Below are 54166 nucleotides of genomic sequence, written 5' to 3' on the forward strand. Positions count from 1 at the left end.
GCGGAATCTTTTCTTCAGATCATCTTCACTGTCACCATGTGCCTCATGACGCACATCACCAAAGGGGCCAACACCCCTGTCCCCGCAGGCCTGCTGAGGGTCGCCGTCTGCCGGCGCAAGGTTGTGGGGACGCCCGCGGTGGAGGTCTCGGCGCTGCTGCTGGACGCGGCGGGCAAGGTACGCGGCGACGCCGACCTCGTCTTCCACAGCCAGCCCGCGCATCCCTCGGGGGCGGTCCGGCACGTGGGCACCGGTGACAGCGGGGAACAGCTCGCGGAGTGGCTGGAGCTGGACCTGCCCCGGGTGGAACCGGCGGTGCAGCGGGTGCTGGTCGCCGGGTCCTGCGACGACGGCACCTTCGGGGCGGTGCCGGGGCTGGCGGCGCAGACCGTGGCGCCGGACGGCACGATCGTCGCGCACTACGAGGTGACGGACGCGTCGAGCGAGACGGCCTTCGTGCTCGCGGAGTTCTACCGGCGCGACGGCGCGTGGAAGTTCCGGGCGGTCGGGCAGGGCTACGACTCGGGGCTCGCGGGGCTGGCCACGGACTTCGGGATCGTGGTGGCGGAGGAACCGGTGCCGGTGGCTCCGGTGGAACCGACGGCTTCGGTGGGACCGGTGGTGCTCACGGGGGTGGCGAAGACCTCGGCGCCACCGCCCACCGCGGTCGTCCCGCCGCCCACCGTCGTCGTGCCCCCGCCCGCCGCCGTGCCGATGCCTGCCCCGGCCGGCACCGCTGCTCCCTGGAGCGAGGGATTCTTCGACTTCGAGCCGCACGTCCGCAGCGGCAAGGGCAGCTCCAAGATCACCATGGACATACCGTTCCCCCCGGACTCGGGACCGGTGATCATGGAGGCCCGGGTCGAGGACTACCAGTGGATCCAGGTCCAGCTGCCCGGACGCGACGACAGGATCTTCTGCCACGACCTGCCCGAGCACCACGGCCGGGTCCTGTTCGTGCCGCCCCGCAAGGGCGGACCGCTGCGGCTGAACGTGAGCTGTTCCGGGAACTGGAAGCTCACCGTCCTGCCCCTGTCGGCGGCCCGTCCGTTCGACGCCGAAACGGTCCGCGGCAGCGGCCCCGAGGTGCTTTTCTACTCGGGCGCCGAGGCCGATCTGAAGGTGCGGGCAACGGACCGCCACAACGGCTGGTTCCAGCTGAACTGCCACAGGGGCGACACCCCGGAGGAGCTCAAGCACCCGGAGCGGCTGGTCCACGCCTGGAACGGCAAGCGGGTCAAGGAGACCGTCCGGATCACCGAAGGCCCCATCCTGCTCTCGATCGACAAGAGCCGGCACCAGTGGGAGCTCACCACCTCCCCGGTGCCCGTCCCCAAAAGCGGCAAGGACGGCCGGACGGATGCCTACGAGGGCCGCGGCGAGAAGACGATCACGCTCGTCAACCCGCGGCCCGGGCGCCCGTCACTGCTCCAGTACGAGTTCACGGACGCCGGACGCAGTTACGACGTCGAGCTGAAGCTCGTCGACGAGTACGGCGACGAGGACGAGTGGCTGAACACCTACACGCACGGCACCCGCGGCACGGTCGTGATGTTCAGCCAGGGCCAGGCCGAGCGGACGGTACGGGTCAAGCACTCCGGCAAGTGGTCGCTGCGCCTGCTGCCCGAGGACGAGGCGCCGCTGCTCACCGGCCCGGCCGAGGGCAAGGGCAGCACGGTCCTGCGGTACCCGGGGCCGCCCACGCTGATGACCGTGCGCAAGACCTCGCTGGGCAAGGACGAGAGACTGTGCGTGTACGCCGTGAACCACCCGTTCGGCAGACCGGTGATCGTCGCCGACACCCACGGCCGCCGGCGCCCCTCGCTCGGTCCCGTCTTCGTCGACCCGGGCGGCTCCTGCTTCGTGTCCGTCTACGCCACCGACGGCACGAAATGGCGTCTGGAGCCGGAAGCGCCGGGCGCGGCGACCGGGCTCGGCCCGCGGAACCAGGGCGAGGGATACGGAGTCGTACGTCACACCGGACCCGAGGCCGAGATGGTGGTCGCCGGGTCGAGCGGGATCACGCACGTCTACGAACTGGACGAAAACCTGTTCCCCAAGCGGAAAATCACGGGTTCTTCCGGGCCGTACCGGATCCAGAGCGCAATCCTGCACGTCCGGGCGCTGGGCGCGTGGGTGATCGAACTGCGGCCGTGACGCGAGTGGCGTCCCATCCCTCGGGCAAACGATTGGACACAACGGCCTGGAGGGGACGCATCATGGAAACGTCCAGGCCACGCAAATGCGCCACAGCGAAGGAGTCACCGTGAGGGTCGGAATCGTCGGAGCCACCGGACAGGTCGGCACGGTCATGCGCAGGATCCTCACGGAGCGGAACTTCCCCGTCACGGAGCTGCGCCTGTTCGCCTCGGCCCGCTCCGCGGGGACGGTCCTGGACGGTGTCACGGTGGAGGACGCTTCGACGGCCGACTACACGGGCCTGGACATCGTGCTGTTCTCGGCGGGCGGCGCGACCTCCAAGGCGCTGGCCGAGAAGGTCGCCGCGCAGGGCGCGGTCGTGATCGACAACTCCTCCGCCTGGCGCAAGGACCCCCAGGTCCCGCTGGTCGTCTCCGAGGTGAACCCGCACGCCGTCGCCGACCGGCCCAAGGGCATCATCGCCAACCCGAACTGCACGACGATGGCCGCGATGCCCGTGCTCAGGCCGCTGCACCACGAGGCGGGCCTGGAGGCGCTGGTCGTCGCCACCTACCAGGCGGTGTCCGGGTCCGGGGTCGCGGGCGTGGCGGAGCTGCACGGCCAGGCGCAGAAGGTGGTCGCCGAGGCCGACCGGCTGACCCATGACGGCGAGGCGGTCGACTTCCCCGCCCCGCAGGTCTACAAGCGCCCCATCGCCTTCAACGTACTGCCGCTGGCCGGCTCGATCGTCGAGGACGGCCTGAACGAGACCGACGAGGAGCAGAAGCTCCGCAACGAATCCCGCAAGATCCTGGAGATCCCCGACCTGAAGGTCTCCGGCACCTGTGTCCGGGTCCCGGTCTTCTCCGGCCACTCCCTCCAGGTCAACGCCCGCTTCGCCCGCCCGATCAGCGCGGCGCGCGCGACCGAGCTGCTGGCCGGCGCCCCCGGTGTGGTCCTCTCCGACATCCCGACCCCGCTCCAGGCGGCCGGCAAGGACGCCTCCTTCGTCGGCCGCATCCGCGAGGACGAGACGGTGGAGCACGGCCTGGCCCTGTTCATCTCCAACGACAACCTCCGCAAGGGCGCCGCGCTGAACGCGGTACAGATCGCGGAACTGGTGGCGGCCGAGCTGAAGGGCCAGTCCCTCTAGTCCCTGGTGACCTCGTAGAGGAAGCAGCCGTACTCGACGGCCCGGACGTGGACGAGTGCCACGGCCGGGTCGTCGAACGCGTCGCGGAAGGCGTCGTCGTCCGGGGCGGCGACCAGCGCTCCGCCGAGGATGCGGCCGTCGGCCGAGTAGCGGCGGACGGTGCGGTGGGCGTGGGCGAAGGGGTAGCCGTCGCCCTCGTCCGGTCCCGCGCACTCCTCGGCGTGGAGGAAGACCGGGCCCTGTTCGTCGTAGGGGCCGGGGTCCGCGCCCGTCTCGGCCGCCCAGCGGCGCAGCGGCGCGTAGCTGACCAGCGCGATCCGCTCGCCGGGAGCGCTGCGGCGCAGACAGCAGCGCAGCGGCGCCCCGCCCTCCTCGTCGGTCAGCGGCACGGCCGGGCGTCCCGCGTCGTCGAGGGAGCGCAGCTCCTTGAGCGCCGGGGCGGGGACGGGTCGTACGCGGTAGCTCGTCATGCCTCCACGCTGCCGCCCCGCGACCCCGTTCACCGGCGGTAAACGGACATCGCCTTCCACACAGATCCCATGGAAGGATGACCGAACCCATACATCACGAGGAGATGACCGCGTGCCTGGCACAAACCTGACTCGCGAAGAGGCGCAGCAGCGGGCGAAGCTGCTCACCGTTGACTCGTACGAGATCGATCTCGACCTCTCCGGCGCGCAGGAGGGCGGTACCTACCGGTCCGTGACCACGGTGCGCTTCGATGTCGCCGAGGGAGGGGCGGAGTCCTTCATCGACCTCGTCGCTCCCGCCGTGCACGAGGTCACCCTCAACGGCGACGCGCTCGACCCGGCCGAGGTCTTCCAGGACTCCCGGATCGCGCTGCGCGGGCTGCTGGAGGGCCGCAACGTCCTGCGGGTCGTCGCGGAGTGCGCCTACACCAACACCGGTGAGGGCCTGCACCGGTTCGTCGACCCCGTCGACGACCAGGCGTACCTCTACACCCAGTTCGAGGTGCCGGACGCCCGCCGGGTCTTCGCCTCCTTCGAGCAGCCGGATCTGAAGGCCACCTTCCGGTTCACCGTGAAGGCGCCGGCCGGCTGGACCGTCGTCTCCAACTCGCCCACGCCCGAGCCCAAGGACGACGTCTGGGCCTTCGAGCCGACCCCGCGGATCTCCACCTACATCACCGCGCTGATCGTGGGCCCGTACCACTCGGTGCACAGCGCCTACGAGAAGGACGGCCAGTCGGTCCCGCTCGGCATCTACTGCCGCCCCTCGCTCGCCGAGTACCTGGACTCGGACGCGATCTTCGAGGTCACCCGGCAGGGCTTCGACTGGTTCCAGGAGAAGTTCGACTACGACTACCCGTTCCAGAAGTACGACCAGCTGTTCGTGCCGGAGTTCAACGCGGGTGCGATGGAGAACGCGGGCGCGGTGACCATCCGCGACCAGTACGTCTTCCGCTCCAAGGTGACGGACGCGGCGTACGAGATCCGCGCCGAGACGATCCTGCACGAGCTGGCCCACATGTGGTTCGGCGACCTGGTCACCATGGAGTGGTGGAACGACCTGTGGCTGAACGAGTCGTTCGCCACCTACACCTCCATCGCCTGCCAGGCGTACGCGCCCGGCTCGCGCTGGCCGCACTCGTGGACCACGTTCGCCAACTCCATGAAGACCTGGGCCTACCGCCAGGACCAGCTGCCCTCCACGCACCCGATCATGGCCGAGATCCGCGACCTGGACGACGTCCTGGTCAACTTCGACGGCATCACCTACGCCAAGGGCGCCTCCGTCCTGAAGCAGCTGGTCGCGTACGTCGGCATGGACGAGTTCTTCCGGGGCGTGCAGGCGTACTTCAAGGCGCACGCGTTCGGCAACACGCGGCTGAGCGATCTGCTGGGCGCGCTGGAGGAGACCTCCGGCCGTGATCTGAAGTCCTGGTCGAAGGCGTGGCTGGAGACCGCCGGCATCAACGTCCTGCGCCCGCAGATCGAGACGGACGCCGAGGGCCTGATCACCTCCTTCGCGATCCGCCAGGAGGCCCCCGCCCTGCCGGCCGGGGCGAAGGGCGAGCCGACGCTGCGCCCGCACCGGATCGCGGTCGGCCTGTACGAGCGCGACGAGGCCGGCGGCAAGCTGGTGCGCCGGGAGCGGGTCGAGCTGGACGTGGACGGCGAGCTGACGGCCGTACCGCAGCTGGTGGGCAAGCGCCGTCCGGCGGTCGTGCTGCTCAACGACGACGACCTGTCCTACGCCAAGGTCCGCCTGGACGAGGAGTCGCTGGCCTTCGTCACCGAGCACCTCGGCGACTTCGAGTCCTCGCTGCCGCGCGCGCTGTGCTGGGCGTCGGCGTGGGACATGACGCGGGACGCCGAACTCGCCGCCCGGGACTACCTCTCGCTGGTCCTGTCCGGCATCGGCAAGGAGTCGGACATCGGTGTCGTGCAGTCGCTGCACCGGCAGGTGAAGCTGGCGATCGACCTGTACGCCGACCCGGCCGCCCGGGAGGCGCTGCTGGCCCGCTGGACCGAGGCGACGCTCGCGCATCTGCGGGCGGCCGAGGCGGGCAGCGACCACCAGCTCGCGTGGGCGCGCGCCTTCGCGGCCGCGGCCCGTACGCCGGAGCAGCTCGATCTGCTGGAGGCGCTGCTGGCCGGCTCGCGGTCCATCGAGGGCCTGGCCGTGGACACGGAACTGCGCTGGGCGTTCGTGCACCGCCTGGCCGCGGTGGGCCGCTTCGACGAGGCGGAGATCGCGGGCGAGTACGAGCGGGACCGGACGGCGGCCGGTGAGCGGCACGCGGCCACCGCCCGTGCGGCCCGCCCGACCGCGGAGGCGAAGGCGGCGGCCTGGGCCTCGGTCATCGAGTCGGACAAGCTCCCGAACGCGCTGCAGGAGGCGGTGATCGGCGGCTTCGTCCAGACGGACCAGCGGGAGCTGCTGGCGCCGTACACGGACCGGTACTTCGAGGTCCTGAAGGGCATCTGGGGCAGCCGCTCGCACGAGATCGCCCAGCAGATCGCGACCGGCCTGTACCCGACGCTCCAGGTCTCCGAGGAGACCCTGGCGAAGACGGACGCCTGGCTGGCCTCCGCCGAGCCGGGCGCGGCCCTGCGCCGGCTGGTCTCGGAGTCCCGGGCGGGCGTGGAGCGCGCCCTGCGGGCCCAGGCGGCGGACGCGGCGGCGACGGCCGAGTAGCCGACGGTACGGATACCAGGAGGGGCGCCCGGTGCTACACCGGGCGCCCCTTCGCGCTCAACTCCCGAGGCCCGCGGCAACCTCCCGCAGGGCGTCCAGCACCCGCCCCACCGCCGGTGCGTCCTCCGCGCCCCTGCGCACCGCGGCCACCACATGCCGGACCGGCCGCTCGGTGGCCAGCTCGCGCATCGCGACGCCGTCCCGGGGCACCGCGGCCATCCGGGGCACCAGCGCCACCCCCATCCCCGCCTCCACCATCGCGAGGATCGCGGTCCAGCCGGTCGCCGCGTGCCCCCGGTGCGGAGTGAACCCGGCCGCCTCGCACGCCCCCCGGGTGATGTCCGACCAGGGCCCGCTCCCGCCGAAGATCCACGGCTCCGCGGCGAGTTCGGCCAGCCGCAGGCTCTCCGCGGCGGCCAGCGGATGGTCCAAGGGCAGTGCCACGTCCAACGGGTCCGCCAGCAGGGTCACCCGGGTGAACCGGGCGTCCACCGCGCTCGGCGCCTGCGCCGCCAGCGACAGGGCCAGGTCGACCTGTCCGCCGCCCAGCAGCTCGTACGCCTCCCCCGCCTCGGCCTCCCGGACCTGCACCCGCACTCCGGGATGCCCCGCCCGCAGCGCCCGCACGGCCGGAACGACCAGCGCGGGTACGGCGGTGGAGAAGGCCCCCACCCGGACCTCACCGGCCTCGCCGTGCAGGTACGCCGCCAACTCCGCGTCCGCCCGCTCCAGTTGCTCGAACACCGCCTCGGCGTGCCGCAGTACCAGCCGGGCCGCGTCGGTCAAGCGCACCCCGCGCCCCCGCGCCTCCAGCAGGGGCACCCCCAACTGCTTCGCCAGGTTGGTCAGCTGCTGCGACACGGCCGACGGAGTCATCCGCAGCGCCTCCGCGGTCGCCGTCACCGTCCCGCGCTCCCGCAACGTCCGCAGAATCAGCAGCTTCCGGATGTCCCACTCGGCCATGGCCGCAACCTACGTCACCGCCGCGCCCCGGCCCCCAGCACCACCCCGCCCAGGATCAGCCCGGCGCACAGCACCTGCGCCCAGCCGACGGTCTCCCCCAGCAGCGCCCAGGACAGCAGCGCCACACACACCGGCTGCAGGTAGTACACGATTCCGGCGCGGGCCGCCCCGATCAGCGCGATCGCCCGGTTCCAGGCGAAGAAGGCGACGGCGGAGGAGGCGACACCGACGTAGACCAGCGGCAGGACCGTGTCGGCGGTAGGTGTGAAGCCGCCCTGCACCGCGAGGCTCACCCCCTGCGCCGGCAGCAGCAGGGCCGCGCCCACCAGGAACGTGGTGAACAGGAAGGCCGCGCCGCCCAGTTCGGCGGGCTTGCGCCGCAACAGGGCGCTGTAGCCCGCGAAGCAGCAGGCCGCGCCGATCATCCACAGGTCCCCGGCCGCGAAGTGCCCGCCGCCTCCGACGAGCAGCAGCACCCCGGCCCACGCGACCAGCAGCCCGGCGACCCGCCGCCCGCCCAGCCGCACCCCGCCCAGCCGTTCGAGGACCGCCATCAGCACCGGCGACGCCGCCATGATCATGCCCATGGTGGCGGCCGGTGTGGTCAACCCGGCCTGGTTGACGAGGGTGTTGTAGACGCTGACGCCGAGCAACGCGGCGAGCACCACGAATCCGAGGTGCCGGCGGATCAGCGCCCGCTGCCGCCAGGCCCGCCGGGCGCCGAAGGGGGCGACCGCCGCGAGCGCCACGAGCCACCGCCAGAACGCCTGCTGCACCGGCGGCACGCTGTCGTGCAGCGCCCGCGAGGTGACGAAGCTGCCGGACCAGACGAGCGTGGCGAGGGCGGCCAGCGCGAGGCCGAGGACGGGGGCTGCCGTCCTCGGCCCCGGCGCGCGGGAGGTCGTACGGGTGATCCGGTCGGCTGTGACAGCCACAGAGGTCCTTTCGCTTCGGTGATCGCGGGGATCTACCGTCGCAGTGCCGGACCTGTCACGTCCATCGAATCTTTTCGAGCGTTCCTTTCAGCAAAACTGAACGTTTGCACGGTACCGCCGCTGCTCCCTCCCGGCAGCAGCTGCCCGGCGACAGTCGCGCCCAGCGCCAGCGCCATGCCCGCCAGTTGCACCGGTGTCAGCGACTGCCCCAGCGCCGCCCAGCCGACGACCGCCGCCGTGAGCGGGGAGAGCGGGACCAGGAAGGTGACCTGGGTCGCGGTGAGGCGGCCGATGCCACGGAACCAGAGCCAGTACGCGACCGCCGTACCGGCCAGGGCGAGGTAGAGGTAGCCGCCGGCCGCGCGGGCGTCCAGGGCGGGCGGCGCGCCCTCGACCAGGAACGCGACCGGGGCGATCAGGACTCCTCCGACGGTCAGCTGCCAGCCGGCCAGGGCGGTCGGGCCCGCGCCCTCGGGGCGGCCCCACTTCTTCGCCAGCACGGTCCCGGTGGACATCGACGCGGTGGAGGCGAGGGCGGCGAGCACACCGAGGGCGTCCAGCGCACCGACCGCCTTCAGGACGACCAGTCCGACGCCGAACGCCGCGACCGCCCCCGTCACCAGCGCGCGTGCCGTCGGCCGCTGACTCAGCAGCAGCGCCGACAGGCCCACCACGAACAGCGGCCCGACCGAACCGACCACCGCCGCGAGGCCCCCGGGCAGGCGGTACGCCGCCAGGAACAGCAGCGGGAAGAAGGCGCCGATGTTGAGCGCGCCGAGCACCGCCGCCCGCCCCCACCAGGCGCCGCGCGGCAGCACCCGGGCCAGCGCCAGGAGCAGCAGACCGGCGGGCAGGGCCCGCATCAGGCCGGTGAACAGGGGGCGGTCCGGCGGAAGGAACTCGGTGGTGACGTAGTACGTGGTGCCCCAGGAGACCGGTGCCAGGGCGGTGACGGCGGTGATCGCGAGGCGGCTGGTGGCCATGGGACGCACCCTTCGGAGGATTAGGTCGGTAGAAAGTAGCTTACTTCTAAGCTACTTTCCGTCAAGCCACTTTCTTGCGGCCGACCCTGCGGGGCCGGGATACTCCCCGCATGAACGCACGCCCGGAGCAGCGCAAGGACGCCGTCGACGCGATCATCGACCAGTGGGCGGCCGTGCGGCCCGACCTCGACACCGCCGCGATGGAGGTCTTCGGGCGCATCTCGCGCCTCGCCCGCACGATGGGCGACCGCATGGAGAAGGCGTACGCCCGCTTCGGGATCTCCCGGGGCGAGTTCGACGTCCTGGCGACCCTGCGGCGCTCCGGCGAGCCGTACACCCTCTCGCCGCGCCAGCTCTCGGCGACGCTGATGCTGACCACCGGGGGCATGACCGGCCGGCTGGACAAGCTGGAACGGGCGGGACTGCTCCGGCGCTCCCCCGACCCGCACGACCGCCGGGGTCTCCAGGTGACGCTGACCGAGGAAGGGCTGAGCATGGTCGACCGGGCGGTCGGCGCGGGGCTCGCCCTGCAGACGGAGGCGCTCTCCACCCTGAACGCCGAACAGGCCGGCCAACTGGCCGACCTGTTGAGGGAGTTGCTGGAGGGGACGCGGGAGTCCGACCGCTAGGACCGGTCCCTGGGTCCGGTCCCTGGGTCCGGTCCCTGGGTCCGGTCTCCGGGTCCGGCCCTCAGCGCGCGAGGGCGATGCGCTCCCCCACGTGTTCCACCACCGCCGCCTCGATGTCCGCCGGGTCCGCGGCGTCCGCCGCCCAGGCCACGTATCCGTCGGGCCGCACCAGCACCGTCGTACGGCTCTCGCTGCCGCGGCCCGTGCGGCGCTCCACCGTGAGCCAGTCCTCCAGGCCCGTCTTGTCCTCGCACTTCTGCGGGGTGATCAGGACGAACCGGCCGCCGCGCAGGGCCTCGTAGAGCCGGCCGCTCTCCAGGGCGAGGTCCGGGACGCGGGCCCCGGTGAGGCGGTGGGCGCCGTCGGGGGCGTCGTACTTGACGCCGATGCCGGTGATCTGGAGGGCCAGCTTGCGGCGGGCCGGGGTGAGGGCGTTGAGGGTGGAGGCGACCACCGCGCGCAGGCCCAGCGTCCAGGCGTGCTTGGCCATCGCGAGGCGGACGATCGCGCCGCTGCTGCGCATGGCCTCGGTGCCGACGGGGTGGCGCTCGGCCTGGTAGGTGTCGAGCAGCGCCTCGTCCGCGCGGCCCTGGAGCACGGCCGCGAGCTTCCAGCTGAGGTTGGCCGCGTCCTGCATGCCGATGTTCATGCCCTGGCCGCCGGCCGGGGTGTGCACATGCGCGGCGTCGCCGGCGAGGAAGGCCCGGTCCACCCGGTAGGCGGGCGCCTGGCGTTCGTCGCTGTGGAAGCGGGACAGCCACCGGGCGTCGTGCATCCCGAAGTCACGGCCCGCGGCGAGCCGGACGGTCTCCCGGACCTCCTCCAGGTGCAGCGGCTCGCTCTCGGGGGTGTCCCGGCGGCGGTTCCAGGCGACGACCCGGTAGTACCCGTCACCGAAGGACGCGAAGAACACGAAGGCGTCCCCGTTGGAGTGCACGGAGAGCAGGTCCTTCGGCTCCTCGGCGAGCCGGACGTCGGCGAGCAGGACGGAGCGGATCACGGAGCGGCCCGGGAAGGGCAGGCCGATCGCGCTGCGCACGGTGCTGCGCATTCCGTCGGTGCCGACGACGTACGCCGCCCGCAGCTCCTCGCTCGTCCCGTCGGGGCCGCACGCCTCGACGGTGACCCCCTCCTCGTCCTGGCGGACCCCGGTCACCTCGGTCTCGAACCGGAACCGGACCCCGGCCTCGAACGCGCGCCGCTCCAGGATCCGCTCCATCTCGTACTGCGGGAGGAGAAGGATGTGGTTGAAGCGGGACGGGAGGGTGTCGAACTCGACGGTGAGCCGGGTGAAGAGGTTCATCCGGTCCAGGCGGCGGCCCAGGGACTCCACCTCGTCGGAGAGGTCGCGAGCGTCGAGGAGTTCGAGGGTGCGGGCGTGCACGACGATCGCGCGCGAGAGGTTGCTGATCTTGTGCGGGCGCTTCTCGACGAGGGTCACGGGGACACCGGCCGCGGCGAGGTCGCCGGCCATCAGGAGACCGGTGGGGCCGCAGCCGACGACGATCACGGAGTGGGGGGTGTCGTTCATGGTGGCCTCCTGTTGCCAACGCCTACCAGACTGCCAACGCTTGTTTGCCAACGCTCGTTGACGACGATACGACCGTCTTCGTCGAGAGTCAACACTTGTTGGCCCACGCGTGTTGGCCTACGCTTGTTGGCATGACCGGAAATGAACGCAGTACCGTGACCGATTCCGGGAACGGCACTCGCCGCCGCTCGGAAACCACCCGTATAGCGATCCTCGCCGCGGCACGCGAACGATTCGCAGCTGACGGCTATGAGCGAGCCACGATCCGCGCCATCGCCAAGGACGCGAACATCGATCCGTCGATGGTGATGCGCTACTACGGCAACAAGGAGGGGCTGTTCGCGGCGGCCGTTTCGGTCGACCTGAAACTGCCGGATCTGAGCAGGCTGCCGCGCTCGGAGGTCGGCGAGGCGATGGTGCTCCACTTCCTGCACCTGTGGGAGGAGAACGAAGTGCTCACGGCCCTGCTCCGGGTCGGCGTCACCAACCAGGCCGGGGCCGAGCGGATGCAGCACATCTTCGGCGAGCAGCTGCTGCCGCTGGCCCGGCAGGTGTGCCCGGACCCCGAACAGTCCCCGACCCGGGCCGCGCTCGCCGCGACACAGCTGCTCGGTCTCGCGCTCACCCGTTATGTGCTGCGGCTGCCACCGGCCGTGGCGCTGCGTCCCGAGGAGGTGGTGGCATGGCTGGCACCGACGGTACAGCGATACCTGACGGCCCCGAACCCATGAACGAGCGAGAGAAGGCGGAGACGCCTGCGGCGGACGTGGGCGGGGAGGAATTGGAGCCGGAAATGGAGCCCGAGCCGGAACCGGCAGCAGACTCTGAAGACGACCCGGGGACGCGGAAGGCGCCGCCCTCGGCGTACGGCGGGTTGCGCGTACACGCCGTGCGGGCGGCGCCCTTCAGGAGATCGGGGGAGGTCAGGCCTTCGCCGGGGCCTTCACCTTCGGCTTGGTCCTGACGCGGTGGGCCTCCGCCGAGCGGTCCAGGACCATGACGAGACCCGTGATCACCGCGAACAGGACGATCGGGGCCACGACGAACAGACCCAGCGTCTCCATGACGCTGAGGCCAGAGCCGGGGTCGTCGCCGTCGTCGCGGGTCAGCGCGAGCGCGGGGGACGACATGAGCAGCATCATCAGCGTCGTACCGGCAGCCAGGGCGCCGGCGCGCAGGGCGTTCTTCTTGTCCACGGTGCCAAAAGTACCGAACCGCGGATGGGGCCGCTCGCCCGGGGGGGGCATAAGAGGCCCCACTGGCGCTGAGTCCCCCTGCCCTCGGCCTCACCCCGGCCTCATCACCTCCACCAGCGCGTGCAGCCTGGGTGACGCCGCCAGTTCCTCCAGGGTCACCGGCCTGCCCTCCGCGTCCGCGATCGGCAGGCGCCAGTTCGGGTACTGGTCCCACGTGCCGGGCAGGTTCTGGGGCCGGCGGTCGCCGACGGCGTCGGGGAGCCAGAGGCCGACCATGCGGGCCGGGGTGCGCAGCAGGAAGCGGTGGACGGCCTGGATCTCCGCCTCCTCCTGCGACGTACCGTGCCCCCCGCCCGTGCCGCGCAGCAGGCCGAGCCGGGCCAGCAGGCCCAGCCACTCGCCGGTGTCCGCCGCCGCCTCCGCGCGTTCCTCCTCCAGCGAGCGGGTCAGCAGGCCCAGCCGGTAGCGGAGTTCGACGTGGTCGCCGGTCAGGCGGGCGGCCGTGGAGGGCAGATCGTGGGTGGTGGCCGTGGCCAGGCAGTCGGAGCGCCACTGTTCGGGCGGCAGCGGACGGCCGTCGCCCGCCCAGTCCCGCTCGAACCAGAGCACCGACGTGCCGAGCACCCCGCGCGCCCGCAGCGCCTCGCGCACCCCGGGCTCCACCGTGCCCAGGTCCTCCCCGATCACCAGTGCCCCGGCGCGGGATGCCTCCAGCACCAGGACGGCGAGCATGGCCTCGGCGTCGTAGCGGACATAGGTGCCGTCCGTGGGCGGGTGCCCCTGCGGGACCCACCAGAGCCGGAACAGGCCCATGACGTGGTCGATGCGCAGGGCACCGGCGTACCGGAAGAGGGCCCGCAGCAGACGGCGGTACGGCGTGTAGCCGGACTCGGCGAGACGGTCGGGGCGCCAGGGCGGCAGGCCCCAGTCCTGGCCGCGGGCGTTGAAGGCGTCCGGGGGCGCGCCGACCGACATCCCGGCGGCGAAGTACTCCTGCTGCGCCCAGGAGTCGGCGCCGTCGGGATGCACGCCGACCGCGAGGTCGTGCACGATGCCGACCGGCATCCCGGCCTCCCGGGCGGTGCGCTGGGCGGCGGTGAGCTGGGCGTCGGTCAGCCAGGCGAGCAGCGAGTGGAAGTCGACGCGGTCCGCCAGCTCGCCGCGGGCACGGGCGGTTTCGGCGGACCGGGGATCGCTCAGTCCGGCCGGCCAGCGCCGCCAGTCCGAGCCGTGCACCTCGGCGAGCGCGCACCAGGTGGCGTGGTCCTCCAGCGCCTGCCCCTCCTCGGCGAGGAAGTCGGCGTAGGCGGCGCGCCGGCCGGGCCCGAGCGGCACCTCGCGGACCAGCTCCAGCGCCTCCCGCTTGAGCTCCCACACCGCGTCCCGGTCGATCAGGGCGCCCTTCTCCAGCACCGACTCGCGCAGCCGGTCCGCCCGTTCCAGCAGCGCCCGCACCCGCTCGCGGTCCTCGACCCGGCCGTACTCCGGGATGTCCTCGACGCGCAGGTGCACCGGGTCGGGGAAGCGGCGTGAGGAGGGGCGGTAGGGGGAGGGGTCGGTGGGCGCGCCGGGCACGGCCGCGTGCAGCGGGTTGACCTGGACGAAGCCGCTGCCGAGCGTGCGCCCGGCCCAGCCGGCGAGTTCGGCGAGGTCACCGAGGTCGCCCATGCCCCAGGAGCGCCGGGAGAGCAGGGAGTAGAGCTGGACGAGGAGTCCGTGGGTGCGTCCGGCACCGGCGGACAGCCGGGCGGGGGCGACGACCAGGTGGGCGGTGGCGGTGCGGCCGTCGGGGGCCGTGGCGGTCAGCCGGTGGACGCCGGGCGGGAGCCGGTCGGTGGCGGCGCGGGTCTCGCCCTGCTCGGTCTGCACGCGCAGCCGGGTGCCGGGCGGGAGTGCGGTGAGGGCGGCGGGCGGGTCGGCGTCGGCCCACCGCACGACCGTCGGGGGCAGCAGCCGTTCCCGCAGGGCGCGTTCGCGTGCGGTGAGGGCGTGCCGTACGGCCGTGGGGGTGCTCACGTCGATGTCGAGCGCGGTCAGCGCGAGCGTGAGGGCGGTGGCCGAGGCCCGGACCGTGCGGTCCGGGGAGGGCTGGTAGGAGGTGGCGACGCCGAGCAGTCCGGCGAGCCGGGAGAGGTCCTCCGAAGGGACGTCCTCCGCAGGGACTAACTCCGAAGGAACTCCCTCGGAGGGGGCGTCCTCGGCGGGGGTTTCGGCCGACCGCTGCTCTGCCATTCAGGGCCTCGTGGTGTCCGTGCCGACGGGGAACGCCTCACTCGTCAGCGGCGCAAAGTCGGCGAGGGGCGGCTCACTGGTCAGCGGCGGCGCCTCGTACAGCGGCGGCTCACTGGTCAGCGGCTCGGTGTCGGGCAGGGGAGGTTCGCTGGTCAGCGGGCGTTCGGCGCAGGCGCTCTCCGCGCTGAAGACGCACACGTGCGGTTCGGGCCCGGTGAGCGCCTCGGGTTTGGACAGGGCGGTGAGCAGAAGGTGTGCCGATGCGGCCACGGGGGCCTCCTTGTCGAGTACGGCGACCTACGGCCCGGCCGGCGGATCACGCCGGGCAGGCCCTTGCGGGTTACCGCAGCCCTACCCAGCGGGCGCGACGGCAGACGTGTCCGGGGAAACAACGTGCCGGTCGTCACATTCTGCCCACCGCGCCTCCCCAAGGCTGGCGGAAGTCCGCCGCCCGGGCCACTCCCCGTCGAGTCGCACGCCAGCACGGCTGGACGCCGGTTCGACCGCCCGTGAACCGGATGAGCCCGGCTGGTCGGTAGACGGGGTGTGCCGGCGTTCGCCTACGTGAGCGCGATGTACCTGGGAATCTCCGGCATCCCTGGCGGCACACTCCCGACCTGGGCATGGCTGCTGGAGCCGGGAGCAGACGGGGACGCATGGACGACGGCAGCACTCGTGTTCGTATGGGGCAGCTCCCTGTACATCACACTAGGGGAAGGCCGACTCCTTAAGGGGCGCGGGGAGCTGCGCGACAAGCCCCACCGGCCCGCAGCCGAAACACCACGCGCCCCCATAAGACGCACAAGGGCCCGGATCCTCAGGCAGAAATGCCGTCGATCCGGGCCAAGGCATCATCCGCGCCGTACGGCTGCAAGTACGGCAACCAGCGCGGATCCCGATGCCCGGTGCCGATGATGCGCCAGGCCAGACCACTGGGCGGAGCCGGTTTGTGCCGCAGCCGCCAGCCGATCTCGAACAGATGACGGTCGGCCTTCACGTGGTTGCAGCGGCGGCAGGACGCCACCACGTTGTCCCAGACGTGCTTGCCCCCGCGGCTGCGCGGGATGACGTGGTCGACGCTGGTTGCGACGCCACCGCAGTACATGCACCGGCCCCCGTCGCGGGCGAACAGCGCCCTGCGGGTCAGAGGAACGGGCCCCCGATAGGGAACCCGCACGAACCGCTTGAGCCGGACCACGCTTGGTGCGGGGACCGTGACGGTCGCGCTGTGCATGAAGGCGCCGGACTCCTCAAGGCAGACGGCCTTGTTTTCGAGCACGAGGACGAGCGCGCGGCGGAGCGGTACGACGCCGAGTGGCTCGTACGACGCGTTGAGGACCAGGACATGCGGCACGGATGCCTCCTTGGGCGTCGGCGGCGCGTGGCTCGCGCCGGGACGATCTGTAGTCAGTTTCCCCTCAGCCCTGGTGAATGCGCCACCATGTCCAGGTAACGGGCTGAGAGTGTTTTCGACCACACCTTTCTTCATCCCCAGGTGAGCACGGTCTCTCCCCAGGGCATCACGACGATCCACACACGATGCACCGTTAGTGTGGTGGGTCTGCCCCCTCGGTGACCTTTTCGTGACCTTGATGATCCGACGCCCTGTGACCGCCGTACGGGAGGCAGAAGCCGCACCTGGAGGTACCCGCAGTGTCCTTGTCCGCCGTCCTACTGGCCGCCGGTCCCACCCCGTCCCCCTCTCCTTCGGGGTCCACGCCGGCGGTTCCGTCGCTCCAGGACGCCCAGGAGAGTGCGACCAACGCCGCCGGCTGGGTCGAGGAGAACTGGTCCACCTGGCTCGCGATCGGCCTTCGGGTCCTGTTGATCCTGGTGATCGCGGCGGTGCTGAGAGTGGCGGTGCGGCGGGCGATCACCAAGCTCATAGACCGGATGAACCGCACGGTCTCGGCGGTGGACGGCACGGCCCTCAGCGGCCTGCTGGTCAACACGGAGCGCCGCCGCCAGCGCTCGCAGGCGATCGGCTCGGTGCTCCGCTCGGTGGCCAGCTTCCTGATCATGGGCACGGCCGCGCTGATGGTCCTGGGCACCTTCGAGATCAACCTCGCCCCGCTGCTGGCGTCCGCCGGTGTCGCGGGTGTGGCCATCGGTTTCGGCGCCCGCAACCTCGTCACGGACTTCCTCTCCGGCGTCTTCATGATCCTGGAGGACCAGTACGGCGTCGGCGACTCCATCGACGCGGGCGTCGCCTCCGGCGAGGTGATCGAGGTCGGCCTGCGCGTGACGAAGCTGCGCGGCGACAACGGCGAGATCTGGTACGTCCGCAACGGCGAGGTCAAGCGGATCGGCAACCTCTCCCAGGGCTGGTCGACGGCCGGTGTCGACGTCACCGTCCGCCCCTCCGAGGACCTGGACCGGGTGAAGGCCGTGCTCGCCGACGTGGGTGAGCGGATGAGCAAGGAGGAGCCCTGGAACGAGCTCCTGTGGGGCCCGATCGAGACCCTCGGCCTGGACAGCGTCCTGCTGGACTCCATGGTCGTCCGGGTCACGGCGAAGACCATGCCGGGCAAGGCGCTGACCGTGGAGCGCGAGCTGCGCTGGCGGATCAAGCGGGCCTTCGACGCGGCGGACATCCAGATCGTCGGCGGCCCGCCGCTGCCCACCGGGGAGACGGCCCCCGCCGACCCGACCGCGGGCATGGCCGCCCCCTCGGCCTACGCCAACACCGCCTCACCGCAGGCCCAGGCGGCCACCCCGCTGCCCCCGCCGAACGTGACGAAGTAGGCCCCTCTCGCGCCCCCGTCGGCAACGACTCCGTTGCCGACGGGGGCTCTTGACGACTGTCGCGCCCCGTTGCCGCGGGGCTCTTGACGACTGTCGCGCCGCCGCCTACCTTCCCCTCAGCCGATAGGAAACCTTCCTAACAGTCGCTGGGTGAGAAGCGATCGCCCGAGAGGAAGGTGCAGATCCCATGGCAGGAACCGCCGGTACGCCGGGCACCCCGAGCCTCCTGCGCGCCATGAACGACCGCGCCGCCCTGGATCTGCTGCTCGCGCACGGCCCCCTGTCCCGCACCCGGATCGGCAAGCTCACCGGCCTGTCCAAGCCGACCGCCTCCCAGCTGCTGACCCGGCTGGAGACCGCGGGCCTGGTCGTCGCCACCGGCACCACCGAGGGCCGCCCCGGCCCGAGCGCCCAGCTCTACGGGGTCAACCCAGCCGCCGGATACGCCGCGGGACTCGACGTCACCCCCGAACGCGTCCTCGCCGCCGTCGCCGACATCACCGGCCGCACCATCGGCCGCCACGAAGTCCCCACCCCGGGACGCCGGGCAGCACGCCCCGTCGTCGAGCAGGTCACCGCCGCCCTCGACGGCGCCGTGAAGGCGGCCGGGCTGACCCGCGACGACATCCGCCGGCTCGTCATCGGCACCCCCGGCGCCTTCGACCCGGGCACCGGCCGGCTGCGCTACGCCGCCCACCTCGCCGGCTGGCACTCGCCCGCCCTCCTCGACACCCTCGCCGCCGCCCTGCCGATGCCGGTGGAGTACGAGAACGACGTCAATCTCGTCGCCCTCGCCGAACAGCGCCTCGGCGCGGCCCGCGGCCACGACGACTTCGTGCTGCTGTGGAACGAGGCCGGACTCGGCGCCGCCCTGGTCCTCGGCGGCCGGCTGCACCGCGGCTTCACCGGCGGCGCGGGCGAGGTCGGCTTCCTCCCGGTGCCGGGCGCCCCCCTGGTCCGCCAGGTGACCCGGGCCAACAGCGGCGGCTACCAGGAGCTGGCCGGCGCCCAGGTCATCCCCCGGCTCGCCCGGGAACTGGGGATCGACGACATCCCCGACGGCCCCTGCACCGAGGTCGCCGCCGAACTGCTGGCCCGGGCCGCGGACAGCGGCGCGGATCCGCAGCGCCGGCTCCTCGCCACCTACGCGACCGGGGTGGCCACCGGTCTCGCCTCGCTCGTCTCCGTGCTCGACCCCGAACTCGTCGTCCTCAGTGGCAGCGCCCTCACCTCCGGCGGTGAGCGGCTGCTGGCCCTCGTCCAGGCCGAACTGGCGGACCTCGCCGCCTCCCGGCCGCGCCTGGTGCTGGGTGACGTGACCGAACAGCCCGTCCTGCGCGGCGCGTTGGAGAGCGCGCTCGCCACGACCCGCGACGAGGTCTTCGACACCTCGCGCTGACCCGAGTGAAGGGTTGACCCGCGCAATGAAACTGACCGTGGTCGGCGGAGGCTCGACCTACACCCCCGAACTCGTCGACGGCTTCGCCCGGTTGCGGGACACGCTGCCGGTGACGGAGCTGGTCCTGGTGGACCCGGCGGCCGAGCGGCTCGAACTGGTCGGCGGCCTGGCTCGCCGTATCCTCGCCCGCCAGGGCCACCCGGCCCGGGTGGTCACGACGGACGACCTGGACCGGGGCGTGGAGGGCGCCGACGCCGTGCTGCTGCAGCTCCGGGTGGGCGGCCAGGCGGCCCGTGAGGAGGACGAGACGTGGCCGCTGGAGTGCGGCTGCGTCGGCCAGGAGACGACCGGCGCGGGCGGGCTGGCGAAGGCGCTGCGGACGGTGCCGGTGGTGCTGGACATCGCCGAACGCGTCCGGCGGACCAACCCGCGCGCGTGGATCATCGACTTCACCAACCCGGTCGGGATCGTGACCCGCGCCCTGCTGAGGGAGGGCCACCGGGCGGTCGGCCTGTGCAATGTGGCGATCGGCTTCCAGCGCCGGTTCGCGGGCCTGCTGGGCGTCGCCCCGGCCGACCTCCACCTGGACCACGTGGGCCTGAACCACCTCACCTGGGAGACGGCGGTACGCCTCGGCGGCCCGGAGGGCGAGAACGTCCTGCCCAGGCTGCTGGCCGAGCACGGCGAGGACATCGCCGGCGCCCTGCACCTGCCCCGCGCGGTCCTGGACCGCCTCGGCGTGGTCCCCTCCTACTACCTGCGCTACTACTACGCCCACGACGAGGTCGTGCGCGAACTGCGCACCAAGCCCTCCCGCGCCGCCGAAGTCGCGGAGATGGAAAGGCAGTTGCTGAAGCTGTACGCGGACCCCGCGCTCGACGAGAAGCCGGAGCTGCTGGCCCGGCGGGGCGGTGCCTACTACTCGGAGGCCGCCGTGGACCTGGCGGCGGCGCTGCTCGGCGGTGCCGGAAGCCCTTACCAGGTGGTGAACACGTACAACCACGGCACACTGCCCTTCCTCCCGGACGACGCCGTGGTGGAGGTGCAGGCCGCGGTGAGCCCACAGGGGGCGGCGCCGCTGCCGGTCGCGGACGTGGATCCGCTGTACGCGGGACTGATGGCGAACGTGACGGCCTACGAGGACCTGGCCCTGGAGGCGGCGCTGCGGGGCGGCCGCGAGCGGGTGTTCCGGGCGCTGCTCGCCCACCCGCTGATCGGCCAGTTCGCGTACGCCGAGGCCCTCACCGACCGGCTGATCGCGCACAACCGGGACCACCTGGCGTGGGCGTGACGGGCACGGTACTGGCCGTCGACGCGGGCAACAGCAAGACCGACGTGGCGGTGGTCACGGCCGGCGGGGAGGTCATCGGGACGGCACGCGGAGGCGGGTTCCGGCCGCCGGCGGTCGGGGTGACGGCGGCGGTCGACAAGGTCGCGGACGCGGTACGGCGGGCGTTCGCCGAGGCGGGCGTCGACTCGGTGTCGCACGTCTCGGCGTGCCTGGCCAACGCGGACCTGCCGGTGGAGGAGGAACAGCTGGCGGCCGCGCTGCACGCGCGTGCGTGGGGCGCGACGGTCGACGTCCGCAACGACACGTTCGCGATCCTGCGGGCGGGCGTGGCCGAACCGCGCGGCGTGGCCGTGGTGTGTGGCGCCGGCATCAACTGCGTGGGCATGCTCCCGGACGGCCGCACCGCCCGCTTCCCGGCGCTGGGCCGTATCTCCGGTGACTGGGGCGGCGGTTGGGGCCTGGCGGAGGAGGCGCTGTGGCACGCGGCGCGGGCGGAGGACGGACGCGGCGCCCCGACAGCGCTGGCCGTGTCCCTCCCGGCCCACTTCGGCCTGCCGTCGATGCAGGCCCTGATCGAAGCGCTCCACCTGGACCACATCCCCCTGTCCCGCCGCCACGAACTGGCCCCGGTCCTCTTCACGACGGCGACGGCGGGCGACCCGGTGGCCCGCTCCCTGGTCGACCGCCTGGCGGAGGAGGTGGTGACGATGGCGACGGTGGCGCTGCGGCGGCTGGACCTCCTGACGGAGGAAACTCCGGTGGTCCTCGGCGGCAGCGTCCTGGCCGCCCGTCATCCCCTCCTGGACATGGGCATACGGGACTTGCTGGCCACGCACGCCCCCAAGGCGGTGCCGCGGGTGGTGACGGCCCCGCCGGTACTGGGGGCGGTGCTGCTGGGCTTGGACGGGGTGGGCGCGGGGCCGGAGGCGGAGGAGCGAGCACGGGCACATTACGAGCGGTGACGGGTGGGCGCGGGCGCATGCCGAGGGCGGACGGGCGAGGGCCGCGGAGCCGCAACAGGCCATCTCCCGCCCCGCCGCGCCCCGATCCAGCCCCCGCCGCGCCCCAATCCACCCCCCGCCGCGCCCCAACCCACCCCGCTCGCACCCCGATCCACCCCCCGCCGCGCCCCAACCCACCCCGCCGGAACCGAACCGACGGCCGAGGCGTATTCATGGGCAGGGGGTGATCCGGGATCCCGCCTGGCCGTCGGCAGGCTTCGGCAGTGATACTTGCGGGCGACGGATGACCATGGGGGAGGTCGAAGTGACACAACCGGCGACGAGCAGCACGGCACCACCACCGGGATCCGGCATGCCCGCCATGCCGCCGATCCCGCCGCAGCAGCACCGTCCCGCTCCCCCCGCCGAGCCGACCGCCCCCGCGCCGCCGGCGACCCGCCGCACCGCCTTCGCCGAGGGCGTGGACCGGCTCCGCGCCGGCGCCACCACGGAACCCGGCCGGCTGCGGATCATCGGCGCCGTACTCGCCCTGCTGGTCGTCGCCTTCGGGGCCGTCACCGCCTGGCAGGTCACCGACCGCGCGGCCGCCGCCGACGACGTGCTGCACAGCAGCCAGCCGCTCAGCTCCGACGCCGCCGACATCTACCGCTCCCTCGCCGACGCCAACACCGCCGCCTCCAGCGGCTTCCTGGCCGGCCGCTCGGAGACCGGCGTCAACCGCGTCCGCTACGAGAAGGGCATCCGCACGGCCGCGGAGAAGCTCGTCAACGCCGCGGCCAACTCCGACCCCGACTCCCCCTCCGCGGCGACCATCGCCAAGCTCAACCGGCTGCTGCCGGAGTACAAGGGCCTGGTCGAGCAGGCCCGGACGTACAACCGCCAGGGCTTCCCGGTCGGCGGCGCCTATCTGCGGTACGCCAACGAGAAGATGCAGCAGGAGATGCTCCCGGCCGCGGAGGATCTCTACACCAAGGAGAACCAGCGGCTGCGCGACGACTACGACGGCGCCACCCCGTACCCCTGGGCCGCGATCGCCCTCGGCGTCCTCGCGCTCGCCGCCCTCGCCTGGGCCCAGCACCGCAACTACCGCCGCACCCACCGCGTCCTGAACCACGGCCTGGTCGCCGCCACCGCCGCCGCCACCGTGGTGCTGCTGTGGCTGGTCATCGGCCACAGCGTGGCCCGCGCGAGCCTGAACGACTCCTACGACCACGGCGTCCGCTCGCTGAACGTCCTGCACGACGCCCGGATCGCCTCCCTGAAGGCCCGCGGCAACGAGAACCTGACGCTGGTCTCCCGGGGCGCCGAGACGAAGAAGGTCGGCGAGGAGACGTACGACGCGTACGACTACGACTTCACGCAGGACATGAACACCCTCGGCAAGGGCCTCGCCCTCGCCGCGGACCTCGCCGACGACCGGGCGGGCGAGCGGCCGGTCACCTCGGCGGTGGCGAACATGACGGAGTGGAAGAAGCGCCACGCCGACGCCCGCGCGGAGGACGAGAACGGCGAGTACCAGCAGGCGCTGGACAAGGTGATCGGCGCCAAGGGCACCACCGGCGAGTGCTTCGACAGCGTCGACACCAACCTCGCCACCGCGCTGAAGCACGAGACGGCCGAGTTCAGGTCGGCGGCCGGCGACGGCCTGGACGCGATGGCGGGGCTGTCCATCGGCGCGGCGGTCCTCGCCGTGCTGGGCGCGGCCGGCGCCGTCCTGGGCATCGGCCGCAGGCTGTCGGAGTACCGGTGAGAGGGGGCAGGACGATGCGCGCGAGGCGTCTGCGGGCCAGTCTGAAAGGCTGGGGCGGAGTAGGAGCGATGGCGGCCGTGTGCGCCCTGGCGGTGGTGCTCGCGCTGCTGCTGCCGCTCGCCCGGGCCGCCGGCGACGGCAGCACCGGCACCGGTGGCCCGGGGATCGCGCAGGGCGGCCACGCCCGCGCGGAGGAGGAGTGCACGGACCCGGAGAAGCAGACGCTCTCCCCGTCCGGCGCCGACGGCCCCACCATCGACGCGATCAAGAACCGGCAGGGCGAGAAGCGCAAGCTGATCGTCGGCGTCGACCAGAACAGCTACCGCTGGGGCTACCGCAACCCCAACAGCACCGGCGCCGCCGAGCTGGAGGGCTTCGACATCGACCTGGCGCGCCGTATCGCCGAGGACATCCTGGGCGACCCGGACGCGGTGCAGTTCAAGGCGATACCCACCAACCAGCGCATCCCGGCGATCCAGGAGGGCCGCGTCGACATGGTGGTGCGCACCATGACGATCAACTGCGACCGGCTCACCGACGTCGCCTTCTCCGCCCCGTACTTCAAGACCGGCCAGCAGGTCCTCGCCCCCAAGTCCTCGGACGTGACGGGCTACGACGACACCCTCGCCGACCGGAAGATCTGCACCGCCGAGAGCTCGACGGCGTACTCCACCCTGGAGCAGGGCCGCGAGGACGGCGAGCTGCCGGCCTCCGCCGACATCTCCCACACCGTCCCCAACCAGCTCGACTGCCTGGTCCGTCTCCAACTCGGCGAGGCGGACGCGGTGGTGACCGACGGCGCCCTCGCCGCGAGCCAGGCCGCGCAGGACCCGACGGTCGAGCTGAAGGGCGCCGCGTTCACCACCGAGTACTACGGCGTGGCGATGAAGAAGGACGCCGACGATCTGGTACGCCGGGTCAACAAGATCCTGGTGGACTACCGCAAGGACACCTCCGGCGGCTGGCAGGCGTCGTACGACACCTGGCTTTCGGCGACACTGGGGGCGAAGTCGGCGGATTCGGAACCGCCCGCACCGCAGTACCTCCGCAAGAGCTGAACCCGGCACGAGAACAACCCCCCAACCGCACAACACAGCAGCGAGAGGTGATCGATGGGCGTCACGGGACCCCCCGGGCCGGTGATGGACCGGGACGAGGTGGACCGTGCGCTGGCGCGGCTCGGCGCGGAGCACGAGGCGATCGAGACCTCGCTGCTCGCCCTCCAGGACCACGCGGGCCGCAGACTCCTCGAAGGCGCCGAGCTGACCGGCGTCACCCAAGAGCGCTGGACGGCCGCGGAGGCGTCCATCACGCTGCTGTGGACCTACTTCGACGCCTATACGGCGGCCTTGCGCGGCGCCCGCGAGATCCGCTCCCGGCGCCGCTGGTCCAGCCGCGAGGACCTGGCGGAGCTGACCGAGCTGCTGCGCGGCGAGTCCGTCACGGTCGCCGGTTCCGCCACCGCGACCGCCAACGCGCCGACCCTGCACGGCGGTTCGGGCAAGCTCAGCGAGCGGTTCACACTCGTGACGCTGGTCGACCGGATGAACGAGCTGTACGCGACCTCGCTGGACATGGTCGTCGCCGCCGACGCCGTGTGGTCGGCGCTGCCCGCCCGGATCGATTTACTGGCCGCCGAGCTCCAGCGCACCCGCAAGCTCGCGCACTCCGTCGGCGTGCGCCCGGGCGAACACCCGGCCGGCGACGACCTGGAGCGCATCACCCGCACCCTGACGGACCTGCGCGCCCAGGTGGTGTCCGACCCGCTGGCCTTCTGGCGTCCCGCGCAGGGCAGTTCGGCGCCCGGCGGCGGCAAGCCGGACACCACGGTCTACGACCGTGAGGCGCGCGCCCTGGAGGACGTGCGCCGGGAGATCGACGCCGTGCTCACCGTCCGGCAGGACGCCGAGGCGCGCCTGGTGAAGCTGCGGGACGTGCTCTCCCGCGCGGACCGCACCCTCGCCGAGGCGCGCACCGCGCGCGGCGAGGTCCTGGCGAAGATCGCCGCCACCGAGGTGCCGGTGGTCAGCGGCCCGCCGACCGCGCTGCAGGAGCAGTTGGCGACGGCCGCCGAGTACCGCAGGCACGGCCAGTGGCACCGGCTGTCCCCGCTGCTGGAGTCCCTGGAGCAGAAGGCAGAGGACGAACTGCTGCGCGCCCGCGAGTCGTTGACGGCGGTCACCCAGCCGTTGGCGGTCCGCGCCGAGCTGCGCGGCCGGCTGGACGCGTACCGGGCGAAGGTGGCCCGGCACGGCCTGGCCGAGGACCCGTTCCTCATCGAGCGGTACGACGCGGCCCGGCGCATGCTGTGGAGCGCGCCCTGCGACCTGCGCGTCGCGGAACAGGCCGTCCTGCGCTACCAGCGGGCGGCCGTCGAACTGCTGGGCACCCCACGGGTGCCGGAGCAGGACGGCCCGGAGGATCGTCGGGGGGAGACGAGGTCATGAGTCAGCCACAGCAGTCCTGCCAGCGGCCCGGCTGCGGCGGAGCGTACGAGGACGTGGGCGGCGGCGAGCTGTACTGCGACACCTGCGGTCTGGCCCCGGTCGTCTCCACGTCCGGCACGGTCGGCTCGGCGCCCACCGGCGTGACCGGCGGCGGCAAGGGCGGTTCCGGCAGCACCAGTTCCCGCTCCAGCAGCCGCGCCAGCTCCCGCACGTCCTCGCAGTCGTCGAAGTCGCGCCGCTCGGTGTCCGGGCGGCTCTCCCGCTCCCTGTCGGGCGGTTCCTCCGGCCGCTCGGTGTCGGTGCGCGGCTCCGGCTCCGCCGCCGGCGCCTCCGGGCGGAGCCGACTCGGCGTCGGCCTGGTGGACGTGCCGGACGTGCCGCGGCCCGACCCGCGCGCGATGGTGCTGGACAATCCCGAGGTGCCCGAGCGCAAGCGGTTCTGCTCGCGCTCGGACTGCGGGGCGCCGGTGGGCCGGGCGCGCGGCGAGCGGCCGGGCCGTACGGAGGGCTTCTGCACCAAGTGCGGCCACCCGTACTCCTTCGTCCCGAAGCTGAAGTCCGGCGATGTGGTGCACGGGCAGTACGAGGTCGTGGGCTGCCTGGCGCACGGCGGGCTCGGCTGGGTCTACCTCGCCGTGGACCGCGCGGTCTCCGACCGGTGGGTGGTCCTCAAGGGCCTGCTGGACACCGGCGACCAGGACGCGATGGCCGCCGCGATCTCCGAGCGGCGCTTCCTCGCGGAGATCGAGCACGCCAACATCGTGCGGATCTACAACTTCGTCGAGCACCTGGACCAGCGCACGGGCTCCCTGGACGGCTACATCGTCATGGAGTACGTCGGCGGCAAGTCCCTGAAGGAGATCGCCAACGGCCGCCGCACCACGGCGGGCAAGCGCGATCCACTGCCGGTGGAGCAGGCCTGCGCCTACGGCATCGAGGCCCTGGAGGCCCTCGGCCATCTGCACAGCCGCAATCTGCTGTACTGCGACTTCAAGGTCGACAACGCCATCCAGACCGAGAGCCAGCTCAAGCTCATCGACATGGGCGCGGTGCGCCGGATGGACGACGAGGAGTCGGCCATCTACGGCACGGTCGGCTACCAGGCGCCGGAGGTCGCGGAGGTCGGCCCGTCGGTGGCGAGCGACCTCTACACCGTCGGCCGCACCCTGGCGGTGCTCACCTTCGACTTCCAGGGCTACACGAACGTCTTCGTGGACTCCCTGCCCGACCCGGACAACATCGAGGTCTTCCGCCAGTACGAGTCCTTCTACCGGCTGCTGGTCCGGGCGACGGACCCGGACCCGGCCCGCCGGTTCGCCTCCGCGCAGGAGATGGCGGAGCAGCTGACGGGCGTGCTGCGGGAGGTCGTGTCGCTGCAGACGGGACGCGCGCGGCCCGCGCTGTCGACGCTGTTCGGGCCCGAAGTGAAGGTCACCGACACGGAGTTGTTCCCGAAGCTGGACGGCGAGGTCTCCCGGCTGGGGGCCCGCGACCGGCCCGCCGCGGCCACCCCCGCTCCGGCCGGCGGCCTGGTCAAGCCCGTCCCCACCGCCGCGGCGGCCCTCGCCCTGCCCGTACCGCACGTGGACCCCTCCGACCCCAACGCCGGTTTCCTGGCGGGCCTGCTGACCTCCGCGCCCGGCGAACTCGTCAGCGCGCTCGCCGCCGCCCCGGCGCCCTCCACCGAGACCCGGCTGCGGCAGGTGCGGGCCTGGCTGGAGAACGGCGACGCGGGCACCGCCCACGAGACCCTGCTGCGCCTGGAGGCGGAGCGGCCCGACGACTGGCGGGTGGTCTGGTACCGGGGCGTGGCCGCGCTGGTGACCGGCGATCACGAGGGCGCCGCGCTCGCCTTCGACGCGATCTACGACGCCTTCCCCGGCGAGCCCGCGCCGAAGCTGGCCCTCGGCCTGTGCGCGGAGGTGCTCGGCCAGCTCGACAACGCCGCCGAGTACTACCGCCTGGTCTGGACGACCGACCCGAGCTATGTGAGCGCCGCGTTCGGCCTGGCCCGCGTCCAGCTCGCCACCGGCGACCGGCGCGGCGCCGTGACGACGCTGGAGTCGGTGCCGGAGAGCTCCATCCACTACACGGCCGCGCGGGTCGCGGCGGTGCGGGCACGGCTGCGGCAGCGCACCGCGGTCGCCGGTGACGTACCGTTCCTGGACGACCTGACCGCCGCGGCGGGCCAGGTGGAGGCGCTTCAGGCGTACGGTCTGGACCCGGCGCGCCGCGAGCAGTTGGCGGCGGAGGTGCTCGGCTGTGCGCTGGACTGGATACTCTCCGGTGGCCAAGGTTCCGTCCCCCCCGCCGCCGGGGGGCGGTCGCTGCTCGGCAGCGGCCTGGACGAGCGGGGACTGCGGTTCGGCCTGGAGCGCTCGTACCGCACGCTGGCCCGGCTCGCGCAGGGCGGCGAGGAGAGGATCGACCTGGTGGAACGTGCCAATCGTTACCGCCCCCGGACGTGGGTGTAGTTGATGTCGCAGATGCCCCAGCAGGCCGCTCTGTCGAAGTGCCCGAGCTGCGCCGAACCGCTGCTCTCGGGTGACCGTTTCTGCGAGAAGTGCGGATACGACCTGTCCGCCCTCGCCGGCACACCGGCCGCCGTCAACGGCTCGGCCCCGCCCCCGCCGCCCGGCGCCGGCGCGGCCTGGCCGCACGCCTCCGCGCCGGACAGCTCGGACACCCCGGCGGCGGTGCATCTGCCCGCCGATCTCCACGGGGCCGAGTCGGACGGCAGCGGTCACTCGGGCGTACGGCTCGACCGCGGGCCGGAGCCCGAGGAGTACCCGCTCCAGGCGCCCGATCCGCGCGTCGCCGCCGAGGAGCCCGCTCCCGCCGGGGCCGCCAAGGTGTGCGTGGCCTGCCGGGCCGGCCGGGTCGACCACGACGGCTACTGCGAGAACTGCGGTCACGCCCAGCCCCGCGAGCGCGACCACATGGAACAGTCGTGCGGCCCGATCGCCGCCGTCAGCGACCGCGGGCTGCGCCACCACCGCAACGAGGACTCCTTCGCCGTGGGCTGCACCGCCCTCGCCGACGGTTCCCCCGCGGTCCTGGCGATCGTCTGCGACGGCGTCTCCTCGGCGACCCGCCCCGACGAGGCCTCGCAGGCCGCGTCCCGGGCGGCGAGCGACTCGCTGCTGGCGGCCCTGCCGCAGGGCACGCATCCGCAGCAGGCCATGCACGAGGCGATCATCGCCGCGTCCCGCGCGGTCAACGCGCTGGCCGGCGAGCCCGCCACCGCCCGCGAGCACGCCCCGCACCAGAACGCCCCCGCGTGCACCCTCGTCGGCGCCGTGATCACCTCCGGGCTGCTGGTCGTCGGCTGGGTCGGCGACAGCCGCGTCTACTGGGTGCCGGTGGACCGCAGCGCGCCCGCGGCCCGGCTGACCGAGGACGACTCCTGGGCCGCGCAGATGGTCGCGGCGGGCCTGATGAACGAGGCCGAGGCCTACGCCGACGAGCGCGCCCACGCGATCACCGGCTGGCTCGGCGCGGACGCCTACGAACTGGAGCCGCACACCGCGTCCTTCAAGCCGGACCGGCCCGGTGTGGTGGTGGTGTGCACCGACGGACTGTGGAACTACGCCGAGGCGGCCCACGAGATGGCGGACGTGGTGCCCCTCGACGCGGCCGTACGCCCGCTGCACAGCGCCCAGGTGCTGGTGGGCCACGCGCTCGACGGCGGGGGCCACGACAACGTAACAGTGGCCGTGCTGCCGTTCCCGGCCCCGCCGATGGGGGCAGGATCGGCCTGAGGCCACGCAGCGGGGAAGCCTCGACGGACCGGAGGGGACCGGTCCGCCATCAGCCATTGCCCCACCCCGGTGGGGTGACCTAGGGGGATCACAGAAGGCATGGCCATTTTCTCGAAGTCGAACGTGCCGCAGTTCTCGATGGACGTGTACCAGAACGAGTACCTCCCCGAGGGCGGCCGTGAGGTCAACGCGATCGTCACGGTCTCCGCGACCGGCGGCGGCACGATCGGAAGCGCGGTCGCGGCGCCGCTGTACACGCCGGGCCAGGGCCCGTCCGCCGCGGTGGCGATCATGGTCGACTGCTCGGGTTCGATGGACTACCCGCCGACCAAGATGCGCAACGCCCGGGACGCGACGGCCGCGGCCATCGACACCCTGCGTGACGGGGTGCACTTCGCGGTGATCGGCGGCACGCACGTCGCCCGGGAGGTCTACCCGGGCACCGGCCGGCTCGCGGTCGCCGACGCCACCACCCGCGACCAGGCCAAGCAGGCGCTGCGCAGGCTCAGCGCGGGCGGCGGTACGGCCATCGGCACCTGGCTGCGGCTCGCGGACCGGCTGCTGTCCTCCGCGGACGTCGCCATCCGCCACGGCATCCTGCTCACCGACGGCCGCAATGAACACGAGTCACCGGAGGATCTGCGCGCCGCGCTGGACTCCTGCGCCGGCCGTTTCACCTGTGACGCACGCGGTGTGGGCACCGACTGGGAAGTGAAAGAAGTCACAGGGATCGCCTCCGCCCTGCTCGGCACCGCCGACATCGTCGCCGACCCGGCGGGCCTGGCCGCCGACTTCACGCAGATGATGGAGACGGCGATGGGCAAGGAGGTCGCGGACGTCGCCCTCAGGGTGTGGACGCCGGTCGGCACGACCATCAAGTTCGTCAAGCAAGTCGCGCCGACCGTAGAGGAGTTGACGGACCGCCGTACCGAATCGGGCCCGCGCTCCGGGGACTACCCCACCGGCTCCTGGGGAGACGAGTCCCGTGACTACCACGTCTGCGTCGAGGTACCGGTCGCCGACCTGGGCCAGGAGATGCTGGCCGCCCGGGTCTCGCTGGTCGTCCCGCAGCCGGACGGCAGCGTCCAGAACCTGGGCGCCCAGGGCCTGGTACGGGCCGTATGGACCGACGACATGGCCGCCTCGACCTCGATCAACCCCCAAGTCGCCCATTACACCGGGCAGGCGGAACTGGCCCAGGCCATCCAGCAGGGGCTCGATCTTCGCAAAGCGGGCGATATGGATGGAGCAACGGCCAAACTGGGCCGCGCCGTTCAGCTCGCCAGCGCCTCCGGAAACGCCGATACGGCGAAACTCCTTGCGAAGGTGGTGGACGTGGTCGACGCCGCGGCAGGTACTGTGCGACTGAAGGCGAAGGTCGCGGAGGCCGACGAGATGACTCTCGAGACCCGGTCGACAAAGACTGTTCGTGTAAAGAAGTGACATGAGAAGTGCCCGGGGGAAGCTATCGGGCACTGACGCGAGCCTGACCCCTCGGGGTTGGAGAAATCCGGCCACCGGGCCGGAAAGGAGAGGGGGAAGCGCCGACATGCCGACCTGCCCGAACGGACACCAGTCGGGTTCCGACGACTGGTGCGAGGTCTGCGGTCACCGCATGGCCGGTGCCGTACCTCCGCCCCCTCCCCCGCCGCCCCCGCCCGGCGGTGGCTACGGCTTCCCGCCGCCGCCCGGCGCCCCCGGCGCGCAGCCCGGTGGTGCGCGTCCGCACCTGGGTGGCGTACCGGACCGCGAGCCGGAGCTCTGCCCGCAGTGCCGCACGCCCCGTGAGGGCGGTGCGCCGTTCTGCGAGGAGTGCCGGTGGAACTTCCTGACCAACACGGCGACCTCGTACACCCCGGCCGCCCCGCGCCAGCCCGCGCCCGGCTCCGGCCCCAGCCCGGCGGCCCGCTTCCAGCAGCAGCCGCCCGGGCCGTCCTACGGCGGGGGTGACGCGTACGACTACCAGAGCTCGCGGCCTTCGCAGATGAACCGGCCGGCCGAGCCGATCCCGCCGTTCGGCGCGGACCCCTCGTCCGGACCGGGCGGCCCTCGCCGCCCCGGACCTGGTGGGCCCGGCGGTCCCGGCGGTCCCGGTCCTTTCGGCGGTCCTGGTGGGCCCGGTCCCGGTGGTCCCGGCGGGGGTCCTGGCGGTCAGGGTGGTCCGTCCGGCTTCGGTGGTGACCCCTCGCGGCCGGCCCCGCCGCCGCCCGGTCCCACGCCGCCCGGCGGCCCGGGTGGCCCCGGCGCCCCGCAGGGTTACCGCTCCGGTCCGCCCGCCCCGCCCGCCTACCCGCAGGAGACGAACCGCCCCCAGCCCGGCGGCCCGTCCTTCGGCGGCGAGGACGACTGGGTCATCCCGCCCCCGTCCGCCACCGGCCCCGGCGGCCCCGGCCCCCAGGGCGGCGGCTACGGCTACCCCCAGCCCGGCTCTCACCAGGCCCCGCCCGGCCCGGCGTACCAGCAGCAGCCGGCCACCTGGATGGCGACGATCGGCCCGGACCGCGACTACTTCATGGCGATGATGCAGCGCTCGGGCCCGGAGGCCGCGGGCCTGAACCTGCCCGCGTACTCGCCGGAGCAGCAGCGCACCCTCACCGGCAACCAGGTCACGATCGGCCGCCGCCGCCACTCCACCGGCGACACCCCCGACATCGACCTGTCGGTGCCGCCGGAGGACCCGGGCGTCTCGCACCAGCACGCGGTGCTGGTCCAGCAGCCGGACGGCTCCTGGGCGGTCGTCGACCAGAACTCGACGAACGGCACGACGGTGAACGGCTCCGAGGAACCGATCCAGCCGTTCGTCCCGGTACCGCTGCAGGACGGCGACCGCGTCCACGTCGGCGCGTGGACGACGATCACGATCCGCAGGGGCTGATTCCGCTCTGCGTTCCTTACCGGAGGGGCCAGGCGTACGGCCCCTCCGGATCGTCCAGCCAGGCCCACTGGCTCCCGCCGCTGACGGTGATGCCGTAGCGCTGACGCTGCGGTGCGTCCTCGCGGTCCCACAGCGCGTACACCTCCTGCGGGTCCAGGCTGTCGTGGCTCAGCGCCAGCAGGAAGCGGAACAGGTCGTGGTCCCTGGCCGGGCGCGGCACTCCGCCGAGGGGCGGCGGCTCGGGCCGGGCGACGCCGCGCAACGGGACGAAGTAGGCGGGCGTGTGCAGGAACCGCCCCTCGGCGTGCTCGGCGTCCCGCACCGTCAGGGCGACCAGGCCGGTGGCCATCGGGGCGAGGATCCGGGCGCCCTCCCGGCACTGGGCGAGCCAGGCGGCCGGGATCGACGGCAGGGTGCAGGTCGCGATGATCCGGTCGAACGGCGCGCGTTCCGGAGCGCCCCGGGTGCCGTCGCCGGTGAGCACGGCGGGGTGGTACCCGGCGGCGGCCAGGTGCTGCCGCGCGGACTCGGTGATCTCCGGCTCCAGATCCACGGTGGTGACGAGATCGTCGTCGCCGAGCCGCCGGGCGAGCAGGGCGGCGTTGTATCCGGTCCCCGCGCCGATCTCCAGCACCCGGTCCCCGTCCCGCACTCCCAGGGCGACCAGCATCATCGCCATCAGCGAGGGCTGGCTGCTGGAGGAGAGCAGCTCCCCGTCGCGCAGCCGGGTGGCCAGGGGTACGTCGTCGTAGGCGCCGCGCAGCCAGCTCTGCCGTGCGCCGGGGTCGGGGCTCTCGCCCCAGCGCCGTTCGTGGCCGCCGACGGTGCCGACGTAGTAGTAGGGCACGAAGAGATGGCGCGGCACGGCCGTGAACACGTCCCGCCAGACCGGGTCCTCGGCCCACGCCCCGCTGCGGTCGATCTGGCGCACGAGTTCCGCCCGCGCGGTGGCGGCGAGGTCGTCCAGGTCCTTGTCGGGAGCGTCGGCGCTCATGACTCCACTGTCCTGCGGTAAGCGGCGGCGGGCGAGGGCAAGGCCGGGCAGGAGGGGAAGGGTCCTAAGTCTCCGGACCTGGGTCGCGGCGTCTGAGACCATAGGGGATGTGAATGAGATTCGGCGCGGCACGCTGCAGGAGCAGACCTTCTACGAGCAGGTCGGCGGGGAGGAGACCTTCCGCCGCCTCGTCCACCGCTTCTACGAGGGTGTGGCCGGGGACCCGCTGCTGCGGCCCATGTACCCCGAGGAGGACCTGGGCCCCGCCGAGGAGCGCCTCACGCTCTTCCTGATCCAGTACTGGGGCGGCCCGACGACCTACAGCGAGAACCGCGGCCACCCCCGCCTCCGCATGCGCCACGCCCCGTTCCCCGTCGACCGCGCGGCCCACGACGCCTGGCTGAAGCACATGCGAGCCGCCGTGGACGACCTCAACCTCTCCGAGGAACACGACCGCACCCTGTGGAACTACATGACGTACGCGGCAGCATCGATGGTGAACACAGAGGGCTGAACACCCGGAGCAGCACCATGCAGCGGCCCGACTGAGGCGGCGTCGCAACTCGCACAGCAGCGGACAGTCGTACCCCCGAGGCGACGCCCACCCAAGCAGGGGCACCCTATAACCCGCGCAGCTGCGGGCAGTCGTGCCGCTGGGGCGGCACGGGTGCGCGCAGCGGCACCCCGCAAGGCGGGCGAGCGCAAACCCACCCCCGGTCGCCCCCCGCCGCTAGCGGGACACGCTCACGTCCAGCGCCCCAAGTCCCGCCCGCCGCACGGCGATCGACCCGTACGGCGTCCGCAGCCGCAGCCACGCCCTCGACGAGAACAGCCCCACCGACGCCTCACCGGCGCCCCGCAGAAACCCCAGCGCCTGCGCCGCATGCACCGCCCGCACCGGCAACCGCGTACTCCCCACGGCCCGGGACCAGATGTCCCGCCCGATCCGGTCGAGCTCGGCCCGGGTCCGCCCCTCCGGCCCCAACTCCTCGGTCCGCGCCCGGAATTCAGCCACCGCCGCACCGACCATGCCGCGCAGCTCCTCGGGCCCCGGCAGCCCCGCCTCGGGACGCCACCCGCTCCGAGGCGGCAGCATCCCCGCCCACGGCGGCCCGGTGACCGCACCGGGAACGACAGCCGTGGCCGCCGACTCGTCCACCGCTTCCAGCAGTTCCCCGGCGGAGACGGTCACGTCCAGCGCGACATCGAGCCCGTCCTCGTACGGCTTGGCCAGCCGCGCCGTACGGATCGCCAGTACCTCGAAGGACGGCGGGCGCCCGAACACGGCCAGCGCGGTACCGGCCGCCTGAAGACGCACCGCCGCTGCCCGGTCGTAGTGGATCAGACGGGAGAGGAAGGCGGCGAGATCCGCCGCCTCCCCCTCGTCGGCGAGGTGGAGCACCGTCATGCGGCGACGGCCTCCTCCTCGTCGTCGTCCGTGTACTCCTCGAGGAACTCCCGTTCCTCCTCGGTGATCCGGCGGGGCCGCTGCGCCTCGAAGTCGAACGGCACGATCACCGTCGACGCCCGGACGTAGACGATGTCGTCGTCCTTGACCTCGTAGGAGAGGGTGAAGGACGCGGCCCTTATCTGCGTGACCCACAGCTCGATGTCCACCGGACGGTGCCGGTGGACGAGCTGCCGCTTGTAGTCGATCTCATGGCGCGCCACCACGGACCCCTGCTGGAAATCCTTGTCCGGACGGAACAGGAAGTCGATACGGGCTTCCTCCAGGTAGCGGAGGAAGACCACGTTGTTGACGTGGCCGTAGGCGTCCATGTCCGCCCAGCGCAGTGGGCAGCGGTAGATGTGCCGCAAGATCGATCAGCCCCGGGTCAGCTTCTTGTAGGTGGCGCGGTGCGGACGCGCGGCGTCCGGGCCGAGGCGCTCGATCTTGTTCTTCTCGTACGACTCGAAGTTGCCCTCGAACCAGAACCACTTGGACTCGCCCTCGTAGGCGAGGATGTGCGTGGCGACCCGGTCCAGGAACCACCGGTCGTGGCTGACGACCACGGCGCAGCCGGGGAACTCCAGCAGCGCGTTCTCCAGGCTGGAGAGGGTCTCGACGTCGAGGTCGTTGGTCGGCTCGTCGAGGAGCAGCAGGTTGCCGCCCTGCTTGAGGGTGAGCGCGAGGTTGAGCCGGTTGCGCTCACCACCGGAGAGGACACCGGCCGGCTTCTGCTGGTCGGGGCCCTTGAACCCGAAGGCCGAGACATACGCGCGGCTCGGCATCTCGACCTGACCCACATTGATGTAGTCGAGCTCGTCGGAGACGACCGCCCACAGGGTCTTCTTCGGGTCGATGTTCTCGCGGCTCTGGTCGACGTAGGAGATCTTGACGGTGTCGCCGACCTTGATGGTCCCGGAGTCGGGCTCCTCGAAACCCTGGATCATCTTGAAGAGGGTGGTCTTGCCGGCACCGTTGGGGCCGATGACGCCGACGATGCCGTTACGCGGCAGCGTGAACGAAAGATCGTCGATCAGGACCTTCTCACCGAAGGCCTTGCTGAGGTTGTTGACCTCGACGACGATGCTGCCGAGCCGGGGGCCCGGCGGGATCTGGATCTCCTCGAAGTCCAGCTTCCGCATCTTCTCGGCCTCGGCGGCCATCTCCTCGTAGCGAGCGAGACGGGCCTTGGACTTGGCCTGACGCCCCTTGGCGTTCGACCGCACCCACTCCAGCTCTTCCTTGAGCCGCTTGGCGCGCTTGGCGTCCTTCTGGCCCTCGACCTTGAGACGGGTCTGCTTGGTCTCCAGGTACGTGGAGTAGTTGCCCTCGTAGGGGTAGGCGCGTCCGCGGTCCAGTTCGAGGATCCACTCGGCGACGTTGTCGAGGAAGTACCGGTCGTGGGTGATGGCCACGACGGTGCCCGCGTACTTGGCGAGGTGCTGCTCCAGCCAGTTCACGGACTCGGCGTCGAGGTGGTTGGTGGGCTCGTCGAGGAGCAGCAGGTCGGGCGCCTCGAGCAGCAGCTTGCAGAGCGCGACGCGGCGCTTCTCACCACCGGAGAGCTTGGTGACGGCCCAGTCGCCGGGCGGGCACCCGAGGGCGTCCATGGCCTGCTCGAGCTGGGCGTCGAGGTCCCAGGCGTTGGCGTGGTCGAGCTCCTCCTGGAGCTTGCCCATCTCGTCGAGCAGCGCGTCGGAGTAGTCGGTCGCCATCAGCTCGGCGATCTCGTTGAACCGGTCGAGCTTGCCCTTGATCTCGGCGACGCCCTCCTGGACGTTCTCCAGGACCGTCTTCTCCTCGTTCAGCTTCGGCTCCTGCATGAGGATGCCGACGCTGTACCCGGGCGAGAGGAAGGCGTCACCGTTGGAGGGCTGCTCGAGCCCCGCCATGATCTTCAGCACGGTCGACTTACCGGCACCGTTCGGGCCGACGACGCCGATCTTCGCCCCAGGGAGGAAGTTCAGGGTGACGTCATCGAGGATCACCTTGTCGCCGTGCGCCTTGCGCGCCTTGCGCATGGTGTAAATGAACTCAGCCAAGAGAAACCGTCCGGCAGCTTGAAATCAGGCAGTGGGCAGATACACCCCATCTTGCCGCACCGCCACCCCTGGGAGGAAACGCGTTCCCCCCGGACCCCCTGACCTGGCCTTTCCGACTGCCGCCTGCACCTCCCCTGCCACTGTCGGTCGCCACCGACCGGCCCCGGCCACCCTCGCACGGCCCAGGGACGGCCCAGCCCGAGCGTCCCGCTCCCCCGCTGCGCGGGACTACGGTGCTGCCGTGACCAGCGCAGCGGAGCGCCCTCTCCTCTTCCTCGACGTCGACGGCCCACTGATCCCGTTCGGGTCGCCGACCGGTCAGCCGGAGACCTCTGCCGCCTCCTCGACGACTGTCGATCGGGGGAACCCGCTGCTGGCCCGACTCGACCCCGGGATCGGGGCACGCCTTGTCACTCTGGGCTGCCGGCTCGTTTGGGCAACGACCTGGATGGAAGAGGCGAACGAAGTCGTCGCCCCGCGCATCGGCCTGCCACGGCTGCCGGTAGTGGAGTGGCCGGACACCAGCGCGGAGGGAAGCCCGCGGGGCCTGCACTGGAAGACTCGCCCCCGCGTCGAGTGGGCCGATGGCCGGCCCTTCATCTGGGTCGACGACGAGATCAGCGACATGGACCGCCTCTGGGTCGCTGCCACCCACCCCGGGTCGTCACTGCTGCACCAGGTCGAGCCGACCAAGGGCCTTACGGACGCCGACTTCCGCGCGCTCACCGGATGGCTCGCTGCCGTCACGCCGAGCTGAGCACCACCTCGAGGCTCGACTGGGCTTTCCGAAGGCCGAAGACGCGCCGCCCGCGTGCCGCACGGGTCAGTCCTGTTCCGAGGTCTTCCGTCGTCGGACTATCAGCAGGGCCGCCCCGCCGATCAGCACCAGCCCGATCGCCACCCCCGCGATCATGGGCGTGGCGTTGGAGCTGCCCGTCGCGGCGAGGTTGGTGTCGAGGGACGTGCCGCCCACCGTGGCGGGGCTCGGCTCCGTCAGGGTCTGGGTGGAGGTGTTGTCGGCCTGCGCGGCCTCCGCCGCCTGCGTCATGCAGTCCAGGACGCCGGTGAAGCGCTGGGCGAAGCCGCCGGGACCCTCGATGGTGAAGTCGTAGGCCTGGTCCTCCTGGAGCGGGATGGTCACCGTCCGGGACTCGCCCGCGCCAATGGTGTACTCGGTGCCCATCAGCTCGAAGGAGAAGCTCGCGTCGCCCTCGTTGGCGGCCGTGATGTCCACGCCGCCCTTCGCGCAGTTCTTCGTCGCGGACAGAGCCGGTACGGCGCCCCGCTCGGCCCACGTCGCCGTCGCCGTCGCCGACACCGTCGACTCGCTGGAGCCCGCCAGGATCTGCGTCTGGCTGCGGCTCTCGGAGGTGAAGGCACGGCCCACGGGGACGGTCGTGGAGGCCTGCACCGTCAGCTCCGCGGTGCCGGCCGCCGCGTCCTCGGGCACGTCGACGTAGATCTGGCCGCCGTCGGCGGTCGAGGTGACGGGCTTGCCGGTCTTGTCGACGATCCGTACGCCGCTCATGGCCGCGTCCGAGGGCGGGGTCACCGTCACCGTTCTCGCCCCGGTCCGCACGGTCACCGGTCCGAGCCGCTCACCGGGGCGGCCGGACAGCGCGGGCGGGTCGAGCGTCAGCGACGCCGCCGGCTCGGCCACGTCACGGGCGCTCTTCTCCAGATGGTCGGCGAGCTTCTCCGCCTGCGGGTCCACGGCCTCGACGTCCGCGCCGTCCGAGTAGCGCCACACCGCCACCTGCGTGCCCGCCGCGGCGTCCTGCTCGCTGAGACCGCCCTGGACGCCCGCCTTCTTGGCCAGCGCCGCCAGATCGTTCACCTGCGGGTAGGAGTTCTGCAGGATCCAACGGATCTTGCCCGCGTTCTCGTTGGCCCCGAGCGAGGTCCCGCTCCACGGCGTCTCGTGGTACTTGGCGTCCTTCTGCGTGGGGTTGTGCAGGTCCACGCAGTACGTCTGGAGGGTCCCGCCGCCGTCGACGGACATCTCGAACAGGCCCGCGGAGATCTCCTGTTCGCCGGCCTCGCCGTGTATCACCGCCGTGCCGTACGTCTTCAGGCCGCCTATGGTCGCGGTCGCCCCGCCCTGGCCCCGCGTCGTGCCGTCGGCGGCCGCCTGGCCGGCACCGGCCACCAGCGCACCGGTGGCGACCAGGCCGGACACCAGCGTCGCGGCGGCGAGTCGGGCCGCCCCTCGACCACGCCCGGACGGCGCGACGAAAGAAGAAAGCACAGAATTCCCCTTCTAGCAGGACCCGTTGGAGTGGGGGGTACGGTCCCACCAGCAGAACTACAAGCCCCGAGAGCCTTGTTCGGCATCCTAAGGACCAGGCGCACCACGCTTCCCGGGGATCTCACGGGACAAGCGATCCGACTCGGAATCGTTATCGCGAGGACCCCCTGCGAACAGGGCTTATCGACAAATCCACCGGAGTCTTCGGCACGCAATCACCGATAAGCCGCAGTTCGGTCAACGATCACTCAGAGATGACGTCACGACTGGGGTCACGTCACCGCCGCCGGTTCCGCCGCGGGTTGACTCGACTCCTCCGGCGTCTCCCAGTCCGGCTCCGGACGCGGGGGCGGAGGCGGGCTGCTCACCGCCGGTTCCGGTCGGCCTGGACGGCGGAAGGCGGAAGTGCCCCGCGCGAGATCGTGGCCGATCGCCACCGCCTCGATGTCGGCCGAGGTCCAGGTCTGCTGCTCGCGCACCTCCGAGCGGACCTTGAGCCTGCCCTGCACCAGGACGGGGTCGCCCACGGTCAGCGACGCCGCGGCGTTCGTGGCGAGCTGCCGATTGGCCCACACCGTGAAGAAGTTGGTGTGCCCGTCCGTCCATTCGTTCTTCTCGCGGTCCAGGTACCGCGCGGTCACCGCCAGCCGGAACCGCGCGGAGGGCCCCGTCGCGACCTCCCGGTACACCGGCTGCGTGGCCACGTTCCCCACCACGGACACGATCGTCTCGTTCATCGTGCACCCCTCCTGATACGCCGACGGGCCCGTCCCGTACGGCTGCGTCTGTCGCGCCGGCGATCGCTTCCTCGCGAATCGCCGCGCAGCCAGACTGCCTCCGTCGGGCCGGGCCCGCCGAGCGCTGTGGATCAGCCCCGGCCCTGTGGACAACCCCGCCACTCGAACGGGGCGCTCCGCATCACGCCGTGCGGCCCTCGAACCGCGGCACCCCGGGCCCCAAGCCGTACGTCACTCACCCCCAGCACCCGCATCACCCGCATCACCCGCATCACCCGCGGAGCCGCACCCAACTCACCCCACCCCAACCCCCATAACCCGCCCGTACTGCTCCCGAACCTCCCGATACCGCAGCAACTCCGCCGCCACCGGATCCAGCACCCGGGCCCGCCCACACCCCGCGGCAGCCTCCCGAAGCCGCCGTTCCGCCTCCATGCCGTACCGCCGCGCCGGCCCCCGCGCCGCCATCCGGCAGCTCCACTCCACCAGCGGCCCACCGATGATCCCGGCCACCATCAACAGCACCGGCACCCCCAGGTTCGGCGCCATGACACCCACGATCTGCCCCGCCAGCCACAGACCGCCCACCACCTGCAACAGCGTCATCGACGCCTGCACCAGCACCGCCGCCGGCCACCACCCCGGCCGCGGCGGCCGCCCCGGCGGCAGTCCCGCGCGCGCGGCCAGTTCGTCCAGCGCCTCGGGCAGCCCCTGGGAGCCGCGTACGGCCGCCTCCCGTACCGCCTGCGCCCACGGCGTCGGCAGCCCGGCGGACGCCCGCTCGGCGACCGTGCGCACCGCCTGCTCGACGCGCTGGCGCGCGGTGGCCTCCTCGTCCGCCTGGGCCCGCAGCGAGTGCCGTCCCGTCGGGGGCTCGCTGCGGTCCTGGTACCACCGCCACAGCCGCAGCCAGGGCGTCCCGCACGCGCGATTGGCGTTGCGCAGCCACGCGCGCTCGGCGGCCTCGCCCGCCGCGGTGGCGCCGACCGCGTCCGCGAGGCGGGCGGCGAACTCGTCCCTGGCCTGCTCGCTCAGCCCGGTCCGCCGGGAGGTGGCGTAGACGGGCCGCAGCCCCCACCCGGCGGCGTCGACGTCGGCCGAGATCCGGCGCGCGGCGGCCCCGCGCTCCGCCACGAACTGGCCGAGCGCCTCGCGCAGCTCGCCGATGCCGTCTCCGGTGAGCGCGGACAGCGCGAGCACGGTCGCGCCCGGTTCGCCGTACTCGCCGAGCGCGATGCCGTCCTCGTCCAGCAGCCGCCGCAGATCGTCCAGGACCTGCTCGGCCGCCTCCCCGGGGAGCCGGTCGATCTGGTTCAGGACGACGAACATGACCTCGGCGTGGCCCGCCATCGGCCGCAGATAGCGCTCGTGGAGCATGGCGTCCGCGTACTTCTCGGGGTCCACGACCCACACGACGGCGTCCACGAGGGCCAGCACCCGGTCCACCTGCTCGCGGTGCTGCACGGCGGCCGAGTCGTGGTCGGGCAGGTCGACCAGGACGAGCCCGCGCAGCTGTCCCTCGGCGTCCGCGTGCTGGCCGGCGGGGCGGCGGCGCAGCCGGGGCGGGATGCCGAGCCGGTCGATGAGGGCGGCGGCACCGTCGCTCCAACTGCACGCGATGGGCGCGGCGGTGGTGGGCCGGCGTACGCCCGTCTCCGAGATGGTCACCCCGGCCAGCGCGTTGAACAGCTGCGACTTCCCGCTGCCGGTGGCGCCCGCGATGGCGATCACGGTGTGCTGCCCGGACAGCCTGCGCCGCGCGGCCGCCTCGTCGAGCACCCGCCCGGCCTCGGCGAGGGTCCGGCTGTCGAGCCGGGTCCGGGACAGCCCCACCAGCTCGCGCAGCGCGTCGAGCCGCGACCGCAGGACGCCGTCGTACGCCAGGGTGGTCGCCGTCTGCGGCACGGAGGCCCGGCGCTCCACCACGGGCGGGGCCTGCTCCCCGGCGTTCTCGTTCACCCGCCGCGCGATCAGCCCGTCGTCCCACGCGATCCCGGACTCGCCCCCGGCCGTGTCATCCTCCACGCGCGCGTGCTCCCCGCCCTCGGCGTCTACGTCCTTCTCCGGCGCTACGTCCTTCTGCGGCGCTACGTCCGTCTCGGCGCCCTTCTCCTCGTCCGCACCACCCCCGGTCGCCTCTGCCTGCTCTGCCTGCTCTGCCTGCTCAGCTTCCTTGGTCTCCTCGGGAACGCTCTCGGCGGCACCGTCCTCGGCGGGTTCCGTGTGTCCCCGGTCGTGGTCCTGGTCAGTGACGGCGGTCACCGGTCACCTCTCCTTCTGCAGTACGGACAGCGCGGCGATGAGTTCGGCCTGTGGTTCCGGGTGGACGTCGAGGGCGTCGAGGGGGGCGAGCCGGCGCTCGCGCTCGGTGTGCATGACGCGGTCCAGGTGGTCGGCGAGGAGCCGTCCGCCCCGGTCGCGCAGTCGCAGCGCGCCGTGGGCTCCGATGCGCTCGGCGAGCCCCTCGCCCGCGGGACGGGCCCTGCGGCCCCCCAGGAGCGCCGTGGCGACGAGGGCGGCGACCACCTCGGGGTCGGGCGCCGGGCTCCGGTCGAGGTCGCGTACCTCGTCCTCGGCGTACTCCTCCAGCTCGCGCCGCCAGCGCCGTACGGCCAGTCCGATGCGGTGTTCGGCGGGCTCCAGGGTGGGATCGCGGTCCCGGAGGCCGGGGGCGCCCGCCGCCGGTTCGCGGCGCCAGGCGTCGTCGACGCGCTCGTCGGCGGCCGTGACGGAGCACACCAGGAGGGCCACGAGGCTCTCCACCAGGGAGTCCAGGAGCTCACCGGCCGAGCAGTCGAGGGGGAAGGCGCGCCAGCGTTTGAGGGCGTCGCCGGCGAGGACGGCGCCGGACTGGAGACGGCCGCGTACGCGCGCGTACTCGCTGTCGTACGCGGAGTCGACGGCGGCGGTGAGCCGGAGCGCGGCGGCGTACTGGGCGGCGGCGGCGCCGGCCAGCTCGGGCATCCGGGCCTTGAGGGAGTCGAGGACGCCGTAGGCCGTGCGGGCCATCACGTGCTGGCGGGCGGCCGGGTCCTGGGCCTGGTGGACGAGCCAGGTGCGCAGCGGCGCCACTGCGGTGGCCGGGAGGAGGCCGCCGCCCCAGGCCGACTCGGGCAGCTCGGGGACGGTGAAGCGGGGCACGTGGCCGAGGCCGGCCTTGGTGAGCAGGGCTCCGTACTGCCGGGAGACCTCGGAGACGACCTGGTGGGGTACCCGGTCGAGGACGGTGACGAGGGTGACGTCGTACTCCTTGGCGGTGCGCAGCAGGTGCCAGGGGACGGCGTCGGCGTAGCGGGCGGCGGTGGTGACCATGATCCAGATGTCGGCGGCGCAGATGAGCTCGGCGGCGAGGATGCGGTTGTCGGCGACCAGGGAGTCGACGTCGGGGGCGTCGAGGAGGGCGAGGCCGCGCGGGAGCGTTTCGGCGGTCTCGACGCGCAGCACGCGCGCGGGGTCCTCGCCGGGCATCAGGAGGTCGTCGCCGGCCTCCTGATGGGGAACCCAGACGCGGGTGAGGTCGGGCAGTACGCGCATGCCGCTGAACCAGTGATGATCCTCCGGATGGCAGACCAGCACCGGAGTGCGGGTGGTGGGCCGGAGCACCCCGGCCTCACTGACCCGCTGGCCCACCAGGGAGTTGACCAGCGTCGACTTGCCGGCCCCCGTCGAACCTCCCACGACGGCCAGCAAAGGCGCTTCGGGTTCTCTCAACCGGGGCACCAAGTAGTCGTCGAGCTGCGCGAGCAGTTCGTCGCGGTTGGCACGCGCGCGTGGCGCCCCCGGCAGGGGAAGCGGAAAGCGTGCGGCTGCGACACGGTCGCGCAGAGCGGAGAGTGCGTCGATCAGCTGAGGCCGTACGTCCAAGGTCACCACATGTGAAGAATGCCCAATTTTAGGGGAATTCTGAAGCATATGAGCATGTCTGCGCGCCGACGGAACACAAGGGATGGAAGGGATGACTGGGACACCGGCATAGTCCAGGCATAACGAGTGCACAACACCCGGTGCGCGGGACGCCAAAAGCGGTGCACGATTCGTACCTGCCTGCGATTATCAGGACCGCTTCACCGAACCTCCACATCGAGCCACGGAGGCGAAGCAGCAGGGACAAGGACGCGGGAGCCCTATCCTTGACCCCGGCAACGTCACGGATCAGCCCACACCCGGGCACCACGACAGAGGCCACACACCGGCCCCCGTAGCTCAGTGGATAGAGCAGGCGCCTTCTAAGCGCTTGGCCGCAGGTTCGAGTCCTGCCGGGGGCGCCATTTCTCAGCTCTCCTCCGGGAGGGCTTTTTTGCTGGTCAGAGCGGGTGTCGCTCGGCGCAACGAAGCCCCGGGTCCTCCCCTGCCGATCAAGGGAGGACTCCGAGGCTGTCCGGCTGTCACCGGGTTTTTGCGGGTGGCTGTGTCGAATACGTGTCGAAGTTCTGTGGCCGGAGATCAACCAGCGACGGGCGGCTCGGGGAGGTCGCCAGCGGCCTCAAGTCGCTTCTTCAGATCCGGCAGTTGCCCGTCGACACACCGAGCGTAGGTGGCAAGCAGCACAGGCACGCTGTTGCCGGCCCACTCGGCAACTTGCGCGGGCGGGATCCCGTCGTTCAGCCATTTGGTGAGGCGGGTGTGCCGGATGTCATACACACGCTTGCCGGTCGGCGAGTCGAAAACATGCGGAGCCAAGACCGCCTGACGAGCGCTACGCCACGCACGGCGGATCACCGAGCCCGCGAGGATGCCGCCGTTCTCGCCCTGGAACAGCAGGTCACCCGGCTTGAGCCCTTCACCCTCGATGTGCTGCCGCAGGACGCGAGTCAGGGCGGGATGGCCCGGCACGGACCGTGTGTCGCCTTCTGCCCGGCCCTTGAGTTCGCGCTGTTCATGGATCTCGCCGGTGTCGGTCCACTGCTTGCCGACTTCGGGAGTCGCGGTGTGGATCACTAGTTCGCACCACTGGTCGTCAGCGTCGACATCAGGCAGGTGCACATCCCTCACGTGCATAGCGACAGCCTCTTCGGGACGCGGCCCGCAGTAGTACAGCGTGGCGAAGAAGGCGTGCAGTCGCTTGCCTCCCCTGGGACGCAAGCGAATCCAGTCGAGGAGTGCCGCCGCCTGCTCGGAGTTCATCAAACTGCGCTTGTCCACGGCGTTGCTCGTCTTGGTGGCAGTCGTCACCTCTTTGCCCTTGGGGAGGGGGTTGGTCCGCAGGATCCGCCGCCTGATGGCGTACTTCATGACGACGTTGAGGATTCGGCGGTGGCGCTTGCGGGACCAAGCTGCTGCCTGTTTGCCGTCGAGCCGGGTGTCGATGGCCTGTAGGACATCTTCGACTTTCTCAGGGTCTTCCCAGACAGAGACCGGAAGGGAGTTCCGCTCAACCCACCTCAGGATGGTCACCACGTCCCGCGGCGCATCTGGCCGACGGTTCGCGTTGAACGCCCACTCGCGCAGCGCCGTGCGCACGGCCATGGCGTCGAATTGGGTGGGCTGGGCTCGGAGCAGCGCGATGGTGGCCGCCGTGAGGGTTTTGGCGGTGTTCTTGCGGCTGTTGCCGCCAAGTTGGGACCAGCGGGCATCGACATACTGAACGGCGAACCTGTACCAGCTCATCGCGGCCGACTTGGAGCGATGAGACACCGGCAGCCCGGTCGCGATGACGAAGGCTTCACCCTTGCCCGTGGCCTGGATCAGTTCGGAGCGGAAGCCCTCGGCGAGCGCGACGGTATCGAAGGGCTCGCGCCAGCGCTTGCCGGCGACCACCCAGCGCACCGTGTACGTGGTTTTGCGAGCACCCTTGTACGTGAGGATCTTGTAAATCTTGACGTCGTATGTCGTCTCCATCAGGCGGCGTCCTCACGGTCATCGAGCCAGTTGTCGAGGTCGCTCCGCCGTATCCTCAGGTCCCCGTTCGGGAGCTTGATGCAGCGCGGGGCACGCCTCTTGGCCCGCCAGTCGTAGAAGGTCGAGCGCGAGATCTTCAGCTCGTCACAAACCTCAGCGAGGGTGAGCATGGTGCGTGATCGGAGGGCAGTAGTCATGCTGCGCTCCCTTCGCTGCGCAGAGCTTCGCGGGCTGTTTCGCGGTTGAGTGCGAGGTCGTGGGCAATGGTGGCGGCGAGGGCGGATTCGCCGGGGGTGTGGCCGTGGCCGGCGTACTGCCAGTCGGCGAGGACAAGCGCGGTGTCGGGCTCTTGTTCGTTGAGGCCGAGCGCTTCACGTTCCCGGGCAGCGCGGTAGTCAGCGCGCGCCTGGCGGAGGGCGCCGAGGGTGACCGAGTATCGGCGGGACTTGGAGCTGAAGTGGCCGCGGAAGCCGAGCATGTGAGCCCAGGCCCACAGCCTCCGCTCCGGATACACCTCGTCGAGGTCGCGGCATGCGGTGATCAGGCGGTGGGCGTGGTCGGGGACGCCGTGGCGGTCGAGTTCGGCGAGTTCGCCGATGCGCCGGTCCAGGGTGCCGGTGTTCTCGGCTGCTTTGGTGGCGTACTTGGCGACGTAGGAGGCCACAGCCTGTTCGGTCAGGTCGGATCCGTCTCCGAACGCCTTCACAGGGCGGATGTCGAGTTGTCGGCCCCACCGGAGAGTGCGGGCGGGTTGGTCTTCGGCTGGGGGGAGGTTGATGGTGGTGTAGGGGTGTGTTGCTGCGGCGTGGATGGCGTCGGTGAGCAGGTCGACTCTTGCCCAGGGCGGCGGAGCCGATTCGGGTCCGTCGGGTCCGTCGAGGCGGATCACGGCGTGGAAGTGGATGGCGCCGCGCTTTTGGAATTCGGCGACCTTGCCGTAGGAGAGTCGGCAGACCTCTTTGAGTTCGCGTTGGGTGAGGCCGGCCCGCTTGGCGATCTCGCGGCGCAGGCGGTTGGTGAAGCGCTGCCACAGCTCGCCGGCGTGGTTGTTGAACAGCACGGCGCCGGCGTAGTCGTAGCGGTCGGGGTCGAGGGGGGTGCCGAGGGCGGGGTCGTCGTCGGGGTGGGTTCGTCCGCAGCGGCAGTGCCCATGGTCGGGTTGGTTGTGGACGGGGCCGAAGGAGGGCGCGGTGAGGGTGGCGAAGACGCGAGGGTGATTGCGGACGGTGGCGGGGATGTCGCGGCGGTCGTCTCCGGCCAGGCCGGCGCGGATGAGGTGGTAGGTGTCGCCCGCATACGTCCAGGCGCAGGCGGGGCAGCGGGAGGCGCGGCGGTTGCCGCAAGCGACGCGCAGGCGGCCACCGGGTTCGTCGGCGGTGGTGTAGTGGTGCAGGATCTCGCCGGTGGTCTTGTCCTGGTGGGCGGTCCAGCCGCGCAGGTGGATGGGGTCGGCGCAGCCTCCGGTTCGTTTGATCTGGTGTTGCCAGCGCTCGAAGTCGGGGGCGGAAGCCACGCGCAGCAGGTCGTTGAGAGTGATCGGGTCGGTGAGCAGGTCAGGCACGGGCCGCCTCCCGGACCAGGTCGAGGAGGCCCGGGGTGGGGGTCCACAGGCCGCGGGCACCGGGGCAGGCCACGGGCCGGACTAAGCGGTGTACGTCGGTGAGGTGCCAGTGCCACTGTCCGGGGGCGGACCACAGGGTGCACATGCCGTCGTCGGGGTGGCAGTTGTCCAGGCGGGCCCAGCCCAGGACAGCGCTGACGGGCTGCGGGCGGTGGAGGAAGGGGCGGGCCATGACGGCGTATTTGGCGGCGGGGTCGATGGTGGCGCCGGCGTGGAGGAGCAGCCAGCCCCGGTAGTCGGTGGCCCAACGCCGGTTCTCGATGCGCTTTGTGCCGTAGACGATGGCGGACGCCCAGGGCTGCCACAGGGTCAGGGCCTGCACTTCGGCCCGTTCGGTGGTGGTCATGCGGCCACCTCCAGCGCGGCGGGCACCAGGGAGCGGAGCGCGGCGGTGGCGAGCAGGGGCGGGACGGCGTTGCCGATCTGCTCGAACTGCCGGGTCTTGGTGCCCTGGAAGGGGTAGCCGGGGCGGAAGGACTGAAGGGCGGCGGCTTCTTCGACCGTGATGCGGACGGATTCCGAACCGGCGGAGCCGTCCTGCTGCCATGAAACGTCGTTGCTGGCCCGCGCGAAGAGCAGGGTTGCGGCGGGTTCGTCGGGGCGGCGGACGGTGGCGTTGGGGCGGTTGCTGTGCCGCAGGACCCATTGGCCGCCGGCCTTTGCCGTGAATGTGGGTGCGGGCGCACTATGCGGATCGGTGGTCTGCCGATTGCCGTCGGGCAGCTGGTTGCGGTTGGTGTGCAGGACCCACGAGCCGCGCCGTTGGGCGTCCATCAGTGCTTTGCGGGCCGAGGTGGGGAAGGGTTCCGGTCCCCCGCTCTTGCCGCCGCCGGCAGTGACGGTGGGGACGGGGCGGTCGGTGGCACCCCAGCCGAGGGCATCGGCCATGGAGACCCACGGCGCCAGGGCAGGGCCGAACAGGGTGTCGGGTCCGGGGTCCTTGGCGTGGGTCGGCTCGGGCGGTGCGGCGGTGCGGGTGCGGGAGGCCAGGAGGAAGGCGCGGCGGCGGGTCTGCGGGACGCCATAGTCGGCCGCGTTGAGCACACCGGTCCATACCGAGTAGCCGTGGCCGCGCAGGATGCCCGCGATGTGGGCGAACAGGGGTGCCACGGCGGGGACTTCCTCCAGAGCGATCCAGTCGGGGCGCAGGTCGAGGGCGTAGCGCAGCGGCTCAACGACGAGGAGGGAGCGCGCGTCGGCGCAGGCCAGACGGAGCGCGGCGCGGGTGTCGTTCCCCCGGGCGAGGTCGTCCAGAGTCTGGTGGCACAGATCCATGTCGTCGTTGCCGGCACGCAGTCCGGCGGCGCTGAAGGTCTGGCAGGGCGGGGAAGCGATCAGCCCGGAGACCTTCCCGCGGAGCGGTGCGGTGGGGTAGGCGGCGACGTCGGCGCGGATCGTGGTGTGCCCGGTGGCCGCGCGCGTGGCGCAGGCGGACGGCTCGATCTCGATCCCCACATCGCGGAGGCCCAAGGTGAGCAGTCCCTCGGACCAGCCGCCGGGGCCGGCGAAAAGGTCGAGGACGCTCATGCGGCCACCTCCACATCCGCAGCGGTCAGGCGGGGGCGCAGGGGGATGGTGCCGGTGCCGTGGCAGGCGCCGCAGTCGACGTGGAGGAGGGCGCGGGTGCCGTCGCGGTGGCGGGTGCCGGAGGGTATAGCTGCGGTGGCCAAGCCGTCGCAGTTCGGGCAGATCCGCGTCTTGGTGATCGTGGCCGGGTTGGGGCCGGGCATGATGGAAGTTCCTTCCGGATCGTTGGTTCGGACAGGGATGGCGCCCGGAGCGGACGAAGTTTGGCGACCGAGGCCGCTCCGGGGGCCGGTCAGCTTCGGATGTCGCTCGCGAGGATCGAGCGGATGACGACGGCGCACACGGCGAGCGAGGCGCCGGTGATGGCGACCGCGAGGAGCATGGAGACCAGCACGGCGCCGACCACCAGGACCACGGCGGTACCTGCTCCGGCGAGGGCGATCACACTGCCCGGGGTGAGCTGAACCGTGGACCGCGACGACATCTGAGCCATCGGTGCGGGCGGCGGGGGCGGGGTGCCGGGCGTGATGGTGGTCGGCTGGATGACGGCGGGCGGGGTGCTCAGGCCGGTCGGTGTCGGGTTGACGGGGATCTTCGGGCGGATCATGGCGGGGTCTCCCTACTTGGTTGCGGTGTCGATGGCGGGGGCGAGGAAGCTGTCGGCGAGGAGATAGCCGCCGATCAGCAGGACGAGGACGAGCCACCAGGGCGGGCGGACGAGCTTGACGCCGACCAGGCCCAGGCAGGCGATGAAGAACCACAGCGGCACGGACATGAGCTGATCTCTCCTTCCGGTTTCAGCGGACGGGGCAGCGGTGGCCGCGGGCGGCGACCATGGCGGCTTCGTAGCTGTCGTAGGCGGACGACCATCCGCAGTCGTCGCTCTCGCAGGCGGCGACGTACTTCATTTCGCCGGTGCGTCGGTCGGGGCCGCCGCCGATCGCGGTGGTGCCGACGCGGTGCATCTCGTTCCAGATCTGGTACAGGCTCATAGGTGAACTTCCTTTGCTCTCAGGCGAGTTGGGTAGCGATGGCGGCAGCCATGGGGGCGGGGACGCCGAGGCGGGCGCGCAGGGTGTCGGTGTCGATCGGGGTGCCGGTGCGCGCGTGGTGGTCATCGGCGACCTTGCGGGCGTGCGCGACGAGTGCGGCCGGCACCGGGGGGACCGGGGCGGGTGCCGGGGCGGCAGTGGGCAGCATCGGCGGTTCCTCAGCCGGCACTGCTGTCTTCGCCTCCGAGGTCGGTGCGGGGACGGGTTCGCGCTCGACGTCGAGGTTCTTGGGGGCAGGGTCCGCCGCAGTGTCCGGTGTGTCGGCGGGCTGGTCGGGAGTGTGGGCGTGGGCGAGGAGGGTGCCGCCGAGGAAGGCGAGGGCGGGCCAGCCGGCGACGCCGAAGCGCAGCCAGGCGGGCGGATGAGCCAGGTCCAGGAAGCCGGCTGTAGCGACGTTGGCGCCGAGGGAGGCAACCAGGGCGATCAGAAACCAGCACCAGGCGAGCCGGGAGCGTTGGACGCGCAGTCGGCGCCACGCAGCCACGAGCAGCAGGTCGACACTGACCGGGTAGGCCCAGGCTTTCCAACCGGTCTGGCCGGCGGCTTCGGCGAGGTCGTGCAGGTGGGCGAAGGACAGGGCACCGGCGATCACGGCCTGTACGAGAACGGCGTCGAACCGGATCGAGCGGATCATGTCTTCACCTCCTTCGCGGGGATGAGGCCGGGCGGGGCGGGGAGCGTGTTCCGGCCGCCCCGTCGCGGCTGATCAATGGGTCAGTCGGTCGGTGTCTCGCCGCTGCCCAGGCAGGTCAGGCACAGGGCGGCTTGGTGGTCGTCTGTGGCGCGGCCTTTGCGGGGGCCGACGCGAACGGTTTCGGTGGTCTCGCCGTTGCCGTCGCAGTCCGGGCACTTCGCGGGCTCGGGGTTCGGGGTCTTGCGGCGGGTGGCCGGCTTCTTGGCGGTGGCCATGGTCATCGCCCCTGACCGGGGTCTTCGGAGCCCTGGTTGGGGTCGTAGCCGGGCGGGAACAGGCCGGGCGGAGGCTCCGGCAGCGAGGCCGCCAGGCACGGGCCCACGGTGTCGATGAAGACTCGATCAGCGCCGTTCAGTTCCTCGTACAGGGCCAGGGAGCCGAGCAGGATCACGGTGCGGTGGAAGTCCTCGCAGTGCTCACACATGCCGGTCACCAGCCCTCTTCCGACTCGCTGTTGTCCGACGGTTCTTCGTCGCGGTAGTCGTCCATGACGTCCGGCGAGTTGTTCCACGCCGACAGCAGGGCGGATTCCAGCGGATCAACCGGGTCCGGTTCCGGGGTGCGCTTGGGGAACGGGATCACGGTCATGACGATCACTCCGTTTCAGGCATGGCTCGGGTAGGGATGCGGCGCGAGACGGTCACGCCGGCCGGTGGAGCAGGGGGGATCAGGCGGCTTCGGCCACCGGGGGCACCTCGACGGGGGCGAGGTCGACCAGCGGGCGGAAGCGGGCCAACTCCGGCAGATGCGGGGTCAGGTGGGCGTGCCGGTTGCAGGCGGACACGGCCTGGCGCATCGTCGTGTGCGGGGTGCGGATGCGGACCCAGTCGCCGGTGGAGTAGCCGACCACGGCCATGCCGCGGCGGGTGTTGGGGATCTGGGTGGCGGCGAACACGGCGTGCGGGGAGATGTCGCCGAAGGCCATCTTGGCGGTGGTTTCGTCGTTGACGCGGTGGACCATCCGGCCGGTGAGCTGAGCGCGCAGCATGGTGATGCCGTCGCCGAGTTCGGAGCCGAAGCGCTGCCCGTACAGGTCGAGGAAGATGCCGGCCGCACGGCCGAGCTGGGCCAGGCGGACCAGGGCCTTGACGATCCGGTCCCGGCGCGGGTCGTTCTTCTTGGTGCTCAGAGCGAGTTCGGCGATCTCGTCGATGGTGACCACGATCGGCACCGGACGCAGATCCTCGGGCAGGTCCCAGATGTTCGCCGCGATCTCAGCGTCCGGGGTGTCCGCGCTGATCCGCTGTTCGACGCGGATGGTGTCGTAGATGCCGTGCATCCGATGCACGAGTGCTTCGAGCAGCTCCATGGCGTCATCGGGATTATCGGCCAGGGCGGAGAAGCGGCGGGCGAACGGCCCCAACTCGATCTTCTTGCAGTCGATCCCGACCAGCGCGACCGGTTGCGAGGCGAGTTCCTTGATGACGGTGCGCTGCGTGACGGACTTGCCCGAGTTGGTCGCGCCCACAGTGACCGAGTGCGGAACCTCCCGGTAGTTGCGGTAGTGCACCGTGCCGTCTTCCACCAGCGCGATCGGGATCTTCAACAGCCCACGCTCGGTCTGAGCCGGCATCTGCACACGCCGCAGCACGTCGTAGCCGGTCAGCGTGATCTCGATGACGCCCGGTTTGATCTCGCGGGAGGTGACTTGGTGCACTGCGAAGGAGTGACGCAGACGGTCGGAGGCGGCGGCGAACTCGAACGCGTCCTGACCTGGCCACATGCGGATCCGTAAGCGCAGGCCGGTGCGGGTCGGGCGGATCCACAGCAGCCGGGGAACCCGCTGTTGCGGGACCGGCTTGCCCATCCAGCGGGCCGCAGCGCGCCGCATCCGGGACGCCGGCACCGTCAAGCGGCAGGCTTCCATGACCGAGGCGTAGCGCATGCTCACCCGGAGCATGGCCAGGGCGATGCCGAAGCTCAGCCAGTACCAGGTGGGGCGGCGCCACCGCAGCAGCAGTGCGACACCGACCAGGGCCGCTAACGCGATCAGCAGCAGGGTGGTCATGGTGTTCATGCCTTGCCGTTCGAGCCGGCCGGGGTGAGCTGCTTCGCCGCGACCGCGATCGCACGGTAGGAGATGCCGTGCCCGAAGTCGTTCTCCCACGGGCGGGCCATCAGCCCCGGCAGCTCAACCGGCATGCCGGGTACCAGGTCCGGCTGGATGCCGTCCTCAGTGACCACGATCGTCACCGCGTCCGGGCGACCGTCCACGATCACGGCGACGTTGACGTTGTAGAGGACCTTGCCCGACTGCTTGTCGATGGCGATCTCACCGGTATCGCGGTTCTTGACCTTCTTCTCCGGGGCCTGGATCAGCATGACCGTCATCGCGGACGTGTCGACGGGGATCTGACGCATGATGGAACTTCCCTTCAGAGGGGTGGGAGCGGCGTACTTCCTTGGCGGTGGTCACCGCTCCTGCGCTGGCGTTGGGTTCCAAGAGGCGAAGCACCCTCAGGCACTTGCCGCCTCTTCTGGTGCGCACCAGATGTCAAGCGGTGCCGCCATCTGGCTTTCTCAACTCGCCTTCCTGCGACCCTTCTAGAGAACAGCCCAGCTCAACTCGCTGGTAGCCAACAGAGGTTCACAGCAGCACAGTTAAGGCCGGAGTTAACCCCTCCCGACCTGCGTCAACGTGAGGCATGCTGGTGTTAAGGACCAGGAATCACATGCAAGGCGGTGCACGTGACTGGCGGACTCCGGGCAGTGCGGAACGCACGCGAGTGGTCACAAGAGAGGCTGATTCGCGAGATCGAGCGGCACGCACGTCAGCGCATGCTCACGATCGCCTCAACTGCGAGTCTGCGCGTCTACGTATCGGAGTGGGAGAACGGCAAGAGGCCGATCAGCGAGCGGTACGCCAAAATCCTTCGAGTCCTACTGGGCGTCACGGATGATGAGTTGCACGGTCGGCACGTGGCCTCACAAGAGACGCTTCAGACCGATGGATACGACGACCTCATCGCACGAATAGACTCGGCGCGAAGCGTGAGCCTAACCATGGTCAAGACATTCATGGATCAGACGGAGTTGCTGCGCACTGTCGATCGCAGGATGGGCGCTGCAAGCCTCATTGATCAGATGACCGGGCACCTTTCAACCCTGGAAGAGGCGCTGACCTTCGCCGTACTCCCAGAGACTCGGCGACCCGTCGCGCGAGCACTGGCCGGAGCGGCGACGCTCGCAGCATGGCAAGCACTCGATGCAGGCTCTGTGGAACGGGCCTGGCGCCATTACGAGTTAGGCAAGCATGCTGCCAAAGAAGCCGATGAGCCGATGTACCTTGCGCACGCCACGGCCGAGCAGGCATACGTACTCTGCGATGCTGGCCGACCGGCGATCGCTGTCGAGTTGGTACGCGACGCTCAACGGGCGGGAGGCCGGATGGTGTCGCCCCGACTCCAAGCCTGGTTGTACGCGGCCGAAGCCGAAATCTGCGCGAAGGCGAAGATGCCCGACGACTGCGAACGGGCGTTGGAGAAAGCCGTCAATCAGCTGCCGCCCGGCGAGGAATCGCGGGACCCTGACATGCTGAGCATCTTTCTGAACGAAGGACACTTGGCCCGATGGCGTGGGAACGTACTCGCTCAGCTTGGCAATGACGACGCGGTCAGCAGCCTGTACGTGGCGCTCGACTCCTCAGACCCCGAGTTCGTGAGGGCGACAGCCGGCCTGCGATGCGATCTCGCACAAGCCCACCTCGCGCGCGGAGTGAACCTTCCCCTTGATCGTGGACACCTGGAGACTGGGACGTGAGTTCCAGAGGAAGTAGTGCTAGGTGGGAAGTAAGAGCAACCGCAGCAGGCGGTA

51 protein-coding genes and 1 tRNA gene are annotated in these 54166 nt (G+C 71.7%); 20 read left to right on the plus strand and 32 right to left on the minus strand.

The genetic code is table 11. The features are described 5' to 3' along the window. Positions 1–45: 45 nt before the first annotated feature. Positions 46–2157, plus strand: coding sequence for a TerD family protein (locus ACWD11_RS30810; RefSeq protein ID WP_451286910.1), 2112 nt, complete (start codon positions 46–48; stop codon positions 2155–2157). Between the two features lie 109 nt (positions 2158–2266). Then, positions 2267–3292, plus strand: coding sequence for an aspartate-semialdehyde dehydrogenase (locus tag ACWD11_RS30815; RefSeq protein ID WP_389416010.1), 1026 nt, complete (start codon positions 2267–2269; stop codon positions 3290–3292). On the opposite strand, the gene ACWD11_RS30820 is transcribed toward ACWD11_RS30815, so the two are convergent. Beyond that, positions 3289–3762, minus strand: coding sequence for a DUF1203 domain-containing protein (locus ACWD11_RS30820; RefSeq protein ID WP_451286912.1), 474 nt, complete (start codon positions 3760–3762; stop codon positions 3289–3291). The genes ACWD11_RS30815 and ACWD11_RS30820 overlap by 4 nt on opposite strands. A 112-nt stretch (positions 3763–3874) precedes the next feature. On the opposite strand from ACWD11_RS30820, the gene pepN reads away from it, so the two are divergent. Beyond that, positions 3875–6454, plus strand: coding sequence for an aminopeptidase N (gene pepN / locus ACWD11_RS30825; RefSeq protein ID WP_451286914.1), 2580 nt, complete (start codon positions 3875–3877; stop codon positions 6452–6454). A gap of 57 nt (positions 6455–6511) precedes the next feature. Here the strand turns inward: pepN and ACWD11_RS30830 are convergent, their stop codons facing one another. The 3 genes from ACWD11_RS30830 to ACWD11_RS30840 are packed head-to-tail and all read right to left on the minus strand — an operon-like array spanning position 6512 to position 9335. Beyond that, positions 6512–7417 (minus strand): LysR family transcriptional regulator, encoded by a 906-nt coding sequence (locus ACWD11_RS30830; RefSeq protein WP_451286916.1) that lies wholly within the window; start codon positions 7415–7417, stop codon positions 6512–6514. 14 nt (positions 7418–7431) lie between these two features. Then, complete coding sequence (locus ACWD11_RS30835; protein ID WP_389416006.1) at positions 7432–8352, minus strand: DMT family transporter; 921 nt, start codon at positions 8350–8352, stop codon at positions 7432–7434. A gap of 32 nt (positions 8353–8384) precedes the next feature. Then, a complete protein-coding gene (locus tag ACWD11_RS30840) occupies positions 8385–9335 on the minus strand; it encodes an EamA family transporter (RefSeq protein WP_451286918.1) in 951 nt (316 codons plus the stop codon). A gap of 110 nt (positions 9336–9445) precedes the next feature. Between ACWD11_RS30840 and ACWD11_RS30845 the strand changes: the two genes are divergently transcribed. Next, the gene (locus ACWD11_RS30845) at positions 9446–9964 is read left to right on the plus strand and encodes a MarR family winged helix-turn-helix transcriptional regulator (protein ID WP_389416004.1); all 519 of its coding nucleotides are present in this window, start codon (positions 9446–9448) and stop codon (positions 9962–9964) included. A gap of 61 nt (positions 9965–10025) precedes the next feature. Here ACWD11_RS30845 and ACWD11_RS30850 read toward each other — a convergent pair whose 3' ends face one another. Further along, positions 10026–11495: an FAD-dependent monooxygenase gene (locus tag ACWD11_RS30850; protein WP_389416003.1), complete on the minus strand. Its 1470-nt coding sequence runs from the start codon at positions 11493–11495 to the stop codon at positions 10026–10028. A gap of 131 nt (positions 11496–11626) precedes the next feature. On the opposite strand from ACWD11_RS30850, the gene ACWD11_RS30855 reads away from it, so the two are divergent. Next, positions 11627–12226: a TetR/AcrR family transcriptional regulator gene (locus tag ACWD11_RS30855; protein WP_389416002.1), complete on the plus strand. Its 600-nt coding sequence runs from the start codon at positions 11627–11629 to the stop codon at positions 12224–12226. A 192-nt stretch (positions 12227–12418) separates the two neighbouring features. Here ACWD11_RS30855 and ACWD11_RS30860 read toward each other — a convergent pair whose 3' ends face one another. From ACWD11_RS30860 to ACWD11_RS30875, 4 genes are all read right to left on the minus strand, one after another. After that, a complete protein-coding gene (locus ACWD11_RS30860) occupies positions 12419–12691 on the minus strand; it encodes a hypothetical protein (RefSeq protein ID WP_389416001.1) in 273 nt (90 codons plus the stop codon). A 90-nt stretch (positions 12692–12781) separates the two neighbouring features. Next, positions 12782–14923, minus strand: coding sequence for a 4-alpha-glucanotransferase (gene malQ, locus ACWD11_RS30865; protein WP_451286921.1), 2142 nt, complete (start codon positions 14921–14923; stop codon positions 12782–12784). Next, entirely contained in the window at positions 14924–15193 is a 270-nt protein-coding gene (locus tag ACWD11_RS30870; RefSeq protein WP_389415999.1) for a hypothetical protein, read from the minus strand. It abuts the gene before it with no gap. A gap of 547 nt (positions 15194–15740) precedes the next feature. Further along, entirely contained in the window at positions 15741–16277 is a 537-nt protein-coding gene (locus ACWD11_RS30875) for an HNH endonuclease (protein ID WP_015660341.1), read from the minus strand. 299 nt (positions 16278–16576) lie between these two features. Here ACWD11_RS30875 and ACWD11_RS30880 point away from each other — a divergent pair, with 299 nt between their 5' ends. The 11 genes from ACWD11_RS30880 to ACWD11_RS30930 all read left to right on the plus strand — a co-directional run bounded on the left by ACWD11_RS30880 (position 16577) and on the right by ACWD11_RS30930 (position 32153). Next, positions 16577–17668 carry a mechanosensitive ion channel family protein gene (locus ACWD11_RS30880; RefSeq protein ID WP_451286923.1) on the plus strand — a complete coding sequence of 364 codons (1092 nt, stop codon included), beginning with the start codon at positions 16577–16579 and terminating at the stop codon, positions 17666–17668. Between the two features lie 187 nt (positions 17669–17855). Then, a complete protein-coding gene (locus tag ACWD11_RS30885; protein ID WP_389415997.1) occupies positions 17856–19067 on the plus strand; it encodes an ROK family transcriptional regulator in 1212 nt (403 codons plus the stop codon). Positions 19068–19092: 25 nt separating this feature from the next. Beyond that, complete coding sequence (locus ACWD11_RS30890) at positions 19093–20358, plus strand: 6-phospho-beta-glucosidase (protein WP_389415996.1); 1266 nt, start codon at positions 19093–19095, stop codon at positions 20356–20358. Then, the gene (locus tag ACWD11_RS30895) at positions 20349–21320 is read left to right on the plus strand and encodes an N-acetylglucosamine kinase (protein ID WP_451286926.1); all 972 of its coding nucleotides are present in this window, start codon (positions 20349–20351) and stop codon (positions 21318–21320) included. The genes ACWD11_RS30890 and ACWD11_RS30895 overlap by 10 nt, the downstream gene beginning before the upstream one ends. 361 nt (positions 21321–21681) lie before the next feature. Then, positions 21682–23070, plus strand: a complete 1389-nt coding sequence (locus tag ACWD11_RS30900) for a hypothetical protein (RefSeq protein ID WP_451286967.1) — start codon at positions 21682–21684, stop codon at positions 23068–23070. Positions 23071–23084: 14 nt separating this feature from the next. Beyond that, positions 23085–24128, plus strand: a complete 1044-nt coding sequence (locus ACWD11_RS30905; RefSeq protein ID WP_389415993.1) for a glutamate ABC transporter substrate-binding protein — start codon at positions 23085–23087, stop codon at positions 24126–24128. Between the two features lie 54 nt (positions 24129–24182). Next, entirely contained in the window at positions 24183–25517 is a 1335-nt protein-coding gene (locus ACWD11_RS30910) for a hypothetical protein (RefSeq protein ID WP_389415992.1), read from the plus strand. Beyond that, a complete protein-coding gene (locus tag ACWD11_RS30915) occupies positions 25514–27991 on the plus strand; it encodes a tetratricopeptide repeat protein (RefSeq protein ID WP_451286928.1) in 2478 nt (825 codons plus the stop codon). Before ACWD11_RS30910 ends, ACWD11_RS30915 begins: the two co-directional genes overlap by 4 nt. Positions 27992–27994: 3 nt before the next feature. Further along, positions 27995–29278, plus strand: coding sequence for a protein phosphatase 2C domain-containing protein (locus tag ACWD11_RS30920; RefSeq protein ID WP_389415990.1), 1284 nt, complete (start codon positions 27995–27997; stop codon positions 29276–29278). Between the two features lie 99 nt (positions 29279–29377). Continuing rightward, positions 29378–30721: a vWA domain-containing protein gene (locus tag ACWD11_RS30925; protein WP_389415989.1), complete on the plus strand. Its 1344-nt coding sequence runs from the start codon at positions 29378–29380 to the stop codon at positions 30719–30721. Between the two features lie 106 nt (positions 30722–30827). Further along, a complete protein-coding gene (locus ACWD11_RS30930; protein WP_451286930.1) occupies positions 30828–32153 on the plus strand; it encodes an FHA domain-containing protein in 1326 nt (441 codons plus the stop codon). A gap of 16 nt (positions 32154–32169) precedes the next feature. Here the strand turns inward: ACWD11_RS30930 and ACWD11_RS30935 are convergent, their stop codons facing one another. After that, positions 32170–33147 carry a methyltransferase domain-containing protein gene (locus ACWD11_RS30935; RefSeq protein ID WP_451286932.1) on the minus strand — a complete coding sequence of 326 codons (978 nt, stop codon included), beginning with the start codon at positions 33145–33147 and terminating at the stop codon, positions 32170–32172. A gap of 100 nt (positions 33148–33247) precedes the next feature. Here ACWD11_RS30935 and ACWD11_RS30940 point away from each other — a divergent pair, with 100 nt between their 5' ends. Further along, complete coding sequence (locus ACWD11_RS30940; RefSeq protein ID WP_389416429.1) at positions 33248–33661, plus strand: globin; 414 nt, start codon at positions 33248–33250, stop codon at positions 33659–33661. Positions 33662–33877: 216 nt separating this feature from the next. On the opposite strand, the gene ACWD11_RS30945 is transcribed toward ACWD11_RS30940, so the two are convergent. From ACWD11_RS30945 to ettA, 3 genes are read right to left on the minus strand one after another with little or no spacing between them, the layout of a single operon-like run. Then, a complete protein-coding gene (locus ACWD11_RS30945; RefSeq protein WP_451286934.1) occupies positions 33878–34555 on the minus strand; it encodes a hypothetical protein in 678 nt (225 codons plus the stop codon). Continuing rightward, positions 34552–34965 carry an acyl-CoA thioesterase gene (locus tag ACWD11_RS30950; protein ID WP_389415985.1) on the minus strand — a complete coding sequence of 138 codons (414 nt, stop codon included), beginning with the start codon at positions 34963–34965 and terminating at the stop codon, positions 34552–34554. Before ACWD11_RS30950 ends, ACWD11_RS30945 begins: the two co-directional genes overlap by 4 nt. Before the next feature lie 6 nt (positions 34966–34971). Then, positions 34972–36636 carry an energy-dependent translational throttle protein EttA gene (gene ettA, locus ACWD11_RS30955; RefSeq protein ID WP_389415984.1) on the minus strand — a complete coding sequence of 555 codons (1665 nt, stop codon included), beginning with the start codon at positions 36634–36636 and terminating at the stop codon, positions 34972–34974. Positions 36637–36877: 241 nt separating this feature from the next. On the opposite strand from ettA, the gene ACWD11_RS30960 reads away from it, so the two are divergent. Beyond that, positions 36878–37393: an HAD domain-containing protein gene (locus ACWD11_RS30960; protein ID WP_451286936.1), complete on the plus strand. Its 516-nt coding sequence runs from the start codon at positions 36878–36880 to the stop codon at positions 37391–37393. Between the two features lie 66 nt (positions 37394–37459). Here ACWD11_RS30960 and ACWD11_RS30965 read toward each other — a convergent pair whose 3' ends face one another. The 4 genes from ACWD11_RS30965 to ACWD11_RS30980 form a co-directional block, all read right to left on the minus strand. Next, the gene (locus ACWD11_RS30965) at positions 37460–38884 is read right to left on the minus strand and encodes a Cys-Gln thioester bond-forming surface protein (RefSeq protein ID WP_389415982.1); all 1425 of its coding nucleotides are present in this window, start codon (positions 38882–38884) and stop codon (positions 37460–37462) included. 272 nt (positions 38885–39156) lie between these two features. Continuing rightward, positions 39157–39621 carry a single-stranded DNA-binding protein gene (locus ACWD11_RS30970; protein WP_389415981.1) on the minus strand — a complete coding sequence of 155 codons (465 nt, stop codon included), beginning with the start codon at positions 39619–39621 and terminating at the stop codon, positions 39157–39159. Between the two features lie 294 nt (positions 39622–39915). Next, a complete protein-coding gene (locus ACWD11_RS30975) occupies positions 39916–41883 on the minus strand; it encodes a GTP-binding protein (protein ID WP_451286939.1) in 1968 nt (655 codons plus the stop codon). A 3-nt stretch (positions 41884–41886) separates the two neighbouring features. Further along, entirely contained in the window at positions 41887–43494 is a 1608-nt protein-coding gene (locus ACWD11_RS30980) for a dynamin family protein (protein ID WP_389415979.1), read from the minus strand. A gap of 319 nt (positions 43495–43813) precedes the next feature. Between ACWD11_RS30980 and ACWD11_RS30985 the strand changes: the two genes are divergently transcribed. After that, a tRNA-Arg gene (locus tag ACWD11_RS30985) sits at positions 43814–43889 on the plus strand. A gap of 175 nt (positions 43890–44064) precedes the next feature. Here the strand turns inward: ACWD11_RS30985 and ACWD11_RS30990 are convergent. The 15 genes from ACWD11_RS30990 to ACWD11_RS31060 all read right to left on the minus strand — a co-directional run bounded on the left by ACWD11_RS30990 (position 44065) and on the right by ACWD11_RS31060 (position 52714). Further along, positions 44065–45459: a tyrosine-type recombinase/integrase gene (locus tag ACWD11_RS30990; RefSeq protein ID WP_451286941.1), complete on the minus strand. Its 1395-nt coding sequence runs from the start codon at positions 45457–45459 to the stop codon at positions 44065–44067. Next, on the minus strand, positions 45459–45656 hold the full coding sequence (locus tag ACWD11_RS30995; protein WP_451286943.1) for a helix-turn-helix transcriptional regulator: 198 nt from the start codon (positions 45654–45656) through the stop codon (positions 45459–45461). The genes ACWD11_RS30990 and ACWD11_RS30995 overlap by 1 nt, the downstream gene beginning before the upstream one ends. Continuing rightward, positions 45653–47020 (minus strand): replication initiator protein RepSA, encoded by a 1368-nt coding sequence (gene repSA, locus ACWD11_RS31000; protein WP_451286945.1) that lies wholly within the window; start codon positions 47018–47020, stop codon positions 45653–45655. The genes ACWD11_RS30995 and repSA overlap by 4 nt, the downstream gene beginning before the upstream one ends. Beyond that, complete coding sequence (locus ACWD11_RS31005; protein ID WP_451286947.1) at positions 47013–47426, minus strand: ASCH domain-containing protein; 414 nt, start codon at positions 47424–47426, stop codon at positions 47013–47015. Before ACWD11_RS31005 ends, repSA begins: the two co-directional genes overlap by 8 nt. Beyond that, positions 47423–48607 (minus strand): DNA cytosine methyltransferase, encoded by a 1185-nt coding sequence (locus ACWD11_RS31010; protein ID WP_451286949.1) that lies wholly within the window; start codon positions 48605–48607, stop codon positions 47423–47425. Before ACWD11_RS31010 ends, ACWD11_RS31005 begins: the two co-directional genes overlap by 4 nt. Further along, positions 48604–48810: a hypothetical protein gene (locus tag ACWD11_RS31015; protein ID WP_451286951.1), complete on the minus strand. Its 207-nt coding sequence runs from the start codon at positions 48808–48810 to the stop codon at positions 48604–48606. The genes ACWD11_RS31010 and ACWD11_RS31015 overlap by 4 nt, the downstream gene beginning before the upstream one ends. Positions 48811–48899: 89 nt before the next feature. After that, positions 48900–49214 (minus strand): SpdD-like protein, encoded by a 315-nt coding sequence (locus ACWD11_RS31020; RefSeq protein WP_451286953.1) that lies wholly within the window; start codon positions 49212–49214, stop codon positions 48900–48902. 12 nt (positions 49215–49226) lie between these two features. Continuing rightward, the gene (locus ACWD11_RS31025; RefSeq protein WP_212672659.1) at positions 49227–49382 is read right to left on the minus strand and encodes a hypothetical protein; all 156 of its coding nucleotides are present in this window, start codon (positions 49380–49382) and stop codon (positions 49227–49229) included. Positions 49383–49404: 22 nt separating this feature from the next. After that, on the minus strand, positions 49405–49599 hold the full coding sequence (locus tag ACWD11_RS31030; RefSeq protein WP_451286955.1) for a mobile element transfer protein: 195 nt from the start codon (positions 49597–49599) through the stop codon (positions 49405–49407). Between the two features lie 19 nt (positions 49600–49618). Beyond that, on the minus strand, positions 49619–50293 hold the full coding sequence (locus tag ACWD11_RS31035) for a DUF2637 domain-containing protein (protein ID WP_451286957.1): 675 nt from the start codon (positions 50291–50293) through the stop codon (positions 49619–49621). A gap of 80 nt (positions 50294–50373) precedes the next feature. Then, positions 50374–50568, minus strand: coding sequence for a hypothetical protein (locus ACWD11_RS31040; RefSeq protein ID WP_451286959.1), 195 nt, complete (start codon positions 50566–50568; stop codon positions 50374–50376). A 2-nt stretch (positions 50569–50570) separates the two neighbouring features. After that, positions 50571–50777, minus strand: a complete 207-nt coding sequence (locus ACWD11_RS31045) for a hypothetical protein (protein ID WP_451286969.1) — start codon at positions 50775–50777, stop codon at positions 50571–50573. Between the two features lie 5 nt (positions 50778–50782). Next, positions 50783–50941 carry a hypothetical protein gene (locus ACWD11_RS31050; RefSeq protein ID WP_451286961.1) on the minus strand — a complete coding sequence of 53 codons (159 nt, stop codon included), beginning with the start codon at positions 50939–50941 and terminating at the stop codon, positions 50783–50785. 79 nt (positions 50942–51020) lie between these two features. Beyond that, a complete protein-coding gene (locus ACWD11_RS31055; protein WP_451286971.1) occupies positions 51021–52361 on the minus strand; it encodes an FtsK/SpoIIIE domain-containing protein in 1341 nt (446 codons plus the stop codon). Positions 52362–52366: 5 nt separating this feature from the next. Then, a complete protein-coding gene (locus ACWD11_RS31060; RefSeq protein ID WP_451286963.1) occupies positions 52367–52714 on the minus strand; it encodes an SCO3933 family regulatory protein in 348 nt (115 codons plus the stop codon). A gap of 417 nt (positions 52715–53131) precedes the next feature. On the opposite strand from ACWD11_RS31060, the gene ACWD11_RS31065 reads away from it, so the two are divergent. After that, entirely contained in the window at positions 53132–54112 is a 981-nt protein-coding gene (locus ACWD11_RS31065) for an XRE family transcriptional regulator (protein WP_451286965.1), read from the plus strand. Positions 54113–54166 lie beyond the last annotated feature (54 nt).

The sequence above is a fragment of the Streptomyces sp. NPDC002776 genome (genome assembly GCF_053592195.1).

Excerpts from the sequence above, each read along its gene's own strand:
- ACWD11_RS30810 (WP_451286910.1), top strand. The coding sequence starts at position 46 with ATGACGCACATCACCAAAGGGGCCAACACCCCTGTCCCCGCAGGCCTG.
- ACWD11_RS30820 (WP_451286912.1), bottom strand. The coding sequence starts at position 3,762 with ATGACGAGCTACCGCGTACGACCCGTCCCCGCCCCGGCGCTCAAGGAG.
- ACWD11_RS30830 (WP_451286916.1), bottom strand. The coding sequence starts at position 7,417 with ATGGCCGAGTGGGACATCCGGAAGCTGCTGATTCTGCGGACGTTGCGG.
- ACWD11_RS30840 (WP_451286918.1), bottom strand. The coding sequence starts at position 9,335 with ATGGCCACCAGCCGCCTCGCGATCACCGCCGTCACCGCCCTGGCACCG.
- ACWD11_RS30845 (WP_389416004.1), top strand. The coding sequence starts at position 9,446 with ATGAACGCACGCCCGGAGCAGCGCAAGGACGCCGTCGACGCGATCATC.
- ACWD11_RS30850 (WP_389416003.1), bottom strand. The coding sequence starts at position 11,495 with ATGAACGACACCCCCCACTCCGTGATCGTCGTCGGCTGCGGCCCCACC.
- ACWD11_RS30855 (WP_389416002.1), top strand. The coding sequence starts at position 11,627 with ATGACCGGAAATGAACGCAGTACCGTGACCGATTCCGGGAACGGCACT.
- malQ (WP_451286921.1), bottom strand. The coding sequence starts at position 14,923 with ATGGCAGAGCAGCGGTCGGCCGAAACCCCCGCCGAGGACGCCCCCTCC.
- ACWD11_RS30885 (WP_389415997.1), top strand. The coding sequence starts at position 17,856 with ATGGCAGGAACCGCCGGTACGCCGGGCACCCCGAGCCTCCTGCGCGCC.
- ACWD11_RS30890 (WP_389415996.1), top strand. The coding sequence starts at position 19,093 with ATGAAACTGACCGTGGTCGGCGGAGGCTCGACCTACACCCCCGAACTC.
- ACWD11_RS30900 (WP_451286967.1), top strand. The coding sequence starts at position 21,682 with ATGCCGCCGATCCCGCCGCAGCAGCACCGTCCCGCTCCCCCCGCCGAG.
- ACWD11_RS30905 (WP_389415993.1), top strand. The coding sequence starts at position 23,085 with ATGCGCGCGAGGCGTCTGCGGGCCAGTCTGAAAGGCTGGGGCGGAGTA.
- ACWD11_RS30910 (WP_389415992.1), top strand. The coding sequence starts at position 24,183 with ATGGGCGTCACGGGACCCCCCGGGCCGGTGATGGACCGGGACGAGGTG.
- ACWD11_RS30915 (WP_451286928.1), top strand. The coding sequence starts at position 25,514 with ATGAGTCAGCCACAGCAGTCCTGCCAGCGGCCCGGCTGCGGCGGAGCG.
- ACWD11_RS30920 (WP_389415990.1), top strand. The coding sequence starts at position 27,995 with ATGTCGCAGATGCCCCAGCAGGCCGCTCTGTCGAAGTGCCCGAGCTGC.
- ACWD11_RS30925 (WP_389415989.1), top strand. The coding sequence starts at position 29,378 with ATGGCCATTTTCTCGAAGTCGAACGTGCCGCAGTTCTCGATGGACGTG.
- ACWD11_RS30930 (WP_451286930.1), top strand. The coding sequence starts at position 30,828 with ATGCCGACCTGCCCGAACGGACACCAGTCGGGTTCCGACGACTGGTGC.
- ACWD11_RS30935 (WP_451286932.1), bottom strand. The coding sequence starts at position 33,147 with ATGAGCGCCGACGCTCCCGACAAGGACCTGGACGACCTCGCCGCCACC.
- ACWD11_RS30945 (WP_451286934.1), bottom strand. The coding sequence starts at position 34,555 with ATGACGGTGCTCCACCTCGCCGACGAGGGGGAGGCGGCGGATCTCGCC.
- ACWD11_RS30970 (WP_389415981.1), bottom strand. The coding sequence starts at position 39,621 with ATGAACGAGACGATCGTGTCCGTGGTGGGGAACGTGGCCACGCAGCCG.
- ACWD11_RS30990 (WP_451286941.1), bottom strand. The coding sequence starts at position 45,459 with ATGGAGACGACATACGACGTCAAGATTTACAAGATCCTCACGTACAAG.
- ACWD11_RS30995 (WP_451286943.1), bottom strand. The coding sequence starts at position 45,656 with ATGACTACTGCCCTCCGATCACGCACCATGCTCACCCTCGCTGAGGTT.
- ACWD11_RS31005 (WP_451286947.1), bottom strand. The coding sequence starts at position 47,426 with ATGACCACCACCGAACGGGCCGAAGTGCAGGCCCTGACCCTGTGGCAG.
- ACWD11_RS31010 (WP_451286949.1), bottom strand. The coding sequence starts at position 48,607 with ATGAGCGTCCTCGACCTTTTCGCCGGCCCCGGCGGCTGGTCCGAGGGA.
- ACWD11_RS31015 (WP_451286951.1), bottom strand. The coding sequence starts at position 48,810 with ATGCCCGGCCCCAACCCGGCCACGATCACCAAGACGCGGATCTGCCCG.
- ACWD11_RS31020 (WP_451286953.1), bottom strand. The coding sequence starts at position 49,214 with ATGATCCGCCCGAAGATCCCCGTCAACCCGACACCGACCGGCCTGAGC.
- ACWD11_RS31025 (WP_212672659.1), bottom strand. The coding sequence starts at position 49,382 with ATGTCCGTGCCGCTGTGGTTCTTCATCGCCTGCCTGGGCCTGGTCGGC.
- ACWD11_RS31030 (WP_451286955.1), bottom strand. The coding sequence starts at position 49,599 with ATGAGCCTGTACCAGATCTGGAACGAGATGCACCGCGTCGGCACCACC.
- ACWD11_RS31035 (WP_451286957.1), bottom strand. The coding sequence starts at position 50,293 with ATGATCCGCTCGATCCGGTTCGACGCCGTTCTCGTACAGGCCGTGATC.
- ACWD11_RS31040 (WP_451286959.1), bottom strand. The coding sequence starts at position 50,568 with ATGGCCACCGCCAAGAAGCCGGCCACCCGCCGCAAGACCCCGAACCCC.
- ACWD11_RS31045 (WP_451286969.1), bottom strand. The coding sequence starts at position 50,777 with ATGTGTGAGCACTGCGAGGACTTCCACCGCACCGTGATCCTGCTCGGC.
- ACWD11_RS31050 (WP_451286961.1), bottom strand. The coding sequence starts at position 50,941 with ATGACCGTGATCCCGTTCCCCAAGCGCACCCCGGAACCGGACCCGGTT.
- ACWD11_RS31055 (WP_451286971.1), bottom strand. The coding sequence starts at position 52,361 with ATGACCACCCTGCTGCTGATCGCGTTAGCGGCCCTGGTCGGTGTCGCA.
- ACWD11_RS31060 (WP_451286963.1), bottom strand. The coding sequence starts at position 52,714 with ATGCGTCAGATCCCCGTCGACACGTCCGCGATGACGGTCATGCTGATC.
- ACWD11_RS31065 (WP_451286965.1), top strand. The coding sequence starts at position 53,132 with ATGCTCACGATCGCCTCAACTGCGAGTCTGCGCGTCTACGTATCGGAG.